At 72.3% G+C, this 50,183-nt stretch carries 48 protein-coding genes, 1 pseudogene and 1 riboswitch (1 of these 50 only partly in view); of the genes and pseudogenes, 14 read left to right on the top strand and 35 right to left on the bottom strand.

Going from position 1 to position 50,183, the window contains the following annotated elements:
* Window positions 1-381: 381 nt before the first annotated feature.
* The 9 genes from QP089_RS06290 to QP089_RS06250 all read right to left on the bottom strand — a co-directional run bounded on the left by QP089_RS06290 (window position 382) and on the right by QP089_RS06250 (window position 8,143).
* Window positions 382-1,143, bottom strand: a complete 762-nt coding sequence (locus QP089_RS06290) for a dienelactone hydrolase family protein (protein ID WP_285910348.1) — start codon at window positions 1,141-1,143, stop codon at window positions 382-384.
* A gap of 77 nt (window positions 1,144-1,220) precedes the next feature.
* Window positions 1,221-1,565, bottom strand: coding sequence for a peptidase inhibitor family I36 protein (locus QP089_RS06285; protein WP_285910347.1), 345 nt, complete (start codon window positions 1,563-1,565; stop codon window positions 1,221-1,223).
* 72 nt (window positions 1,566-1,637) lie between these two features.
* Window positions 1,638-2,813, bottom strand: a complete 1,176-nt coding sequence (locus QP089_RS06280; protein WP_285910346.1) for a low temperature requirement protein A — start codon at window positions 2,811-2,813, stop codon at window positions 1,638-1,640.
* A gap of 35 nt (window positions 2,814-2,848) precedes the next feature.
* Window positions 2,849-3,826, bottom strand: a complete 978-nt coding sequence (locus tag QP089_RS06275; protein WP_446474008.1) for a lysophospholipid acyltransferase family protein — start codon at window positions 3,824-3,826, stop codon at window positions 2,849-2,851.
* Window positions 3,827-3,872: 46 nt separating this feature from the next.
* Window positions 3,873-4,886: an NAD-dependent epimerase/dehydratase family protein gene (locus QP089_RS06270; protein WP_285910345.1), complete on the bottom strand. Its 1,014-nt coding sequence runs from the start codon at window positions 4,884-4,886 to the stop codon at window positions 3,873-3,875.
* Window positions 4,887-4,924: 38 nt separating this feature from the next.
* Window positions 4,925-5,023: a 30S ribosomal protein bS22 gene (locus QP089_RS06265; RefSeq protein ID WP_018654693.1), complete on the bottom strand. Its 99-nt coding sequence runs from the start codon at window positions 5,021-5,023 to the stop codon at window positions 4,925-4,927.
* A 446-nt stretch (window positions 5,024-5,469) separates the two neighbouring features.
* Entirely contained in the window at window positions 5,470-5,673 is a 204-nt protein-coding gene (locus tag QP089_RS06260; protein WP_067466901.1) for a helix-turn-helix domain-containing protein, read from the bottom strand.
* Window positions 5,674-6,012: 339 nt separating this feature from the next.
* Window positions 6,013-6,885, bottom strand: coding sequence for a phosphatase (locus QP089_RS06255; RefSeq protein WP_285910344.1), 873 nt, complete (start codon window positions 6,883-6,885; stop codon window positions 6,013-6,015).
* Window positions 6,886-6,928: 43 nt separating this feature from the next.
* Entirely contained in the window at window positions 6,929-8,143 is a 1,215-nt protein-coding gene (locus QP089_RS06250; RefSeq protein WP_285910343.1) for an acetoin utilization protein AcuC, read from the bottom strand.
* Window positions 8,144-8,286: 143 nt separating this feature from the next.
* On the opposite strand from QP089_RS06250, the gene QP089_RS06245 reads away from it, so the two are divergent.
* Window positions 8,287-9,285 (top strand): alpha/beta hydrolase, encoded by a 999-nt coding sequence (locus QP089_RS06245; protein WP_285910342.1) that lies wholly within the window; start codon window positions 8,287-8,289, stop codon window positions 9,283-9,285.
* A 1-nt stretch (window position 9,286) separates the two neighbouring features.
* Here the strand turns inward: QP089_RS06245 and QP089_RS06240 are convergent, their stop codons facing one another.
* From QP089_RS06240 to QP089_RS06200, 9 genes are all read right to left on the bottom strand, one after another.
* Complete coding sequence (locus QP089_RS06240) at window positions 9,287-9,451, bottom strand: hypothetical protein (protein ID WP_285910341.1); 165 nt, start codon at window positions 9,449-9,451, stop codon at window positions 9,287-9,289.
* 141 nt (window positions 9,452-9,592) lie between these two features.
* Window positions 9,593-10,024: a hypothetical protein gene (locus QP089_RS06235; protein ID WP_285910340.1), complete on the bottom strand. Its 432-nt coding sequence runs from the start codon at window positions 10,022-10,024 to the stop codon at window positions 9,593-9,595.
* Between the two features lie 95 nt (window positions 10,025-10,119).
* Window positions 10,120-10,914 (bottom strand): pyrroline-5-carboxylate reductase, encoded by a 795-nt coding sequence (gene proC / locus QP089_RS06230; RefSeq protein WP_285910339.1) that lies wholly within the window; start codon window positions 10,912-10,914, stop codon window positions 10,120-10,122.
* A gap of 109 nt (window positions 10,915-11,023) precedes the next feature.
* Window positions 11,024-11,944 (bottom strand): proline dehydrogenase family protein, encoded by a 921-nt coding sequence (locus QP089_RS06225; RefSeq protein WP_285910338.1) that lies wholly within the window; start codon window positions 11,942-11,944, stop codon window positions 11,024-11,026.
* A gap of 133 nt (window positions 11,945-12,077) precedes the next feature.
* Complete coding sequence (locus QP089_RS06220; RefSeq protein WP_285910337.1) at window positions 12,078-13,262, bottom strand: LCP family protein; 1,185 nt, start codon at window positions 13,260-13,262, stop codon at window positions 12,078-12,080.
* 201 nt (window positions 13,263-13,463) lie between these two features.
* A complete protein-coding gene (locus QP089_RS06215) occupies window positions 13,464-14,198 on the bottom strand; it encodes an ABC transporter permease (protein WP_285910336.1) in 735 nt (244 codons plus the stop codon).
* Window positions 14,195-14,926, bottom strand: coding sequence for an ABC transporter ATP-binding protein (locus QP089_RS06210; RefSeq protein ID WP_285910335.1), 732 nt, complete (start codon window positions 14,924-14,926; stop codon window positions 14,195-14,197). Before QP089_RS06210 ends, QP089_RS06215 begins: the two co-directional genes overlap by 4 nt.
* Before the next feature lie 67 nt (window positions 14,927-14,993).
* Window positions 14,994-15,593 carry a TetR/AcrR family transcriptional regulator gene (locus QP089_RS06205; RefSeq protein ID WP_285910334.1) on the bottom strand — a complete coding sequence of 200 codons (600 nt, stop codon included), beginning with the start codon at window positions 15,591-15,593 and terminating at the stop codon, window positions 14,994-14,996.
* Window positions 15,590-16,474 (bottom strand): sugar phosphate isomerase/epimerase family protein, encoded by an 885-nt coding sequence (locus QP089_RS06200; protein WP_285910333.1) that lies wholly within the window; start codon window positions 16,472-16,474, stop codon window positions 15,590-15,592. The genes QP089_RS06205 and QP089_RS06200 overlap by 4 nt, the downstream gene beginning before the upstream one ends.
* Before the next feature lie 167 nt (window positions 16,475-16,641).
* Between QP089_RS06200 and QP089_RS06195 the strand changes: the two genes are divergently transcribed.
* The 6 genes from QP089_RS06195 to add all read left to right on the top strand — a co-directional run bounded on the left by QP089_RS06195 (window position 16,642) and on the right by add (window position 23,302).
* Entirely contained in the window at window positions 16,642-17,340 is a 699-nt protein-coding gene (locus QP089_RS06195; protein ID WP_285910332.1) for a class I SAM-dependent methyltransferase, read from the top strand.
* 158 nt (window positions 17,341-17,498) lie between these two features.
* Entirely contained in the window at window positions 17,499-18,617 is a 1,119-nt protein-coding gene (locus tag QP089_RS06190; RefSeq protein WP_285910331.1) for an alpha/beta fold hydrolase, read from the top strand.
* 33 nt (window positions 18,618-18,650) lie between these two features.
* On the top strand, window positions 18,651-20,084 hold the full coding sequence (gene radA / locus QP089_RS06185) for a DNA repair protein RadA (protein WP_285910330.1): 1,434 nt from the start codon (window positions 18,651-18,653) through the stop codon (window positions 20,082-20,084).
* Window positions 20,085-20,197: 113 nt separating this feature from the next.
* Entirely contained in the window at window positions 20,198-21,280 is a 1,083-nt protein-coding gene (disA, locus tag QP089_RS06180) for a DNA integrity scanning diadenylate cyclase DisA (RefSeq protein ID WP_285910329.1), read from the top strand.
* A 33-nt stretch (window positions 21,281-21,313) separates the two neighbouring features.
* On the top strand, window positions 21,314-22,186 hold the full coding sequence (locus tag QP089_RS06175) for an HhH-GPD family protein (RefSeq protein ID WP_285910328.1): 873 nt from the start codon (window positions 21,314-21,316) through the stop codon (window positions 22,184-22,186).
* A gap of 138 nt (window positions 22,187-22,324) precedes the next feature.
* The gene (add, locus tag QP089_RS06170; protein WP_285910327.1) at window positions 22,325-23,302 is read left to right on the top strand and encodes an adenosine deaminase; all 978 of its coding nucleotides are present in this window, start codon (window positions 22,325-22,327) and stop codon (window positions 23,300-23,302) included.
* Between the two features lie 210 nt (window positions 23,303-23,512).
* Here add and QP089_RS06165 read toward each other — a convergent pair whose 3' ends face one another.
* Window positions 23,513-23,965: an Lrp/AsnC family transcriptional regulator gene (locus QP089_RS06165; RefSeq protein ID WP_190859459.1), complete on the bottom strand. Its 453-nt coding sequence runs from the start codon at window positions 23,963-23,965 to the stop codon at window positions 23,513-23,515.
* A gap of 110 nt (window positions 23,966-24,075) precedes the next feature.
* Here QP089_RS06165 and QP089_RS06160 point away from each other — a divergent pair, with 110 nt between their 5' ends.
* Together QP089_RS06160 and QP089_RS06155 are read left to right on the top strand one after the other, a co-directional pair.
* Window positions 24,076-24,699, top strand: a complete 624-nt coding sequence (locus tag QP089_RS06160) for a LysE family translocator (RefSeq protein ID WP_285910326.1) — start codon at window positions 24,076-24,078, stop codon at window positions 24,697-24,699.
* Window positions 24,700-24,750: 51 nt separating this feature from the next.
* A complete protein-coding gene (locus QP089_RS06155; protein WP_285910325.1) occupies window positions 24,751-25,683 on the top strand; it encodes a pyridoxamine 5'-phosphate oxidase family protein in 933 nt (310 codons plus the stop codon).
* Window positions 25,684-25,705: 22 nt separating this feature from the next.
* Here the strand turns inward: QP089_RS06155 and QP089_RS06150 are convergent, their stop codons facing one another.
* From QP089_RS06150 to QP089_RS06120, 7 genes are all read right to left on the bottom strand, one after another.
* On the bottom strand, window positions 25,706-26,362 hold the full coding sequence (locus QP089_RS06150; protein WP_285910324.1) for a hypothetical protein: 657 nt from the start codon (window positions 26,360-26,362) through the stop codon (window positions 25,706-25,708).
* Window positions 26,363-26,543: 181 nt separating this feature from the next.
* Window positions 26,544-26,945, bottom strand: coding sequence for a VOC family protein (locus QP089_RS06145; RefSeq protein WP_285910323.1), 402 nt, complete (start codon window positions 26,943-26,945; stop codon window positions 26,544-26,546).
* A gap of 115 nt (window positions 26,946-27,060) precedes the next feature.
* Window positions 27,061-29,607 (bottom strand): ATP-dependent Clp protease ATP-binding subunit, encoded by a 2,547-nt coding sequence (locus QP089_RS06140; protein ID WP_285910322.1) that lies wholly within the window; start codon window positions 29,605-29,607, stop codon window positions 27,061-27,063.
* A gap of 352 nt (window positions 29,608-29,959) precedes the next feature.
* Window positions 29,960-30,283 (bottom strand): histone-like nucleoid-structuring protein Lsr2, encoded by a 324-nt coding sequence (locus QP089_RS06135; protein ID WP_285910321.1) that lies wholly within the window; start codon window positions 30,281-30,283, stop codon window positions 29,960-29,962.
* Between the two features lie 935 nt (window positions 30,284-31,218).
* Window positions 31,219-31,860 carry an RDD family protein gene (locus QP089_RS06130; RefSeq protein ID WP_285910320.1) on the bottom strand — a complete coding sequence of 214 codons (642 nt, stop codon included), beginning with the start codon at window positions 31,858-31,860 and terminating at the stop codon, window positions 31,219-31,221.
* A gap of 7 nt (window positions 31,861-31,867) precedes the next feature.
* Window positions 31,868-32,689 (bottom strand): RDD family protein, encoded by an 822-nt coding sequence (locus QP089_RS06125; protein WP_285910319.1) that lies wholly within the window; start codon window positions 32,687-32,689, stop codon window positions 31,868-31,870.
* 5 nt (window positions 32,690-32,694) lie between these two features.
* A complete protein-coding gene (locus tag QP089_RS06120; RefSeq protein WP_446474007.1) occupies window positions 32,695-33,225 on the bottom strand; it encodes an amino-acid N-acetyltransferase in 531 nt (176 codons plus the stop codon).
* Between the two features lie 223 nt (window positions 33,226-33,448).
* Window positions 33,449-33,638, top strand: a riboswitch (cyclic di-AMP (ydaO/yuaA leader).
* A 3-nt stretch (window positions 33,639-33,641) separates the two neighbouring features.
* Between QP089_RS06120 and QP089_RS06115 the strand changes: the two genes are divergently transcribed.
* Window positions 33,642-34,619: an NlpC/P60 family protein gene (locus QP089_RS06115; protein ID WP_285910318.1), complete on the top strand. Its 978-nt coding sequence runs from the start codon at window positions 33,642-33,644 to the stop codon at window positions 34,617-34,619.
* 385 nt (window positions 34,620-35,004) lie between these two features.
* Here QP089_RS06115 and QP089_RS06110 read toward each other — a convergent pair whose 3' ends face one another.
* Window positions 35,005-35,301, bottom strand: a complete 297-nt coding sequence (locus QP089_RS06110; protein WP_446474006.1) for a LuxR C-terminal-related transcriptional regulator — start codon at window positions 35,299-35,301, stop codon at window positions 35,005-35,007.
* 412 nt (window positions 35,302-35,713) lie between these two features.
* On the opposite strand from QP089_RS06110, the gene QP089_RS06105 reads away from it, so the two are divergent.
* Both QP089_RS06105 and QP089_RS06100 read left to right on the top strand, forming a co-directional pair.
* Window positions 35,714-36,736 carry a LacI family DNA-binding transcriptional regulator gene (locus QP089_RS06105; RefSeq protein ID WP_285910316.1) on the top strand — a complete coding sequence of 341 codons (1,023 nt, stop codon included), beginning with the start codon at window positions 35,714-35,716 and terminating at the stop codon, window positions 36,734-36,736.
* 47 nt (window positions 36,737-36,783) lie between these two features.
* Window positions 36,784-38,028, top strand: coding sequence for a cytochrome P450 (locus QP089_RS06100; protein ID WP_285910315.1), 1,245 nt, complete (start codon window positions 36,784-36,786; stop codon window positions 38,026-38,028).
* On the opposite strand, the gene lysX is transcribed toward QP089_RS06100, so the two are convergent.
* Together lysX and QP089_RS06090 are read right to left on the bottom strand one after the other, a co-directional pair.
* Window positions 38,015-39,469: a bifunctional lysylphosphatidylglycerol synthetase/lysine--tRNA ligase LysX gene (gene lysX / locus QP089_RS06095; RefSeq protein ID WP_285910365.1), complete on the bottom strand. Its 1,455-nt coding sequence runs from the start codon at window positions 39,467-39,469 to the stop codon at window positions 38,015-38,017. The two genes, QP089_RS06100 and lysX, sit on opposite strands and share 14 nt — an antisense overlap.
* A gap of 32 nt (window positions 39,470-39,501) precedes the next feature.
* Complete coding sequence (locus tag QP089_RS06090; protein WP_285910314.1) at window positions 39,502-40,467, bottom strand: LysR family transcriptional regulator; 966 nt, start codon at window positions 40,465-40,467, stop codon at window positions 39,502-39,504.
* Between the two features lie 142 nt (window positions 40,468-40,609).
* Between QP089_RS06090 and QP089_RS06085 the strand changes: the two genes are divergently transcribed.
* Complete coding sequence (locus QP089_RS06085; protein WP_285910313.1) at window positions 40,610-41,833, top strand: MFS transporter; 1,224 nt, start codon at window positions 40,610-40,612, stop codon at window positions 41,831-41,833.
* On the opposite strand, the gene QP089_RS06080 is transcribed toward QP089_RS06085, so the two are convergent.
* From QP089_RS06080 to QP089_RS06055, 5 genes and pseudogenes are all read right to left on the bottom strand, one after another.
* Window positions 41,808-42,590, bottom strand: coding sequence for a type III pantothenate kinase (locus tag QP089_RS06080; RefSeq protein WP_285910312.1), 783 nt, complete (start codon window positions 42,588-42,590; stop codon window positions 41,808-41,810). The genes QP089_RS06085 and QP089_RS06080 overlap by 26 nt on opposite strands.
* Window positions 42,591-42,604: 14 nt before the next feature.
* Window positions 42,605-45,111 (bottom strand): annotated as a pseudogene (locus QP089_RS06070) (L-aspartate oxidase).
* Window positions 45,112-45,266: 155 nt separating this feature from the next.
* Window positions 45,267-45,683 (bottom strand): aspartate 1-decarboxylase, encoded by a 417-nt coding sequence (gene panD, locus QP089_RS06065; protein ID WP_285910309.1) that lies wholly within the window; start codon window positions 45,681-45,683, stop codon window positions 45,267-45,269.
* Window positions 45,683-46,549 carry a pantoate--beta-alanine ligase gene (panC, locus tag QP089_RS06060; RefSeq protein ID WP_285910308.1) on the bottom strand — a complete coding sequence of 289 codons (867 nt, stop codon included), beginning with the start codon at window positions 46,547-46,549 and terminating at the stop codon, window positions 45,683-45,685. Before panC ends, panD begins: the two co-directional genes overlap by 1 nt.
* A 100-nt stretch (window positions 46,550-46,649) precedes the next feature.
* Entirely contained in the window at window positions 46,650-47,606 is a 957-nt protein-coding gene (locus QP089_RS06055) for a Rossmann-like and DUF2520 domain-containing protein (protein WP_285910307.1), read from the bottom strand.
* A gap of 316 nt (window positions 47,607-47,922) precedes the next feature.
* On the opposite strand from QP089_RS06055, the gene QP089_RS06050 reads away from it, so the two are divergent.
* The gene (locus QP089_RS06050) at window positions 47,923-48,189 is read left to right on the top strand and encodes a hypothetical protein (RefSeq protein ID WP_285910306.1); all 267 of its coding nucleotides are present in this window, start codon (window positions 47,923-47,925) and stop codon (window positions 48,187-48,189) included.
* Between the two features lie 221 nt (window positions 48,190-48,410).
* Here the strand turns inward: QP089_RS06050 and QP089_RS06045 are convergent, their stop codons facing one another.
* Window positions 48,411-50,183: the 3' portion of an ABC transporter permease gene (locus QP089_RS06045; protein ID WP_285910305.1), read on the bottom strand. The gene runs 759 nt beyond the window's last position; the window shows 1,773 of its 2,532 coding nt (coding positions 760-2,532); the start codon falls outside the window, past its right edge — the gene reads right to left on this strand; its stop codon occupies window positions 48,411-48,413.

The raw sequence follows: 50,183 nt of genomic DNA, 5'->3' as shown, positions 1-50,183 counted from the left end.
GCTACCGGCGCCTGACCATCCGCTACGAACGCCACGGCCACCTGTTCAACGCCTTCCTCGTCCTGGCCGCCGCCATCACCTGCTACAAGAAGCTCGCCAAACAGCCCACATGAGACACGCTCTTAGACAGACCGGGTGTCTGTCACAAATGCGACCGCCCCTGCCTCGATCGCGCCGCCACCAGAGTCCGGCAACCCCAAGCCACCGCGACCACAGGGCAACACCGTCTGCCGCTACCCACACCCAGCTCACGCCCGGCGAGCGTCCATAAAGCACGCCTCACTCACCGGCCACAGCCCCACAGCCCCCAACTGCCTACCGCCAACCGCTCAAGCCGCAACGGCACACGACCCCGGCAGGCCCGCCACAGCCACCCCACGGCTACTGCGTGAGTTCCGTTCTGAAGAGGTCTTGGACGCGGGTCCAGGAGTCGTCGGCGGCGGTCTTGTCGTAAGGGGCGCGGCCGGGGAAGAAGAAGGCGTGCTGGGCGCCCGGGTAGACGATCTCCTCGTGGCGGGCGCCGGACGCGTCGAGGGCCGCGCTGATCTGGGCTCGCTGGTCGGCGTCGATGACGTGGTCGAGTTCGGCGAAGAACATCAGCGTCCGGACGTCGCGGGCGGCGATGGCGGGGGCGTCGTCCAGCAGCGGGGTCGGGCGGCTCAGGGCGGTGCCGGCGACGGGGAGCCAGCCGGGGTAGTAGATCGCGGCGGCGGCGAGGTCGAGGCGGGTCGCGGCGAAGAAGGCGATGTGGCCGCCGAGGCTGAAGCCGAGCACGCCGGTCTTGTCGGTGGCGTTCGCGTGGTCGCGGGCGTGGGCGGCGCAGGCGCGCAGGTCGGCTTCGACGTCGTCGCGGGTGAGGCGGCCGAGGAGCTCGAAGGCGCGGGTGCGGTTGGCGTCGCTCTCGGCGAAGCCGGACGCGGTCTCGGGGCCGGAGCGGTGGTAGAGGTTGGGCGCGACGGCGACGTAGCCGAGTTCGGCGACCTGCCGGGTGATGTCGCGGACCTGGTCGGTCAGCCCCCAGAGTTCCGCGCAGACGAGGACCAGCGGGTGGGCGCCGTCCGCCGGGCGGGCCAGGAAGGCGTTCATCGGCGCCGCGCGCCCGACGTCGATCCGTACCTCGTCCGCGGTGATCTCGGTTGCCATGGGAGTCCCCGTCGTCAGGTCGCGCGCCTGCGGCGCGAACCCGATGATCGTACTCGGCGGCGCGGCCGCGCCGATCCCTACAGGTACGCGCGCATGGGGGCGGAGAAGGCCTTGGACGAGTGGGCGGGCAGGAGCGCGACTCTGCTGCTGCCCGAGCATGCGGGGGCGTCGTAGAGGCTGAGGAAGTACGGGGTGTTGTTGACGCCCGACCGGACGGCCTGGGGCAGGGACGTGCACTGCGACGGGAGCCGGTCGAAGCGGAGGACGGTGACGCCGCCGGTGTAGTCGGGGTTCTCGTAGAGGCACGCCGCGTCCTGCGGGCATGGGGCCGGGTCGTCGTCGGCGGCGGCGTGTGCCGCGGGTGCGACGGATCCCGCCGCGATCGTGAGCATGGTCGCCGCGAGCCGGAATCGACGGAGCATGGTGGTCCCCCTGGTGGCCGGTGCCTCTCGCTTCAAGATCATAGCCGTCCGTGATCACAGGATCGCTGAACGTCAGGCCGCGGTGGAGTTCCGGGTCTGGCGGGCGAGGATGGCGGCGATGAGCAGCACCAGCACGACGGCGATCGCGGTGAGGGAGGCGGCGACGCCGATGGTGGACGCGCCGAGCACGGTGAGCAGGACGAGCACGGCCGCGACGGCGATGAAGCGGAGCGGGACGGTGACGATTCCGAGCGGTGCGTGCAGGGCCCACAGCATGGCCAGCGCGACCGCGACGGGCACCGCCGTGGCGGCGACCACGGTCGTCGCGTCCGCCTCGATGCCGTGCTCGCCCTCGCCTGCGGACGCGACGGCGACCTCGAGGCCGGCGCCGAGCGCGGCGAGGGCCGCGAACATCACGTAGTGGCCGTGGCCCCAGACGAACGAGCGGTCGCGGCGGTCGGCGAGGCCCTCGCCGGGCTCTTCGGAGAAGTAGATCCACCAGATCGTGAACAGGATCGCCAGCCCCGCGAGCGCGATGACGACGAGGTCGGCGCTGAGGCCGTGCGCGACGGCGCCCTGGACGGCGTTCGTCGCGGCGAGGACGCTCTCGCCCAGCAGGATGATCGTGAACAGCCCGTACCGTTCGGCGATGTGGTGCGGGTGCCAGGTCGTCATCCGGGGGCGTTCGGCGACCAGCGGGACCGACAGGTCCGCCAGGGCGCAGACGACGAACGTCCAGGCCGGGCCGTCGCCGGGCAGGGCGAGCCGGGACACCCAGAGCACCTGGACGAGCGAGACGCCGACCGCGTAGCGGGTGGCCGTGGCGCGTCCCTCCGGGTGGGCGACCGCGGCGCGCGTCCACAGGCTCACCAGGCCGACGCGCATGACGAGGTAGCCGATGGTGACGGTGGTGAAGTCGCCGTCGAACGCCGACGGGACGCCCGCGGCGAGCACGAGCACGCCGGCCATCTGCACGAACGTCATGACGCGGTACGGGACGTCGTCGGTGTCGTAGGCGGAGGCGAACCAGGTGAAGTTCATCCACGCCCACCAGATGGCGAAGAAGACCGCGAGGAACGCGCCGGCCGCGCCGGCGGTGTGCGCCTCCTCCGTCGCGTGGGCGAGCCGTCCGGCGGCCTGCGACACCGCGGCGACGAAGGTCAGGTCGAACAGCAGCTCCAGCGGGCTGGAGGCGCGGTGGGGTTCGGCCAGGTCACGGGCGACCATCCGGGTGCGCAGCGATGGCATGCGATCACTCTAGGGGCGCGCCCCGGCGCCGTCCGTCACAGGAAGGCGGGTCCCCGGCGCAGCAGCGTGTCGTACAGCATCTGCTGGACGTTCTCGCGCACGTGGTCGGTGATGTTGAAGACGGTCATCGGGTCGTCGGCGTCCTCGGCGGCGTACTCCTCCAGCGTCATCGGCTCGCCGAACTGGATCATCCACTTGGACGGCAGCGGGATGAGCCCGGCGGGGCCGAGCAGCGGGAACGTCGGGGTGACCGGGAAGTAGGGCAGGCCGAGCAGCCGGGCCAGCGGCCGCAGGTCGGCGATCTTGGGGTAGATCTCCTCGGCGCCGACGATGGCGGCCGGGACGATCGGGACGCCGGCGCGCAGCGCGGTGCCGACGAAGCCGCCGCGGCCGAAGCGCTGCAGCTTGTAGCGGTCGGCGAACGGCTTGCCGACGCCCTTGAACCCCTCGGGGAACACCCCGACCAGCTCGCCCTTGCCGAGCAGCCGGGCGGCGTCGGCCTGGCAGGCCAGGGTGTGGCCGGCCTTGCGGGCCAGGTGCGCGAGGACGGGCACCTGGTAGACCAGGTCGGCGCCGAGGAGGCGGACCTGGCGGCGGGCGTGGTCGTGCAGCGCGACCGACAGCATCAGCGCGTCGAGCGGGAGCGTGCCGGAGTGGTTGGCGACGATCAGCGCGCCGCCCTCCGCCGGGACGTTCTCCAGGCCCGCGAGCTCGACCCGGAACCAGCGCTCGTAGAGGGCGCGGGCCGCGGGCAGCAGCACGCTCTCGTTGAAGTCGGGGTCGTACCCGAACTCGTCGACCTCGTACTCGCCGGCGATGCGGCGGCGCAGGAAGGCCAGCCCGGACGCGATGCCCCGTTCGAGCGGCCCGGGAGCCGCGGCGGAGCCCGCACCGGGGCCCGCGCCGGAGTCGGCGACGCCGATGTCGCCCGCCTCGTCGCCGCCGTCCTGGCGGGCCGAGGCGAGCGGGATGACCTGCGCGCCCCCGTCGTCCTCGTGGCGGGCGTGCATCATCCTGCCTCCTTTCCACCGTGCGGCCGGGGGCCGCGCCGGCGTCGTGTCAGCCGCGCAGCAGCGAGGCCAGCCGGGCGGCCGGCCCGTGGCGTCCGAGGCCCCGGGTGGCGGCGAAGTCGGCGAACGCCGCCTCCGACCCGTACTTCGGACGCCACGCCAGCTCGTCCTCCAGGGCCGTCGTGTCGATGACCCGGCCGTAGGTGAGCCAGCGCAGCAGTTCGGGCGAGAACCCCGACATGCCCGCGAACCGCCGTCCCATGTCGCCCATCAGCGAGATGGACGGAGCCGGGACGGGCACGTACGGGCGGCCCGCGCGGCGCAGCGCCTGCGACAGCAGCAGCACGCCGTCGCCGGCCACGTTGTAGCAGCCGGGATGGTCCTCGACGGTCATCCGCCGCAGCACCTCGACGCCGTCGTCCTCGTGCACGAACTGCAGCCGCGGATCGAAGCCCAGCACCGTCGGGACGACGGGCATGCGCAGGTAGCGCGTCAGCGGCGAGTCGACGCCGGGCCCGAGGAAGTTCGCGAACCGCAGCACCGACACCGTCAGGTCGGAGCGGCGCCGCGTCAGCCCGCGGACGTACCCCTCGACCTCGACGGCGTCCTTGGCGTACCCGGACGTCGGCGCCTCGACGGGCTCGTCCCGCTCGGTGAACACGGCCGGGTCCATCGGCGAGGAGCCGTAGACCGCGGCCGAGGACCGCACGACGAGCTTGCGCGCGTCGGGCGAGCGCTGGCACGCGCCGAGCAGCTGCATCGTCCCGATGACGTTCAGCTCTTTCACCTTCGCCCGCGGCACCGACGCCGAGGTGACCAGGTTGAGGTGCACCACGGTGTCGACCCGCGCGGAGGAGATGATCTTGGCGATGCCGGGCGTGCGGATGTCGACCCGCACGAACTCGGTCCGGCCGAGCGGCATCGTGGGCGGAACCGTGTCCACCCCGATGACCCGCTCGATGCCCGGGTCGGCCTGCAGGGCGTGCGCGACCCGCGCCCCGAGGAACCGGGAGACGCCCGTGACGAGGACGACACGGGCAGCGGCGACGGGCTTGGCAGGCACTGTGCGCCCCACCCCTTACGGCTGAGCGACCGGCGTGCTCACTTCTTGTTGCGGCGCTGGATGCGCGTCTTCTTCAGCAGCTTGCGGTGCTTCTTCTTGGCCATCCGCTTGCGGCGCTTCTTGATGACAGAGCCCACGAGACCTCGCTCGGCGTAATCGGGTGTTGTGCAGGAGACGAACGTGCCGCAGGCGAGCATGACTCGAAACGCGCGCACGGTCCGCTGCCCAAGGGTACCGCTGCGCAGGTGGAGATCTCGCCGCGGCATGGCGCGCGGAGTCCGGCACCGCGCCGCGCGCCCTGGTCACGGCGCGCCGCGTGATGCCGGGCACTGTGCCGCGCGGGGCGGACGGCGGGGTGGCACCCGCCCGTCCCGCGGTGTCCGGACCGGCTCCGGACCGGGGGTGGCGCGGGGCATCGGGAATGCCCCGGCCGCCCGGTCGCCGGCTGCGGCGGCCTGCCGGCCACCGGCCGGTCCTCGTCCTGTTTCCCCAGCTCCGGAACGGTCCTCACGGCCCGTCCCGGCGCCCCCTGCACTGCCGGGTGGCAGGTTCGGCGGGTGCCGGCGGCCCCCGCACGCACCCGTTATCCGGCTTCGATGTACGCGTCGCGCAGGTAGTCGTGAACGGCCTGTTCGGGGACCCGGAACGAGCGGCCCACCCGGATGGCGGGAAGCTCGCCCGAGTGGACGAGGCGGTAGACGGTCATCTTGGACACCCGCATCACCGAGGCCACTTCGGCCACGGTCAGGAACCTGACCTCGCTGAGAGGTCGCTCGCCTGAGCTCATCGGACGCCCTCTTCCACACGTGCCGCGCACCGGCCCTTCGGGTGACTTTGATCACGCACGTGTACTTCCTCCAGCGTAAATCGCGTATCGGCAGTCGCAAGAGGGGAGTTCCGCACATTTCCGTATCCGCCCCCGGCCGGCCGGCCGCCGGGCCGCTGCCGCACGGAGCGCGAAGCCGGCGGCACGGCCCGTCGCGGCCGAGCGGATGTCAATCGAAAACAGCCGATGACCTGCGACTCAGAGGTTCGCGGCAGGGCCGCGCAAGCCCACGAACACCGTTACGGCAGCCGTGTCCCACCCGGCGGCGGGCCCGGCGGCCGCCCCGGAAGGTAAGCAAGGTCAATCCCCGGAGTACAGGCCCGCCCGGGCGAGGAGGTAGGCCGTCAAGGGGGCGTAATGGTGCGGCGATACGCCGTCGTCCAGCGGGACGACCACGTCGACCTTGCCTTCGGCGGCGCCGGCGAACAGCGCCGGGTCGTTGCAGTCGGCGAATCCGACGGTGTCGATGCCGGCCTGCCCGGCCGCGCCCGCCCAGCCGTGGTCCGCGATGGCCAGATCCGGCCAAGCCTCCGGATCGCCGCCCGTGCTCCCGCCGGTACCACCGGACGCGGCGCCGGTCCCGGCGGCGAGCTCGCGGAGCATCGCCTCCATCGGGTGCGGGTCGTGCGTGTGGTGCGTGCGGAAGTCCTCGCCCTCCAGCATCGCCACGCCCGGCTCGGCGTAGACGATCCGGCGCAGGTCCGAGCCGCCGTAGTCGACGTCGATCTCGTACGTCCAGCCCGCGGCCGGGGTCAGGATCCGGCACCCGGCGCCCTCCAGCGCCCGCGCGACGGCCTGGTACACCGGGGTCAGCGTGGCCGGGTGCCCGGTCGCGACCACCACGTTCTCCCTGCGGCGCGCCGCGAGGCCGATGCGGTCGCCCATCGCCTCCAGCGCGTCGATGGTGATCTCGGGGTCGATGGTGTCGTCGCCGTACACGTGCCCCGGGTCCGGGTTCACGCCGCAGCGCTCGACCATCATCTCCAGCACCGAGCGCTCCGTCCACGACGGCTTGAGCTCCAGCCCGAACTGGTAGTACGGGTTGCCGGCCGCCATCCGCCGGTAGTGCAGCAGGTTGTTCTGCCGCGGCGTCGCCACGTCGCCCGCGATCATCGTGCGGACCAGGTGCGCGCGCAGCTCCTCGCGCGTGGGGGGCTTGCCGGTCTCCGCCATCACTCGCCCGCCGCCGCTCGCCGGACCGCCGCCCGTCCGGCCATCACTCGTCCGTCATCGGGTCGAGGCCGTGTTCGGGGAAGACCTCCCGCCGGGTCGCCAGGATCGCCTGGTCGACCGGGCTCGCCGGGTCGTAGCCGTTCCCCCACCGGTGCACCTCCACGACGTCCGTCCCGTCCGTCATCCGGAGCGGGGCGATCTCCTCGGTCCGTTGCCGGACGAACTCGCGCCAGTCCCGCGGCGTCTCGGTGCTCGGCGGGATCGGGTCGCCGGACGCCTCCGCCAGCAGGTGCGTCCAGGCGCGCGGGACGACCTGGACCAGCTCGTAGCCGCCGCCACCGGTCAGCACCCAGCGGCCGCCGGCCGTCTCGTGCGCGAGCCGGTGCAGCGCCGCGTAGGCGGTCCGCTGCCCGTCGACGGTGAGGATCAGGTGCGCCAGGGGGTCGAGCGCGTGGCCGTCGGCGCCCTGCTGGGTGACGAGCACCTGCGGGCGGAACCGGCGCAGCAGTTGCGGGACGATCGCGTCGAACGCGCGCAGCCAGGCCGCGTCGTTCGTGCCCGGCGGCAGCGCGACGTTGACCGCCGTGCCGTCGGCGCCGGTCTCGGTCGGCAGGCCGGTGCCGGGGAACAGCGTGCGCGGCGACTCGTGCAGGCTGATGGTCAGGACGCGCGGGTCGTCGTAGAAGGCGGCCTGGACGCCGTCGCCGTGGTGCACGTCGATGTCGACATAGGCGACGCGCTCGGCGCCGTTCTGCAGCAGCCACGCGATCGCGATGGCCGGGTCGTTGTAGACGCAGAAGCCGCTCGCGGCGCCGCTCAGCGCGTGGTGCAGGCCGCCGGAGATGTTCGCGGCGTGCTCGGCGCGGCCCGTCCAGACCGCCTCCGCCGCCGCGACCGAGGCGCCGGCGACCAGCGCGGACGCCTCGTGCATGCCGAGGAAGACCGGGTTGTCGTCGGTGCCGAGGCCGTACCGGGGCTCGGGCAGGCCGGTCGCGCCCGCGTGCTTGACGGCCGCGATGTAGGCCTCCTCGTGCACCAGCCGCAGGAGCTTGTCGCCGGCCGGCTCGAACCGCGAGACCCGCACGCCGGAGCGGTCCAGGACGCCGAGGTCGCGCGCCAGCGCCATCGTCAGCTCGACGCGGACCGGGTTCATGGGGTGACCGGGCCCGAAGTCGTAGGAGACGAGCCGGTCGTCCCAGAAGACCTCCAGCCCGCAGCCGCCGGAGGAGGGCGGCGGGGACGGCGGCGCGACGCTCATGACCTCACGGTATCGCGGCGGGCCGGTGGCCAGGATCACAGACCCCGCCACACACGGCATACGTCGCAACAGAACAGTGATGTTGATTACACAACATAAAGGGGAATGTATATAACACAACGGAAACAGCGAGTGAGGTGCCGATGGACCAGAGCGTCCGCAGCCGCGCGATCTCCGGCGCGCTCCGCCTGGGCGTGCACCCCTTCATGCACCGCGTCCCCGGCCATGCTGGCAGCATCCGTACCGCCCGCTCCGCCGTGGACGCCGCGGCGCTGCTGATGCGGACCGGCTCCCGGGTCCGGATCGTCCCGCTGCACGATCCGCGGATCGAGAGCGGCGGCGGGCATCCGGTCAAGGGCGAGTGGGTCGTCCCCCGCGACGCCGGCGCGCCGCCCGGCGAGGTCGCGCCACCCGGCGCGATCCTCTACCTGCACGGCGGCGGTTACGTCGTCTGCTCGCCCCGCACCCATCGCCCCATCACGTCCCGGCTGGCCCTGGACACCGGGCTGCCGGTGCTGGTCCCCCGCTACCGGCTCGCGCCCGAGCACCCGTTCCCCGCCGCGCTCGACGACGCCGTCGCCGCCTACCGCTGGCTGCTCGACCGGGGCGTGCCCGCGTCCGGCATCGTCGTGGCGGGCGACTCGGCGGGCGGGCACCTGGCCGCCACGCTGGCGGGCGAGATCTGCCGGACGGGGCTGCCGTCCCCGGCCGGGATCGTCCTGTTCTCCCCGTGGGTCGACCTGACCTGCGAGCTGTCCACCCGTGCGCAGCGCCGCGCTCGCGACCCGTACATCAGCGCCTACGCGGCGCAGCGGGTCGCCCGCCTCGTAGTGGGGCCGGCCGGATTCGACGACCCGCGGCTGGCCCTGCTCACCTGCGCGTGGACCGATACACCGCCGGTGCTGATCCAGGTCGGCGGCGCCGAGGTGCTGCGCGACGAGGCGCGGGCGCTCGCGGACGCGCTGACCGCCGCGGGCGCCGACTGCGAGCTCCAGGTCTGGAAGGGGCAGATGCACGTCTTCCAGATGCTGAACCGGGTGCTGCCGGAGGCCGCCGCGGCCATGCGGGACGCCGCGCGCTTCGTCCGGTCCGTCACGACGCCGGCGCTCGGGGCGTCCGAGAAGCCGGAGGTGGCGGCGTAGGTCAGCGGTCGTCGCGCTTGGCGGGCGGGCGCCGGTGGGCGGCCAGCAGCGCCGCCGCGTGGTCGGCCATGAAGCGGGGCACCCGCAGCCTGGTCAGGACCCGGTGCAGCGGCGTCCGCTCCACCGGGACCGCCGCGTCCGCGGCCCGCCGCCTCCGGTCGTCCATTCCGCGCCTCCCCCGAAGATTCCAAGATCAACAGGGATGGTAGCCGCGGAACTGATCGTTTCCCCCGAAAACCAAGATCATTAGCCACGCTAGGGAATTCGCCGGTCACCCCGCGTGCGCCGATCCCGGGCCGCGCTCCGGTCAGAAGAGGTGGGCGTGCTCGCGCTCGTACTCCGCCTCGCCGCGGCGCCCGCGCCGGACGGTGAGGAAGCCGATCGCCGCCGCCACCGTCGCCACGCCCTCGCCGACCAGGCTGATCGTCTTCTCGGTGTACCAGACGGGCTCGTGCATGTTCGGCAGCGGACCGAGCGCGCCCACGTCGACGTAGTAGTAGAGCAGCAGCGCGCCGACCGCGCTCCCGGCCACCAGGAACGCCAGCGCGTACGACCAGCGGGCCGCGTAGGTGAGGACGATCACCGCCACCACGGCGGCGACCCCGGCCTGGATGCGGAAGAGCAGGTCGCCGTGGACGGAACCGCCCTCCACGAACGCCATCTGGGGAGCGAACCTCCAGTGCACGACGGCGTCCGCGGCGAGTCCCGCGGCGACCAGCAGTCGGAGTATGAGTCCCATACTCCCTTACACGTCCCCGCACCCCTGCCCGGATCAACCGGATCATTCGGAATTGAACTTTTTTGCCGGGAGGGGGTCGGAGGGAGGGAGGCGGCTCAGCCGCCGGCGAGTTCGCGGCCCCGGTTGCGGGCCGCCTCGATCGCCTCCAGGACCGCCGCGCGGACGCCGTGCCGCTCCAGCTCCCGGATCGCGGAGATCGTCGTCCCGCCCGGCGACGTGACGGCCTCGCGCAGCAGTACCGGGTGCTCGCCGGAGTCGCGCAGCATGACCGCGGCGCCGACGGCGGACTGGATCACCATCTCCAGCGCGGCGGCGCGCGGCATGCCGAGCAGGATCCCGGCGTCCACCATCGCCTCGACGAGGTAGTAGAAGTAGGCGGGCCCGCTGCCCGACAGCGCCGTGGCGCCGTCCTGCAGCGACTCGGGGATGCGCAGCACCTTGCCGACCGGCGACAGCAGCTCCTCGGCGAGCCTCAGGTGCTCCTCGCCCGCGTGCGACCCCGCCGAGATCACGCTCATCGCCTCGTCCACGTGGACGGGCGTGTTCGACATGACCCGGACCACCGGGATCCCGGCGGGCAGCCGCTCCTCGATGAAGGCCGTCGGGATGCCCGCCGCCATCGAGATGACCAGCCGGTCGCCGCCGACATGCGGGCAGATCTCGCCAAGCAGCGCGTCCATGTCCTGCGGCTTCACCGCCAGGACCAGGGTCCCGGCCTTGGCGGCGGCGTCGGCGTTGGACACCGTCTCGATGCCGTAGCGCTCGCGCAGCAGCGCCGCGCGCTCCTCGCGGCGCGCGGTCGCCACCAGCTCGGACGGGCGGCGGCCGGCCCGGAGCACCCCGGACAGCAGCGCCTCGCCCATCTTCCCGGCACCCAGAATCGCGATCATCGGCATACCTTGACGTGGGGATCCAGTGACCGCACCACCCTATCGGCGCGGCCCTGACGCGGCGCGGGCCCCGGGTCCGGACACCGGTCGGACGCCGGTCGGACGCCGTTCAGGCGCGGCCGACGAGGGAGCGCGCGAACAGCCGGAGGTTGGCCGGCTTCTCGGCGAGCCGCCGCATGAAGTACTCGTACCACTCCTGGCCGTAGGCGACGTACACGCGGACCTGCGCGCCCTTCCCGGCCAGGCGGCGCTGCTCCTGCGCGCGGATGCCGTAGAGCATCTGGTACTCGAAGGTGTCGGCGTCACGCTCGTTCAGCACGGCCAGCGCGCCGCCGATGTCGATGAGGCGCGGGTCGTGCGTGGCGAGCATCGGGTAGCCCTTGCCCGCCATCAGGACCTTCATACAGCGCACGTACGACTTGTCGATCTCTTCCTTGTCGGTGAAGGCCACCGCTTCGGGCGCGGCATAGGCGCCCTTGCACAGCCGTACGCGAGAACCCTCGTACGCCAGCTCGGCGCAATGCTCCTCCGCGCGCCGCAGGTACGCCTGGATGACGGCGCCCACGTCGGGGAAGTCGCGGCGCAGTTCGTGGAGGATCCGCAGCGTCGCGTCGACCGAGGTGTGCTCTTCCATGTCGAGCGTGACCGTCGTACTGGCGGAGCGGGCCGCGCCGCAGATGCGGCGCGCGTTCTCCAAGGCGAGGTCCTCGCTGAGGGTCAGTCCGATCGCCGACGGCTTCACCGACACCTCGGCGCGCGTGCCGAGGCCCGCCGTCCCGAGCCGTTCGAGCAGCCCCACGTAGTGGTCGGCGTTCGCCTCGGCCCGGTCACCGTCCTCGGTGCCCTCGCCGAGGACGTCCAGCGTGACGAGCAGCCCCTCGGCGGTCAGCTCCTCGGTGACGCGCGCCGCGTCCTCGATCGTCTCCCCCGCGACGAAGCGGCGGACGACGTCGCCGGTGAACGGCGCGGTCTGCACGATCCGGCGCGCGCCGTTACTACGCGACGCGAACAGCAACGCCTGACGAAGCACTGGTGGCAACCCCTTGTCCGGCGGGACGGCCCGCCCCTTCAACAGCCGCCGTCCCTACCGTCCAGGTTATGCCCGGACCGGCGCCGCGATCACGGCGCCCGCCACGACGCCCGCCACGACGCCCGCCACGACGTCACGACACCGTGCCGAGCCCGTGGCCGCCGCCGTACTTCTGCACGTACTCGGGCATCCCGGCCGTCTTCACCGCGTTGAACAGGGCCTTGGCCCTGGTCGGGTCGAGGAACACGACGCTCTGCTTGTTGCGCATCCCCGTCCCCTTGTAGGGGGCCGTAAGGAACGTCACGTCGCCGACGCGCAGGTGCCGCAGGCTCAGCGCCAGCGAGCGGAGGTCGCCCGCCGACTCGCTGGAGTCGACGCTGATCGACTTGGTGAACGCCGACATGAACCGGTCGAGCTTGAGCGGGTTGCTGAGCGTGCCGCCGTCCGCGGCCTGCTTGGCGAGCGCGCCGAGGAACGCCTGCTGCCGCTTGATCCGGTCGAAGTCGCCGTTCGGCAGGTTGTAGCGCTGCCGGACGAACAGCAGCGCCTCCTCGCCGTTGAGCTTCTGGCTGCCGGCGGTCCACTGCTTCTTGCGGGCCGGGTCGTACACGCTCTGCTTGATGGTGACGGTGACGCCGCCGAGCGCGTCCGTCATCGACTTGAACCCCTCGAAGTCGATCGCGCCGTAGTGGTCGATCCGGACCCCGGTGAGCTGCTCCAGCGTCTCGATCAGCAGCTTCGGGCCGCCGAAGGAGAACGCCGCGTTGACCTTCTGCCTGCCGTACCCGGGGATGTCGACGTAGGAGTCCCGCGGGATGGAGATGATGTAGGCCTTCTTCCGGTCCGCCGGAAGGTGCAGCAGCATGATCGTGTCGGTGCGCTGCTGGCCGGGCTTCCAGAGCTTGCCGCTGCCCTCGCCGGTGGTGCCGATGTCGGCGCGCGAGTCCGAGCCGACCAGCAGCCAGTTCTCGGTGCCGGCGACGTTCGGGCCGGGCCGCTTGCCGCCGTCCGGCATGACGCCCTGGATCCGGTGGATGTTGCCGTTGTAGGACGCCTGGCGCTGCCAGATCAGCCCGCCGATGCCCGCCACGACCAGCACGAAGAACACGCCGATCGCGATGAGGACCCGGGGCCAGCGCTTCTTGCGCCCGCGCGCGGTGTCGTCACCGTCGCCGCCCGAAGAGCCGTCGCCCCAGAACGCCGCGCTCTCGGAGCCCTCGTCGCCGGCGCCGCCGCCTCCGGGGCCGCCTGGACCACCCGGACCGTTCGGGCCGCCGGTCGCGCGCGGGCCGGGCGGCATGCCGGGACCCGCCGGCATGCCCGGAGCTTGCGGGGCACCGGACGCGTGGCGTCCCACGTGCGGCGGGGGCGCCCCGTCGGGCCGCTGCGGCGCCGAGGGGCCGGGGAGGTCTCGGGGGGTCATGGACGCAGAAGCTACCAGCCCGGTCAGTGCGGTTAAGGCGCGTTTCAGCCGTCCGCCCGGTCGAGTCCTGTCCCGGCCCCGGGGTGAACCTTCCCGCTACGCCGTTCGTCTCCGCAGGGTGGCGGCGCCGAGCAGGAGCGCCACGAGGGTGAAGGCGGCGATGACGGCGACGTCGGTCGCGAGCGTGCCGGTGAAGCCGGAATGCGCGCTGATCTCCTGCATCCCCTGCACCGCGTAGGTCAGCGGCAGCATCCGCGAGACCGCCTCCAGCCAGCCCGCCATCTCCTCGCGCGGGACGATCAGCCCGCACAGCAGCGCCTGCGGCAGGACGAGCGCGGGCATGAACTGGACGGCCTGGAACTCGGTCCGGGCGAACGCGCTGGCGAACAGGCCGAGCGCCATGCCGAGCAGCGCGTCCAGCACCGCGACGAGCACCAGGGAGCCGAGCGAGCCGGTCAGGTCCAGCCCGAGCCAGGTCAGCGAGATCAGCAGGACGACCCCGACCTGCACCAGCGCGGCCAGCCCGAACGCCAGCGCGTAGCCGAGCAGCAGGTCGAGCTTGCCGAGCGGCATGCTCATCAGCCGTTCGAGGGTGCCGCCGGTGCGCTCGCGCAGCGTGGCGACGCTGGTCACCACGAACATGACGACGAACGGGAACAGGCCGAGCAGCATCGGGCCGAGCCGGTCGAACTCCTGCGGGGCCTGGAACACGTACCGCAGCAGGACCATCAGCAGGCTCGGCACGGCGACCAGCAGCGCGACGGTGCGGGGGTCGTGCCTGAGCTGGGCGAGGATGCGCCGGGTGGTGGCGAGGGTGATCGCGGGGTTCACGCGGGGCTCCCGGCCTTCTGGTCGATCAGGTGGAGGAACGCCTCTTCGAGGTCGGCGGCGCCGGTGCGCTCGCGCAGCTCGTCGGGGGCGCCGTCGGCGAGGATCGCGCCCTCGCGCATCAGCAGCAGCCGGTCGGTGCGGCCCGCCTCGTCCATGACGTGGCTGGACACGACCAGGGTGACGCCCCGGCCGGCGAGCGTCCGGAACAGCGTCCACAGCTCCTGGCGCAGCACCGGGTCGAGGCCGACGGTCGGCTCGTCCAGGACGAGCAGTTCGGGCGAGCCGAGCAGGGCGACGGCGAGGTTGGCGCGGCTGTGCTGCCCGCCGGACAGCGTCCCCACCGGCTGGTGGCGGGCGCCGGTGAGGCCGACCTCCTCGATGACGCGGTCGACGTCGCCGCGCGGCGCGCGCAGGACGGACGCGAAGTAGCGCAGGTTCTCGGCGACGGTCAGGTCCGCGTAGACGGCCGGGGTCTGCGTCGCGTAGCCGACGCGGTCGCGCAGGCCGGCGGACCCGGCGTCCTGGCCGAGCACGGTGACCCGGCCGCTGCGCACGATCTGGACGCCGACGAGCGCCCGCATCACGGTGGTCTTGCCGCACCCGCTCGGGCCGAGCAGCCCGACGATGCGGCCGCGCGGGACGTCGAAGCTCAGCCCGTGCAGGACCTCGCGTCCGCCGCGCACCACCCGCAGGTCCCGCACGCTGACGGCGGGACTGGAACTCATCATGTGATGAATTTAAGTCCGCGCAAGGGCCGGGTCAAGGGGTGCCGGGTCGCCGGAAGCCGGGGACGGCTCAGCTCAGGTAGCGCTGGAGGGTCGGGGCGACCAGCTCGACCAGCTCGTCCTCGCTCGCCGACGCCATCGGCTCGACCCGCAGCACGTACCGCAGGATCATCACGCCGATCATCTGCCCGACGGCCGCCTGGATGTTCAGGGGCGGCAAGCCGGTCGCCGCGCCGGCCCGTCCGAGCAGCGCGGACGCCACGAACTCGCGCATCATCGCCGCCGCCCGCTCGTTGGTCATCGCCGAGCGCAGCATCGCCAGCAGCGGCGCGCGGCGGTCGGCGTCCCCCCAGATCCGCAGGAACGTCCGGACGATCGTCTCGCCGACCCGCTCGCGGGGCAGCGCCAGCAGCTGCGGCAGCAGCACCGACGGGTCCACCGGGAACCGCATGGCCTCGACGAACACGCCCTCCTTCGTGCCGAAGAAGTGGTGGACGAGCGCCGGATCGACGCCCGCGGCGCGGGCGATCGCGCGCAGCGACGTCCCGTCGTAGCCCTTGTCGGCGAACATCTCGCGGGCCTCGGCGAGGATCGCCTCCCGCGTCTCGGTCGGCCCGGGGCGGCGCCCCCGCGCGGCCGCGGTCCGGCCGGAGCGCGCCGCGTCCGTCACCGGACTCCCCGGCGGGTGACCTCCCCGCCCGAGGTGACCTGCCAGGTGTGGTCGGCCGCGGCCAGGTGCAGCCGGGCGAACGCCAGCGCCTCGGCCAGGTCCTCCATGCGCTCGGCGCGGCTGGCCGCGCGGCGCGTGTTGACCTCCAGGACGACGTGCCCGCGGAACCCGGACTCGGCGAGGGTCTCCAGCATCGGCCCGCACGGCTGGTTGCCCCGGCCGGGGACGAGGTGCTCGTCCTTGTTGGTGATGCCGACGCCGTCGGCGAGGTGGACGTGGCGGAGCCGGTCGCCCAGGCTCGCGGCCATGCCGAGGGCGTCCGAGCCCGAGACGGCGGTGTGCGACAGGTCCAGCGTCACGTGCGGGTAGTCCTGGTCGACGGGGTTCCAGTCGGGCAGGTACATGCCCGCCTCCGCGCCGCGCGCCTTGAGCGGGAACATGTTCTCGACCGCGAACAGCACGTCGGTCTCGTCCTGCATGCGGGCCAGGCCCTCGACGAACTCCTTGGCGTAGTCGCGCTGCCAGCGGAAGGGCGGGTGGACGACCACGACGTCGGCGCCGAGCTCCTCGGCGACCTCCTTGGAGCGGACCAGCTTGCCCCACGGCTCGCGCCCCCAGACCCGCTGGGTGAGCAGCAGGCAGGGCGCGTGGATCGACTTGATCGGGACCTGGTGGTAGTCCGACAGCCGGCGCAGCACGTTCAGGTCCTGCGAGGAGGCGTCGGTGGACACCATGACCTCGATGCCGTCGTAGCCGAGCAGGGCGGCGATCTCGAAGGCGCTCGGCACCTTCTCGGGATAGACCGACGCGGTGGACAGCGTGATCGGTGCGTCCGGCACGCGCAGGGCCGGTGAGTAGGAGCCGTTGTGCTGCGGGGTCAAGGCTTCCTCGCCAGGAATGATCGCTCGGCTGGGTCCATGAGAGCAGTGTTCGTAAAGGAAAGCCTATGCGCCTGCGCCGGTGATGAAACCCTCGCCCCGAGTGATCCGCGCTGCTTTGCGCGGCCGCGCGGCGGGCCGCCGGGCGGGCGCGGCTACGCTCTGTCCCCGTGGCCGAGATCGCGCCGGGCGCCGTGCCGAGCCCGAACATCTGGAACTCCCCGCAGGTCTACGAGCTGGAGAACCGCGCGGTCGACCCGGACGGCGTGCTGGACGCGGCGATGCGCGCGATCCGGCCGTGGACGGGCGCGACCGTGCTGGACCTCGGCTGCGGCACCGGCTTCCACCTGCCGCATTTCGCCGCCGAGGCCGACCGGGTGATCGGGATCGAGCCGCACGCGGGGCTCGCCGGGACGGCGGCGCGCCGCGTCCGCGATCTCCCGAACGTCACCGTGCGTGTCGGCGCGGCGCAGGCGCTGCCGCTGCCGGACGCGTCGGTGGACGTGGTGCACGTTCGGTGGGCGTACTTCTTCGGACCGGGCTGCGAGCCGGGCCTCGCGGAACTGGACCGGGTCGTCCGGCGCGGCGGCGCGGTCTTCGTCATCGACAACGACGCGACGCGCTCCACGTTCGGCCGCTGGTTCCGGCGCGGCCTGCCGGCGTACGACCCGGAGGCGGTCGAGCGGTTCTGGACGCGGCGCGGCTTCACCCGCGAGCCGCTGACGATCAGGTGGGCGTTCGAGAACCGGGACGACCTGGCCGCGGTGCTGCGGATCGAGTTCCCCGCCGACCTGGCGGCGGAGTTCCTGCGCGAGCGCCCCGGCCTCGAAGTGGACTACGCGGTCAATCTGTGGTGGCGTTGCGTCTGAGGTTACTGACGAGTCCGTCACAGTCGGCGTCCCGCTGTGGCCACTCTTGGATCCCGCGTACAACAATGGGCGCCGGACCACCACCGGCGCCGCAGGCGCCCGCGACGCCGCCCCGCCCCCGGCACGGCGTCCGCCCCGAAGGAACGGAGGAACCGGCCATGGGCCGTGCCGCCAGGACGAGCAGTGCCGCGCCCGGGGGAACGCTCCCCCAGGCCACCCGCGCCCCCCGCGCGAAGGCCGTGGGCGGCGCGCTCGCCGCCGCCGCGCTCGCCGGAGCCGGCGCCGGCGCCGGGCTGGCCCTGCAGCGCCGCGCCGTCCGCCGCCTCCAGCTGCGCCCCGACCCCTACGCCGGCGAGCCGTTCGGCTCGCTGCGCGGCCGCCCCGTCCCCGTCCGCGCCGACGACGGCACCCGGCTGTACGCCGAGATCGACGGCGAGGACCGCACCGACCTCGCCGTCGTGTTCTCCCACGGCTGGACCCTCACCCAGGACTCCTGGCACTTCCAGCGCAAGGCGCTGCGCGGCCTCGGCCGGCTCGTCTTCTGGGACCAGCGCGGCCACGGCCGCTCCGACGGCGGCGCCCGCGACGGCTACAGCCTCGACCGCCTCGCGGGCGACCTCGCCGCCGTCATCGAGGCCACCGTCCCCGCCGACACCCCCGTCGTCCTGGTCGGCCACTCCATGGGCGGCATGACCACGATGCGCTACGCCGACGCCAACGCCGACCTGGTCGGCAACAAGATCGCAGCGACCGGGCTGCTGTGCACCTCGTCGGGCGGGCTCGGCCAGGTCACCCTCGGCATGCCCGCCCTCGTCGCGCGCGCCACCCAGCGCGTCCTGCCCCGGGCCCTGCGCGCCCTCGGCGCCGGCTCGGCCGGCATCGAGAAGGTCCGCCACCTCGGCCGGGACGGCTCCACGCTGATCCTCGACCTGATCGCCTACGGCCCCGACGCCAGCCCCGCCGCCGTCGCGTTCGCCGAGCAGATGATGGCCGAGACCCGGATGGACGCGCTCATCGACTTCTTCCACTCGATGGTCACCACCGAGGTGATCAGCGACTGCGCGTCCCTCGGCGCCGCCGACACCCTGGTCATCGGCGCCGAGAACGACATGCTCACCCCGGTCGAGCACAGCCTCAAGATCGCCGGCTGCGTCCCGTCGGCCCGCCTCGAGGTCGTCCCCACCGCCGGCCACATGGCCATGCTGGAACGCCCCAGCGTCGTCTCCGACCACCTCGGCGACCTCATCGAACGCGCGAGAAAGGCCACGAGCGCCTAGTTCTGTCACCGCCGGGCCCTAAAGTCTCGGGGCATGGCGAAGGCGAAGACGGCCAAGGCTGCCTACCGCTGCTCCGAATGCGGCTGGCAGACCTCGAAATGGGTGGGGCGCTGCGGCGAGTGCCAGACGTGGGGCACGGTCGCCGAGGCGGCCTCGGCGACCCCCGCGCGGGTCGTGACCGCCGGGCCCGTCAGCACGCCGGCCAGGCCGATCGGGCAGGTCGACGTCCAGAACGCCCAGACCAGGCCCACCGGGCTCGACGAGCTGGACCGCGTCCTCGGCGGCGGCATCGTGCCCGGCGCCGTGGTGCTGCTGGCCGGCGAGCCCGGCATCGGCAAGTCGACGCTGCTGCTGGAGGTCGCGGCGCTGGCGTCCACCCCGCCCGAGGTGCCGCGGCAGGCGGCCGCCAGGCGCGTCCTGTACGTCACCGGCGAGGAGTCGGCCGAGCAGGTCCGGCTGCGGGCCGACCGCGTCGGCGCGATCACCGACGACCTGTACCTGGCCGCCGAGACGGAGCTGTCCGCCGTCCTCGGCCACATCGACACCGTCGAGCCGGCCCTCGTCGTCGTCGACTCCATCCAGACCATCGGGACGTCCGAGGTCGACGGCGCGCCCGGCGGCGTCACCCAGATCCGCGAGGTCGCCGCCAACCTGATCAGGGTCGCCAAGGAGCGCGGCGTCACCGTCGTGCTGGTCGGCCACGTCACCAAGGAGGGCGCGATCGCCGGGCCGCGGCTGCTGGAGCACCTCGTCGACGTCGTCCTCTACTTCGAGGGCGACCGGCACTCCCGGCTCCGGATGATCCGCGCCGTGAAGAACCGCTACGGCCCGACCGACGAGCTCGGCTGCTTCGACCTGTCGGAGGTCGGGATCGTCGGGCTGCCCGACCCGAGCGGGCTGTTCCTCACCCGCCGCGACGAGCCCGTGCCCGGCACCTGCGTCACCGTCACCTTGGAGGGCCGCCGGCCGCTGGTCGCCGAGGTGCAGGCCCTGGTCGCCAAGTCGCACCTGCCCGCGCCGCGGCGCGCCACGTCCGGCCTCGACACCTCCCGCGTCGCGATGGTGCTGGCCGTGCTCGCCCAGCGCTGCAAGATCTCCATGCACGAGCAGGACGTGTACGTCTCCACCGTCGGCGGCGTCCGGCTCGCCGAGACCTCCGTCGACCTCGCGCTCGGCCTCGCCGTCGCCGGGTCCACCGTCGAGCAGGCGCTGTCGGGCAGCCTCATCGCGCTCGGCGAGGTCGGCCTGGCCGGGGAGGTCCGCGTCGTGCCCGGCGTGCAGCGGCGGCTGGCCGAGGCGGCGCGGCTCGGCTTCAAGCACGCCGTCGTCCCGCGCGGCTCCCTCGAACTCGCCGACGGGTCGCCGCTCAAGCGCGCCGACCCGCAGCTCAGCAGCTACGAGGGCATGAAGGTGATGGAGGTCGACAGCCTGCAGCAGGCCCTCCAGGTCGCCTTTACCGCGCCCTGACGCGGGTAACGCCAGAGTATTACGGCACGCGTCAGGTGTTTGCGACCAGGGGAGGAACCGGGCCGCCGTCCTCCTCGGTAAACTGACGCCGTCCAGCGACCTCCGGGGGCCAGGTGCCAGAACACGACAAGGCTCATGACGAACGACGCCGCGCCACGCTCGCCGCGGTGGCCCCGGGCACGCAGATACGCGACGGCCTGGAGCGCATCCTGCGGGGGCACACCGGCGGGCTGATCGTGCTCGGCTACGACCAGGCCGTCGAGGACCTGTGCTCGGGCGGCTTCGAACTCGACGTCGAGTTCTCCGCCACGCGGCTGCGCGAGCTGGCCAAGATGGACGGCGCGATCGTGCTGGACAACGACCACTCCCACATCGTGCGGGCCGCCGTCCACCTCGTGCCGGACTCCACCATCCCCACCGAGGAGTCGGGCACCCGGCACCGCACCGCCGAGCGCGTCGCCCGCCAGACGCCGCACCCGGTCATCTCGGTGAGCCAGTCGATGCGGATCATCGCGCTCTACCTCGACGGCATCCGCTACGTCCTGGAGGACTCCGCGGCGATCCTGTCCAAGGCCAACCAGGCCCTCGCGACGCTCGAGCGCTATAAGCTGCGGCTGGACGAGGTGTCCGGCACGCTGTCCGCGCTGGAGATCGAGGACCTCGTCACCGTCCGCGACGTCAGCGCCGTCGTCCAGCGGCTGGAGATGGTGCGCCGCATCGCCGACGAGATCGAGGGCTACGTCGTCGAGCTCGGCACCGACGGCCGGCTGCTGTCCCTGCAGCTGGACGAGCTGGTCTCCGGCGTCGACGTCGACCGGGAGCTGATCGTCCGCGACTACCCGTCCGACGACACGCGCGCCCGCGGCGTCAACGCGATCCTGTCCGCGCTCGACACGCTGTCGGCCAACGAGCTGCTCGACCTGTCCACGGTCGCCGAGGTGATGGGCTTCGCCGGGCCCGACGCCCTCGACCTGCCGGTCAGCCCGAAGGGGTTCCGGCTGCTGGCGAAGGTGCCGCGGCTGCCGAGCATGGTCGTCGAACGGCTCGTCGAGCACTTCGGCGGCCTGCAGAAGCTCCTCGCCGCCAGCATCGACGACCTCCAGGCCGTCGGCGGCGTGGGCGAGTCGCGGGCCCGCAGCGTCCGCGAGGGTCTGTCCCGCCTCGCCGAGTCGTCGATCCTCGAACGCTACGTCTGACCGCCGCGCCGCGTGCCACAATGGCGATCCGCCATGAACTCCACCTATACCGACCCGATTCTCGACTGGTACGACGGCAACGCCCGGGACCTCCCGTGGCGCGCCCCCGACGCCACCCCCTGGGGCGTCCTGGTCAGCGAGATCATGCTCCAGCAGACGCCCGTCTCCCGCGTCCTGCCGGTCTGGCAGGCCTGGATGGACCGCTGGCCCACGCCCGCGGCGCTCGCCGCCGAACCGTCCGGTGAGGCCGTCCGCGCCTGGGGCCGGCTCGGCTACCCGCGCCGCGCGCTGCGGCTGCACGAGAGCGCCCGCGCGATCACCGACCGGCACGGCGGCGAGGTCCCCTCGTCCCACGCGGACCTGCTGGCCCTGCCCGGCATCGGCGCCTACACCGCCGCCGCCGTCGCCAGCTTCGCCTTCAAGCAGCGCCACGCCGTGCTCGACACCAACGTCCGGCGCGTCCTGGCCCGCCTCGTCTCCGGCGAGGAGTACCCGCCGAAGACGCAGACCAGGGCCGAGGTGAAGCTCGCCGAGGACCTGCTGCCCCTCGACCCGCCGACCGCCGCCCGCTGGGCCGTCGCCGTCATGGAGCTCGGCGCCCTGGTGTGCACCGCCCGCACGCCCCGCTGCGTCGACTGCCCCGTCCTGTCCCAGTGCACCTGGCACCTGAACGGCCGTCCCGCCTACGACGGCCCGCCCCGCAAGGGCCAGACCTACGCGGGCACCGACCGCCAGTGCCGCGGCCGCCTCCTCGCCGTCCTCCGCGACGCCTCCGGCCCGGTCGAGAAGCCCGCCCTCGACGTCGTCTGGTCCGATCCTCTCCAACGCGAACGCGCCCTCGACGCCCTCATAGCCGACGGCCTCGTAGACCCCCTAGAAGACGGCCGCTACACCCTCCCCACCTAACCTCCCGCCGACAGACGGGCCAGGAGGGCGGCATGACCGCCGAACAGACCCCCGATTGGCTCCGTCTGCCGGTCGGGGCACGTGGGCGGCGCGATAATGGTTGGTCAAGGGCCTCGGTAGGCCCGTACGGTACGGCGGGTGCGTGATCTGCTGACCCTCCCCAAGGCCCACTTGCACGTTCATCTGGAGAGCACCGTGCGGTGGGCGACGCTGCGGGAGATCGGCACGGCCAACGGCGTACAGGTCCCCGAGGACGGCGGCACGTTCGGCGGGTTCGCCGCCTTCTTCGCCCAGAACGAACTCGTGCGCTCATGCCTGCGGCGGCCTGCCGATTTCCGGCGGATCGCCTACGAGTTCTGCGAGGACGAGGCGGCACAGGGCACCCGCTACGCCGAGGTCTCGTTCACCGCCGCCGCCCACGGCGAGAGGCTCGGCGACCTCGACATGCCGCTGACGGCCGTCCGCGAGGGCCTGGCCGCGGGAGGCGAGGCGTTCGGCATCGAGGTCGGCCTGCTCCTCGACCATTCCCGCCGCCGCTCCGTCGACCGGGCCTGGCGCACGCTGGACCTCGCCCGCCGCCACGACTGCGTCGTCGCCGTCGGCCTCGCCGGTGACGAGTCCCACCCGGGCGACCCGTTCACCGAGGTCTTCGCGGCGGCCCGCGACGCCGGGCTCCACGTCGTCCACCACGCCGGTGAGGGCGAGGGCCCGGCCAGCATCCGGCAGGCGCTCGGAGCGGGCCGCACCGAGCGCCTCGGCCACGGCATCCGCGTCCTGGACGACCCGGACCTCGTCGCCGAGGTGCGCGAACGGAGGATCCCGCTCGAGGTCTGCCCGTCGTCCAACGTCGCGCTGGGCTTCGCGCCGTCCCTAGCCGATCACCCCCTTCCGCGGCTCCGCGACGCGGGCCTGATCGTCACCGTCAACACCGACATCCCCGCCCTGATCGGCACGCCGCTCGCCGCCGAGTACGCCCGCGTCCGCGACGCGTTCGGCTACGACGACGCCACCCTCGCCGCCCTGGCCCGCGCCGGCGTCGACGCGTCCTTCGCCCCCTCCACCACCAAGACCCGCCTCAACCAGGAGATCGACACCTGGCTCGCCACACCCCCGTGACCAAGGCGACCAATCCCACCCTCCTCAGCCCGACCCCACCACGCCTGACCGCCAAGCCACTCCGAACAACGCAGCCGACCGAACGCGCGCTCTCAGCCGCCAACCCGCCGGCCTCGCACCGCGACGGCGTCAGGTAGGGCCGACCGGATGGGGGCTGGCAGCCTCCAACCCGCTGGCCCGGCGCCGCGCTGTCTTGCGGGCGGCGCGGTGTCAGGTGGGGAGGGGGCGGTCGTTGACGATGTGCTTCATCACGAGGGTGGAGTTCAGCCGCTGGACGCCGGGCAGCGCGGAGAGCACGTCGTCCTCCAGCTCCTGGTAGGCGGTCAGGTCTGCGGTGACGATGCGCAGCAGGTAGTCGGGGTCGCCGAACAGCCGCTGCGCCTGCACGACCTCCGGGACCCGTTCGACCGCCGCCTCGAAGCCGAGCAGGGTCTCCCGGTCCTCCTGGCGCATGGTGACGAACACCAGCGCCTGGAAGGTGAGCCCCAGGGCGGCGGCGTCCACGACCGCGCGGTATCCGCGGATGGTGCCGTTGCGCTCCAGCTCGCGCAGCCGCCGGTGGCAGGGCGAGACGCTCAGCCCGACCCGCGCCGCAACCTCGGTGATCGTCGCCCGGCCGTCCTCCTGGAGCACCGCAATGATCTTCCGGTCGATGGCGTCCACGAAGAAGATTCTTCCACGAATGCGGCGTGTTGCGGTGGAACTTGGCAACACATTCCGGCACTTCGCACATATTCTCCCCTCATCTGCCGCCATCCGAGGGGATTCCCGCCATGGACACCGGCTCCGTCCTCGCCTTCTGGTCGGTCGCGTTCCTGCTCATCGCCGTCCCCGGAGCGGACTGGGCCTTCACGATCAGCGCCGGGCTGCGGGGGCGCTCCGTCCTCCCCGCGGTGAGCGGGCTGGTCACCGGGTACGCCGCCGTGACGGTCGTCGTCGCGGCCGGGGTCGGGGCGCTGGTCGCCGGCTCCCCGGATATCCTCACCGGCCTCACGCTCGTCGGCGGGGCCTACCTCGTGTGGCACGGCGCCACGACCCTCATGCACCCGTCCGCGCCCGACCCGGAGCACGCCCGGCCCGCGGGCACCGAATGGCGGGTCTTCCTGCGCGGAATCGGCGTCAGCGGCCTCAACCCCAAGGGCCTGCTGATCTTCGTCGCGCTGCTGCCCCAGTTCACCGACCCGGACGACCGCTGGCCGATCGCCGGTCAGATCGGCGTCCTCGGCACGACCTACATGGCGACCTGCGCGCTGTTCTACCTCACCCTCGGCACCCTCGCCCGCGGCGCGCTGCAGGGACGTCCCGCCGCCGCCCGCTCGATCAGCCGGCTGTCCGGCGTCGCCATGGCGGGCATCGGCACCTGGCTGCTCATCGACCGCCTTCTGGCCCTCCTCTAACGAACAAGTGCGTCTGTTAGAGTGGCGGTCGCCGAGCCGAGGAGGCGACCGATGAGCTCCGCACACTGGCCCGACGGCGTCGACGAGATCATCGGCGGCGACCAGGCCGTCATGCTCGCCACGGTCACACCGGCCCGCGGCGTGGTCCTCACCCCGGTGACGAACTTCGGGGCGCGGGACCGCGACGCCGGCACCGTCACCGTGAACAGCTCGGTCGGGGGCTGGAAGAAGCTGGAGCGCATCAGGCGCGATCCCCGTGTCGCCCTCGCCTTCCATACCCGGCTGCACGGCTACAGCGACCGTCCCGAGTACGTGCTGGTGCAGGGCACCGCGTCGCTCTCGGCCCCGCGCGACGACTATCCCGCGTCCCTGGGCGCGGACTGGGAGCGTTTCGACGGACCGCGCGCCACCGGCCCCTTCTGGAGCCCCTGGCTGCGCCCGTACTACACCCGCGTGGTCATCGACATCGCGGTCGAGCGGCTGGTCGTGTGGCCGGACCTCTCCTGCAAGGGGAGACCGGAGGTTTTCGGCCCCCGGCTGCCGGACCCGCCGCCACCGCACAAGGCGCCCGGCCTTGGCACCGGTCCGCGCATCGACCACGTCAAGGCGGCGGACCGGCTCGAGGGCCTACCCGACGCCCTGCTCGGGTGGACCGGTACCGACGGCTTCCCCATGGTGATTCCCGTCGGCTTCAGCGGTCATGACGCCGACGGGATACTGCTCCACGTCCCGCTCGGGGTCCTTCCCGACGGCGGGCGCCGTGCCGGCCTGACCGCCCACTCCTTCAGCAAGTACGTGCAGGGGCAGCAGCAGCGCGTCCACACGGGCTGGTTGGAGAGCGGCCCGCAGGTCCGCTACGCCCCGCACACCGAACTCGCCTACCGGACGCCGCCGTCCAAGCTCCTCTACCGGCTCGGGATAGGGGTGGCCATGCGCGTCGCCCTGCGCCGCGCCCGCCGCGCGGGCCACGACATCGCGCAGTGACCCGGCGGCCCCGAGCGGCGGTTCAACGGACGACGGTGTGCACGTGGCCGGCGCGGATCTCGCGGAGGAACGGATCGGCGTCGTCGGCCCACTGGGCGCGGGTGCGGACGACCGGGTGGACGGGAAGGCCGAGCCGGGCGGCGGCCTCCTGGGCGGCGTCGAACGCCGCGTCGCGGCCGATCTCGCCGATCACCAGTACCTCGACATCGCGCGGCGGGTCGCCCGGCACGCCGGCATAGCGGGACGCCCAGGGGCCGAACAGGTGCGCCTCGCGGACGAGCGGGAGCCGCCCGAACTCCTCGGCGACCACGGCCGCGGGGCCGAACGTCAGCATGACCAGACGGGCCAGCGGCTCGTACAGCGGGCTCGCCTCGTCGCGGGAGACCAGGCGGCCGGCGAGCGTGCGGCGCAGCGCGAGGACGCCCGCCCGCGACAGCCGCTCCACCTCGCGCATCACCGAGCCGAGGTCGGTGCGGAGCATCACCGCGAGGTCGAGCATCGACGCCTCGCGCCGGGGCCCGAGCAGCAGCCGGGCGAGCAGTTCGCCCTGCAGCCGGGATCTGAAGATCGGCAGTTGCGGTGGGGCGGGGATGCGCACGTCGCGCTGGAATGCCGCGGCCGGCGGGCGGCCGCGCGGCCGCCCGTACTCCGCCGCCGAACCCACTGCATTCGATCGCATGTTCGAATACTAGAAGCCGCCTCCGACATCCCCGGGCGCCGAGAAGCGCCGCGAGAAGGCCGAAGGCGCACCGAAGGACGGCTCCCATGCGAGCCCCTTTCGCCGATGGTCGCGATGCACTCCATCGTCGAGGGGCGTCTCCGCAGCCGGAAGTGGAACGGCGTTCTGTGGATAACCCGGCTCAGAGTTCGGTCGGGGCCTCGGGCTCACGGATGAACAGGCAGAACGGGTGGCCGATCGGGTCGAGGAAGACGCGCACGTCGTCGGCCGGCTGGACGGCGGCGAGGACGGCGCCGCAGTCCTCGGCATGACGCGACGCCTCCTCCAGGTCGTCCACCTCGAGGTCCAGATGGGCCTGGATCTGCTGCGCGCCCTCCGCTGCGGGCCATGTGGGCGCGACGTGCAGCGGCTCCGCCTGGAAGGAGAGCCCCGTCCCGCCGCCGGGCGGACGCAGTTTCACCCAGCCGGGCACGTTCTGCACCACCGTCCAGCCCAGGAGGCGCTGGTAGAAGGCGGCCAGCTCCTGCGGGTCCGGGGCGTCCAGGACGGGTGCGGACAGGGCCATGCGCGGCGGACGGGTCACAACTGCTCCAGCCGGTAGGGGGCACGTCGGCGACATGATCCCCACGCAGCCCCCGGACATGCGGAAGGGCCCGCACCGAACGGGTCGGTGCGGGCCCTGCCGAGGGCTGAGGTGATCAGTCCTTGTTGAAGTTGACCGCGCCCTCGATGGGCGGGGCGTCGGGAACCGTGGCGGACGGCTTCGGCACGCCCCGGAAGGTGAACTTGGCGTCCAGGACCTCGTCGGCGTCCCGCGTGCCGCCCTCGGGATCGAAGTTCTCGGTGCCCACGATGACGATCTGGCCGGGCTTCAGCTCGTTGTAGAGGATCTTCTCGGAGAGCTGGTCCTCGATCTCGCGCTGGATCGTGCGGCGCAGCGGCCGGGCCCCGAGCACCGGGTCGTAACCCCGGATCGCCAGCAGGTCCTTGGCCTCCTGGCGCAGCTCCAGGCCCATGTCGCGGTCCTTCAGCCGCTCGTCCACCCGGGCGATCATCAGGTCGACGATCTGGATGATCTCCTTCGGGGTGAGCTGGTGGAAGACCACCGTGTCGTCGACGCGGTTGAGGAACTCGGGGCGGAAGTGCTGCTTGAGCTCCTCCGACACCTTGGCCTTCATCCGGTCGTAGGACCCCTGCTCGTCGTTCTGCCGGGCGAAGCCCATCGAGACGCCCTTGGAGATGTCCTTGGACCCCAGGTTCGTCGTCATGATGATGACGGTGTTCTTGAAGTCCACGACGCGGCCCTGCGCGTCGGTGAGGCGCCCGTCCTCCAGGATCTGCAGCAGCGAGTTGAAGATGTCCTGGTGGGCCTTCTCGATCTCGTCGAACAGCACGACCGAGAACGGCTTGCGGCGCACCTTCTCCGTCAGCTGGCCGCCCTCTTCGTACCCGACGTAGCCGGGCGGGGAGCCGAACAGCCGCGAGACGGTGTGCTTCTCCATGAACTCGGACATGTCGAGCTGGATCAGCGCGTCCTCGTCGCCGAACAGGAACTCCGCAAGGGTCTTGGACAGCTCGGTCTTACCGACGCCGGACGGGCCGGCGAAGATGAACGAGCCGCCGGGACGCTTCGGGTCCTTCAGGCCGGCGCGGGTACGGCGGATCGACTGCGAGAGCGCCTTGATGGCGTCCTCCTGGCCGATGACGCGCTTGTGGAGCTCGTCCTCCATGCGCAGCAGCCGGGTGGACTCCTCCTCGGTCAGCTTGAAGACCGGGATGCCGGTGGCGGTGGCGAGGACCTCGGCGATCAGCTCGTCGGTGACCTCGGCCACGACGTCCATGTCGCCGGCCTTCCACTCCTTCTCCCGCTGCGCCTTCTGGCCGAGAAGCTGCTTCTCGGAGTCGCGCAGCGCGGCGGCCTTCTCGAAGTCCTGCGCGTCGATCGCGGACTCCTTCTCGCGCCGCACGTCGGCGATCTTCTCGTCGTACTCGCGCAGGTCCGGCGGAGCGGTCATCCGGCGGATGCGCATCCGGGAGCCGGCCTCGTCGATGAGGTCGATCGCCTTGTCGGGCAGGAACCGGTCGCTGATGTAGCGGTCGGCGAGCTGCGCGGCGGCGACCAGCGCGCTGTCGGTGATCGACACGCGGTGGTGCGCCTCGTAGCGGTCGCGCAGGCCCTTGAGGATCTCGATGGTGTGGCTGAGCGACGGCTCGGCCACCTGGATCGGCTGGAAGCGGCGCTCCAGCGCGGCGTCCTTCTCCAGGTGCTTGCGGTACTCGTCCAGCGTGGTGGCGCCGATCGTCTGCAGCTCGCCGCGGGCCAGCATCGGCTTGAGGATGCTGGCGGCGTCGATCGCGCCCTCGGCGGCGCCCGCGCCGACGAGCGTGTGCAGCTCGTCGATGAACAGGATGATGTCGCCGCGGGTGCGGATCTCCTTGAGCACCTTCTTCAGGCGCTCCTCGAAGTCGCCGCGGTACCGGGAGCCGGCGACCAGCGCGCCCAGGTCGAGGGTGTAGAGCTGCTTGTCCTTCAGCGTCTCCGGGACCTCGCCCTTGACGATCTTCTGCGCGAGGCCCTCGACGACGGCCGTTTTACCGACGCCGGGCTCGCCCACGAGGACGGGGTTGTTCTTGGTGCGGCGGGACAGCACCTGCATGACCCGCTCGATCTCCTTGTCCCGGCCGATGACCGGGTCCAGCTTGCCCTCCCGCGCGGCCTGCGTCAGGTTGCGGCCGAACTGGTCGAGCACGAGGGAGGTGGACGGCGCGGACTCCGAGGGGCCGCCGGAGGCGGCCGGCTCCTTGCCCTGGTAGCCGTGCAGCAACTGGATCACCTGCTGGCGGACCCGGTTGAGGTCGGCGCCGAGCTTGACCAGCACCTGGGCGGCCACGCCCTCGCCCTCGCGGATCAGCCCGAGCAGGATGTGCTCGGTGCCGATGTAGTTGTGGCCGAGCTGCAGCGCCTCGCGCAGTGACAGCTCGAGGACCTTCTTGGCACGCGGAGTGAACGGGATGTGGCCCGACGGCGCCTGCTGGCCCTGGCCGATGATCTCCTCGACCTGCTGGCGAACCGCCTCGAGGCTGATCCCCAGGCTCTCCAGGGCCTTGGCAGCGACGCCCTCACCCTCGTGGATCAGACCCAGGAGGATGTGCTCGGTGCCGATGTAGTTGTGGTTGAGCATCCTGGCCTCTTCCTGAGCCAGGACGACAACCCGCCGCGCGCGGTCGGTGAACCTCTCGAACATCTCGTCGCTCCTCACAGAGCGGTTGGGCAGAGTCCGGAACGTCCGGAACTGTCCTTCCGCATGCTAGCCCGCCCCGAGGAGGCCGCCCGGTGCACTCCCACCAGAAGACGTTCCCCAGCTAAGCGCTGTTCAGTCTCATCCAACTACCGCATCGGTGCGTCATGTTCCCGCTACGCCCCAAGCGAACGGGGGCTTTCCGCAGGTCGTCCAGGGTCGCGTCCGAGGATCGTCGAACGGGGGCGATGTCCCGGTCTACCGCGCGGGGGCACGGGCCAAACCACCCGAACGCTACGCCACAAGCGAACGGCCCGTCTCATGGAGGGAGACGGGCCGCCGGAGCGGGGTGGGGCGGTCAGTTCGCCGCCTCGTACTGCTCGATCACGGTCGCCGGGATCCGGCCGCGCTCATTGACCTTGATGCCATTGTTCTTGGCCCAGGCACGGATCTCGGCGCTGCGCTCGCGGCTGGACGCTCCGCGCTGGCGGCGCCGCTTGTTGACCGTGCCCGCCTTGCGCGACTTCTCCACGAACGGCAGCAGAGAATCCCGCAGCTTCTTAGCGTTGGCGCCACTCAGGTCGATCTCGTAGGAGGCGCCGTCGATCGAGAACGCTACGGTCTCGTCCGCCTCGCCACCGTCGAGGTCGTCGACGAGAAGCACCTGAACCTTCTGTGCCATGGGGACAGACCTTTCGGCTGGAGCAAACTGCATTCGGTTGACAAAGATATACCGGGAAGTCTGCCGATGACAATTCAAGTCCGGGGTGAACATCCGTTGGCGGCGGCTATCGACGTCCCGTCCGGTGCGCACCGGGCACCGGCGGCCCTCGTCCGGATGAGGCGGCGTTCAATTCCGGCGGAGGCCCGGCCTGTGGATTTCGGCGTGACCGGGGTCACGGTGCACCGCCCTGACCTGGGCCGCCGAACGCGCATTGGACCAGGTATGGGGGCGGTCGGGCTTTCCGGCCGGAGGACCTTGGCGGGAAAAGTGTCCACCCGGACCATAACAGGGCCGGCACACCGGCACCCCTTGCCGACGTTTAACCCTGCCGTAACGGCACTAACCGGGGCAGGGCCCGGAATGCGCGGCGGACCGGCGCAGGGCCCGCTACCGGGCACGCAGCGCCGCCACCGGCGGATGTGGACGGATTACCAACCGCGGAGTCATGGCGAAATCTGTTGCCGCCCGGCGCACCGGAACTGGCGGCGGGACGCCGGAGCGTAACGCCGCCGGTACCTGCCGATCCCGAAATCTGTGGATAAGCGGTACAAAGCGGCCGCCCGCCCCAGTCCGGCGCGAGACGGCGTCCCATCCGGACTAACTGGACCGCCCAATGAAGGCCGAGTCCCCGCCGCAGCGGAAGCAGATCCAAACCGGAGGCGCCTTCCGGGACGAGACACATCGTCCGCGAATCCGGGCCCGTAACCTGAACGTGTCCGGAACGAGCTGGCATTGGCCCCCGCAAGTCCGGTGTCCGAAACGACACGGGATCCCCGCCAAAGCCCGACGGCCCCGGCGCACAAGCGGACGAGCCCGGGCGGGCAGCGGCCGTCACCGAGAGCGTCCGGAGCACCGCGCCGGTATGGCGGAGAGAGACGCGGAACGCCGGTGAATCAAGGCGTGCGGCGTTTTACGACCACGGTGCCGGCGAGCCGGTCATGGAGGGCCTGGCGGCGCGTCCCCTCGTATATGAACCCGGCGTTCGCCACCCAGAACAGGCCCGCCAGAAGACCGACAATGTGAACGGGCCGGAGCGCGATCGGCACCGCGTACACCGCGGCCCTCAGAACCGCCCGCGGGACGTTCGGACGGCCATAAGAGGCGTGCGGAAGGCCCGAAGCGGACGACGCGGTCTCGGTCTCCTCAGCGCCTGTGGCGGCGTCCTCAAGGCTGGAAGGGTCGGGGACGACCTGGATCCCCGCGAAGCGCTTGCCGAGGGTCCGTCCCCACAGGGCGAGCTGGACGGCCTCGTACAGCAGCATGCAGCCCGCCACGACGGGTGGCGCGACGATGTCGAGCTCGTGGCCGGAGACGAACTCCTTCACCACGATGATGATGGGCAGGCCGACGATCAGGGTGTCGACGATGCGCGCCAGGAGGCGCTGCCCGGGCTCGGCGAGCGCCGGGCCTTCGCCGTCCTCTGCTTGCGCGTCCTGGGCCGGATCGTCCTGCGCCATGGGCTCGTCGTCCGGGAGGCCGTTCTCCGTCCCGGACGGCTCGTCCGACCCCTGCGCGGGCGTTCGCGATGTCGCCATCGCGGTCCTACTCCGTGTACTCGGTGTACTCGTCGTATCCGACGCGCTCGTCAATGACGAGGGTGTCGGCGAAGCGGTCGTGCAGCGCCTGGTGCAGCGGCTGGTCCCAGATCGCCCAGAGATAGGCCATCAGGGCGCCCGCCCACACCAGCACCATCCCGTAAGCGAAGTACTGCCACACCATCACGGCCAGCACGAGGAAGAAGAAGACGCCGATCTGGTAGACGACGTGGGTGATGGCGGCGCGCCACACGGCCTGTGTCGTCGTCAGCTGGTTCCCGGCGGGACGGGCCTGGACGACGCCGATGCCCATGAAGCGCTTGCCGAACGTCCGGCCCCACATGGACAGCTGTACGGCCTCGTAAATGAACGGCAGCACCGACAGGACCGCGAACAGCGTGAAGATGATGGGCCAGTTCCAGATGCCGCCCTCGTCCTCGGTCTTGCTGCCGGGCTTGCCCAACCCGAACGCGCCGATCGTGATGGGAAGGACGAGCGCGAACCCGAAGACCGCCACGAGCGCGTTGTCGATGAGCCGGGCGCCCGCACGCCGCACAATCGGCGCCAGCGGCATGTCCCCGCCGGCGGAGCCGCCGTACTGGTCGTAGGCCGGCTCATAGGAGTCGTACGACGGCTGCTGCGGGTTCTGCCACTGCTGCTCATAGGACGGAGGCTGCTGCTGTTGCTGCCACTGCTGCGCGGGCGGTTGCCCATGCCGCTCGGGCTGCTGCCATTGCGGGGGACTCTGGTACTGGGGCGGCGGTCCGTACGAACCCTGCCCCTGCGGCGGCTGGTAGGGCGGCCGCCCGCGGTTGCGGGAATCACTCATCTGGGTCAGTCCTCCAGGCGAAGCAACATCCGGGTGTTGCCCAACGTATTGGGCTTGACCCTGTCGAGGTCCAGGAACTCCGCAACGCCTTCGTCGTAGGAGCGGAGGAGCTCCTCGTACACCTCTGGCGCCACCGGAGTACCGAGAATCTGCTGGAAGCCATGGCGCGCGAAGAACTCCACTTCGAAGGTAAGACAGAAAACCCGCCGAACGCCTAGTTCCCGTGCGGTTTCCAGGAGCCGCGCGACGATGCGGTGCCCGATTCCGCGTCCGCCGTACCCCTTGTCCACGGCGACCGAGCGGACCTCCGCCAGGTCCTCCCACATCACGTGGAGCGCCCCGCAGGCCACCACGGGACCGCCCTCGCCCGGGCCGACGCCCTCGATGTCCTCGGCGACCCAGTACTCCTGGACGTCCTCGTACAGCTTCACCGTCGACTTCTTGAGCAGGCGTCGCCCCGACCCGGCGTACAGATCGACCAGCCTGCGGATCCCCTGAACGTCGGCGGTACGAGCACGCCTGATGACGACTTCCACAAACAGGCGAGGTTACCGAACCCCGGCCCGTTCCCGGCCACCGGCGCCGCACCACCGGGCCGCGCGCATCCCGGCGGCCCCGCAAGCACCGCCAAAACCGGCGCTTCCCCCGCGCATCGTCCGCCACGACCTGCGAATTCGCATGTTCTGGTTGGCATCCAATGGCGGTTCCGTTAGTGTCCCGCTCTGACGTCGGCCTTCCGCGAAGCGGAGGCCGGACCGCCGAGTCCACGGGCCGCAGCCGGCGCCCCGAGGAGCCGGGGACCCACTTTCGGAGCGTTCGGGGGACCACCCCGAGCCGATGCCGTCTGGGGTGAATCCGCTACCGCGTGGACCGATCCGCGCGCGCAGCGGACGGGCTGCTCCGGCCCGAACCCGTCAGCTAACTCGGTAGGCGGACAAGGAGAGGAGATTTGGTGCGGACGGCTCGTTTCCGCGTCCGGGCGCTCACGGTCGCCGGCGCGCTCACCGCCCTTTCCATCGCGCCGCACGTGGTGGCGCCGCATTCGCTTCCGGCGGCGCACGCCGATCCCGACCCGTCGGCCAAGGAACTGAAGGACCAGGCGTTCAAGCTCTCGGACCAGCTGGAGAAGCTCACCGAGCAGTACAACGGCCTGAAGGTGAAGCTGCAGCAGTCGCAGCGGGCGGCGAAGGTCGCCGCCTCCAACGCCACGCGCCAGCAGAAGTCGCTGGAGGGCCTGCGCGAGAAGGTCGGCGCGCTGGCCGCCACCAGCTACATGCAGGGCGGCACCGACCCCACGGTCTCGTTCATCTCCGCCCAGGACCCGCAGGCCGTCCTCGACCAGGCCGCGACGCTCAACTACTTCGCCACCCAGGACAGCACGCAGGTGCTCGGCCTCATGCAGGCGATGCAGTCGGCCCAGCGCGCGCGCAAGTCCGCCGAGGAGCGCGCCCAGCAGGTCGAGCAGCTGAGGGCGCAGCTCACCGATCAGAAGAAGAAGGTCACTTCCGCCTACGAGAAGGTCCGCGGCAAGGCCGTCAAGAAGGACCCGACCCTGCTGGCGAAGCTGCCGGTCGTCGGCGACGGCAAGGCCGCGGAGGCGCTGCGGTACGCGATGAGCAAGCTCGGCAGACCGTACGTGTGGGGCGCGGCCGGTCCGACCACGTTCGACTGCTCCGGCCTGACGATGTGGGCCTACAAGCAGGTCGGCATCAATCTGCCGCACTACACCGGCAGCCAGTGGAACGCCGGCACGCACGTCCCGGAGAGCCAGATGCAGCCGGGCGACCTGATCTTCTTCTACTCCGACCTGCACCACATGGGCATGTACGTCGGCGGCGGCAAGATGATCCACGCCCCCCACACCGGCGACGTGGTCCGCATAGCGTCCCTGGAAGGCCGCCCCATAGCCGGCGTAGTCCGAGTCGCATAACCGCGCCGGACGAAGAGTTCCGCACCACGCAGGGCCCGCAACGGACAAGAGCTCTAACCTAAGCCGGAACGGACCGCAACGTTGCGATCGCGTGCGAAGCCAAGTTCGAGCGAAGCGAGAACTTGATCGCGCAGCGAGGCCCCCAGGGCCGAGCCGGAGCGATGCTGCGATCGCACTTTGCCCGCCGAAGGAAGGCGCCCCAGCGCCTGACGCCAAGGGCAAAGCAATGAATCCGTCCGCGGCGGCGCTTCTGCAGGGACCTACCTGTCAGGGGTTCGGCGCCGCCGCTGCGGGGTCGGACGAGTTCGCGTCGCTGGACTTGCTTCCGGTCGGGCTGGTTTCCGGGTGACGCCCGCCGTCCCCTGACGGGCGTCGTCGGGTCGCGCTAGATGAGCTGCCTTCGGGCCGCCCACACCACGGCCTCGATAGGGGTGTTGACCTCCAGGCGGTCGCAGATGTTGCGCAACCGCCGGCGCAAGGTGCGTGCGCTCAGTTCCAGCTTGCGTGCCGCCACATCAGCGGTGACACCGCTGGCGATCTGGGCGAGCAACCTGATCTCGTCGTCGCTCAGCCCGAAATCGAGTGTGGCTGTTTCCACTCCGTCCTCCCTCGTCCGTGGTTTTGATGACCGCGGGGATGCAGCCTTCCGCTGCACAGGCACGGGTTGGGCCTCGAACTGCATGCGTTGGGTTGCCGGGTCCGGAGCCTTCCGGACTTAGATCATCGGTTCGGTTCCTTTGCTGTCTGACGAAGCTTGGCCGGAGGTGGCCGAAAGGCCGATTGCGGGGTCGTGCGGGGGAACTCCGGGTGACGATTCAGTCGTTGGCCCCGTTGGCAGGGTCGGGTCTCGATCGCCGTCAAGGAACCCGTCCCCCTCCTCGTTGGACTCACCTGATCTCGCCGCGGACGAAGATCGTGAATCGTTTCAAGCTACGCTTCGGCTCGGAACGCTAGGCGGCCGGATCCGGCCCGTCAAGCGCTGGTTAAGTGCTATCTGTGCCCGGATGGTCGCATTGCGTGACCGGGTTTTCGGGGATTGACACAGGAAAGCCCAACTACCTGGGAAAACACAACCGGGGCGGACGAGGAGCGACTTGCCACAGACCAGTATCCGCGAGGTCGCGAGGCGTGCCGGGGTCTCAGTTGGGACCGTTTCGAATGTCCTAAACCGGCCAGATCTCGTGGCCGAAGCTACCCGTGACCGCGTCCGCGCGGCGATCGAGGAGCTCGGTTTCGTCCGGAACGAGTCGGCGCGCCGGCTCCGGACGGGTCCCGCCCGCACCGCGGGCGAGTTCGGCGACGAGCCGCGCCGCGCGTTCGGCGTCGTCGTCGAGGATCTCACCAATCCGTACGCGGCGGACGTGGTGCGCGGCGCGGAGGAGGCGCTGAACGCGGCGGGCCACGACGCGCTCTGGCTGTCCAGCGACCATTCCGCCGCCAAGGAGGCCCGCTCGCTGGAACTGCTCGAGGACCAGCACGCCGCGGGCGCGCTGATCGTTCCGGTCGGTTTGGGTCCGTCCGGAATCCGGCGGCTGCGCGCCGCCGGGCTGAGCGTCGTGCTGATCGACCGGGACGTCTCCGACGCGTGCGCGGTGCATGTCGACCATGTCGCGGGCGGGGAGCTGGCCGCGGCGCACCTGCTCGGGATCGGCCGCGAGCGGATCGCGTTCGTCAGCGGCGCGCCGGAGCCGCAGCCCTGCGTCGAGCGCCGCGACGGCGCGGCCCGCACGATCGTGGAGGCCGGTCTGGGCAAGCCGCCCGTGCTCGTCCAGGACGCGTTGAGCCCGACCGAGGGGCGGCGGGCGGCGCGGCGGCTGCTGGAGATGTCGCCGCGGCCGGACGGGGTGTTCTGCGCGAACGACCTGCTGGCCATCGGGTTGATCAACGAGCTGACCCGGCTCGGCGCGCGCGTCCCGGCCGACATCGCGGTGGTCGGCTACGACGACATCGAGCTGGCGGCCAGCGCCGCTGTGCCGCTGACGACGGTCAAGCAGCCGCGCCGGGCGCTCGGCTGGGAGGCGGCGGAGCTGGCGATGGCCGAGACCCGGGAGGGCAAGGCGCACCAGCACCGCCAGGTGGTCCTGGCTCCGGAACTGGTCGTCCGCGAATCGGCCTGACTTCTGGCACTATTGACATCGCGTCTTAATTTCGGGTGACTTGCCCTATGACGGACACGCGGGAACAGGTGGCGCGGGCCTCGCGGCAGGACGCGGACGCGGCGGCGATCCTCGGATTCGACCCGTCCGATACCGCCTTCCATGCCGATCCCTACGCGCACTACCGGGAGCTCGCGGCGGGCGGCAGGCTGCGGCGAACGACCGTGGGGCTGTGGGTCAGCACGTCCTATGAACTCTGCGAGCAGGTGCTGCGGGACCCGCGGTTCGGGCACCGGCCCGAGGGCGGCGGCCTGTGGCGCGAGGCGCCGCAACGGAACCGCTCGTTCCTGACGATGGACCCGCCCGACCACACCAGGCTGCGCCGGCTCGTCAGCAAGGCGTTCACACCGCGGCTGGTCGAGCGGCTGCGGTCGCGGGTCGAGGCGCTGGTGGACGAGCTGCTGGACGGCGCGTCCGGCGACGTCGACCTGATCGCGGCGCTGGCGTACCCGCTGCCCGTCATCGTGATCAGCGAGATGCTGGGCGTCCCGCCGCGCGACCGGGACCTCTTCAAGGGCTGGTCGGACGCCCTGGCCCGCGGCCTGGACCCCGACTTCCTGCTGCCCGAGGCGGAGATCGCGCTGCGGGACGAGGCGCGCTCGGAGTTCGCCGCCTACTTCCGCGAGCTGGCCGCCGAGCGCCGCGCGGACCCGCGCGACGACCTGCTGAGCGCGCTGGTGGGCGTCTCCGACGGCGGCGACGTCCTGTCGGAGGAGGAACTCCTCGCGACGTGCGTGCTGCTGCTCGTCGCGGGCCACGAGACGACCGTCAACCTGATCGGGAACGGCGCGCTGGCGCTGCTGCGGCATCCGGAGCAGCTCGCCGCGTTCCGGGAGCATCCGGGCAACGTCGCTGCGGCCGTGGAGGAGCTGCTGCGCTACGACCCGCCCGTCCAGCTGACGCTGCGGGCCGCGCTGGAGGACGTCGAACTCGGCGGCTCCCTGATCGAGCGGGGACGGCTCGTCCTGCTGCTGACCGGCGCCGCCAACCGGGACCCGTCGGTGTTCGCCGACCCGGACCGTCTCGACCTCGGGCGATACGCGGAGGGGCGGGACGCGCCGCGCCACCTGGCGTTCGGGCACGGCGTCCACTTCTGCCTCGGCGCGCCGCTCGCCCGGCTGGAGGGCCAGATCGCGCTGAAGAAGCTGTTCGAGCGCGACGTGGCCCTCGCGGCCGGCGACGGCGACCTGGTGTACCGCGACAACCTGGTGTTGCGCGGGCTGCGCGACCTGCCGGTGACTATTCGGGCTTGACCAGCGGGAACAGGATCGTGTCGCGGATGCCCTTGCCGGTGAACGCCATGATCATCCGGTCGATGCCGGCGCCCATCCCGCCGGTCGGCGGCATCGCGTACTCCAGCGCGCGCAGGAAGTCCTCGTCCAGCTGCATGGCCTCGGGGTCGCCGCCCGCCGCCAGCAGCGACTGCTCGGTCAGCCGGCGGCGCTGCTCGACCGGGTCGACCAGCTCGGAGTAGGCGGTGCCGAGCTCGGTGCCGAACCCGATCAGGTCCCACTTCTCGGTGAGCAGCGGCTCGGCGCGGTGCTGGCGGGTCAGCGGCGAGGTCTCCAGCGGGTAGTCCATGACGAACGTCGGCTGGACCAGGGTGTGCTCGATCAGCTCCTCGAAGATCTCCTGGACGAGCTTGCCCTGCCCCCACTTGGGGTCCCAGGTGATGCCGCGGGCGTCGGCGAGCTTGCGGACGGTCTCGATCGGCGTGTGCGGGGTGATCTCCTCGCCCAGCGCCTCCGACACCGACCCGTACAGCGTGATCCGCGGCCACTCGGGCAGGCCGAGGTCGATCTCGACGCCGTCGTGCACGACCACGGACGTGCCGAGGGCGGCGACGACCGCCTTCTGGTACATCCGCTGGGTCAGGTCGGCCATGTCGTTGTAGTCGAGGTACGTCCCGTACGCCTCGAGCATGGTGAACTCGGGGTTGTGGGTGGAGTCGGCGCCCTCGTTGCGGAAGTTGCGGTTGATCTCGAAGACCTTCTCGATGCCGCCGACGACGAGCCGCTTGAGGTACAGCTCGATCGCGATCCGCAGGTACAGCTCCATGTCGTAGGCGTTGATGTGCGTCCTGAACGGACGCGCCGCCGCCCCGCCGTGGATCGGCTGCAGCATCGGGGTCTCGACCTCGAGGTACCCCTCCTCGTGCCAGAAGTCGCGGACGGCGCGCACGGTGGCGCTGCGGATCCGCGCCATCTTCCGGGCCTCGTCGTTGACGATCAGGTCGACGTAGCGCTGCCGCACCCGGGCCTCGGGGTCGGTGAGGCCGGCGTGCTTCTCCGGCAGCGGCCGCAGGCACTTGGAGGTGATCGCGAACCCGTCCGCCATGATCGACAGCTCGCCGCGCCTGGAGGTGATCACCTCGCCCTCGACGCCGACGTGGTCGCCGAGGTCGACCTCGCGCTTCCAGAAGTCGAGCCGCTCCTGCCCGACCTTCGCCAGCGACAGCATGATCTGGATGTCGCCCGAGCCGTCCCGGATCGTGGCGAAGCACAGCTTGCCGGTGTTGCGGACCAGCATGACGCGGCCGGTGACGCCGACCTTCTCCCCCGTCTCGGTGCCCGGCTCCAGGTCCGGGTGTTTCTCCCGGATCTCGGCGATCGTCGCCGTGCGCGGGAAGGTCACCGGGTAGGGGTCGACGCCGGCCTCGCGCAGGCGGTCGAGCTTCTCCCGGCGGACGCGCATCTGCTCCGGAAGGTCATCGAGGGTCTCGTCACTCACGGCTCAAGGCTATCCAGCCCGCCGCACGCCCCGCGAACGAGTTCGGGGTGATCGGCGGGGCCGGCCGCGACGAGCGGGCCGAGGTCGCGGGCCAGGGCGGCGGCGACCGTCCGGAACGCGCGGACGCGCGGGTCGGCGTCGCCGCGGCGGGTCGCCAGGACGCTGCTGTCCCACGGCGCGTCCAGGATCGGGAGGTACCGGACGCCCGGCCACGGATAGAACCGGGCGAACGACCGCAGCCCCGTCCCGACGCCGCGTCCGGCGGCGATGCTGAGCAGCACGTCCTGCGGGGTGCGCGCCACGTCCGGGCCGCGCCGCCCGCGCTCGCCGTTCACCGCCGGGGTGAAGTAGAGGTAGTCGGTGAACACGCTCGGCGTGGTCTCGGGCACGGCGACGATGGGCAGGTCGAGGACGTCGGCGAGGTGCAGCGCACCGGCCTGCGCGAACGGGCCGTCCGCCGGGACGCCGACGATCCGCGGCTCGGTGGTCAGCACGTCGGCCTCGACCCGGTCGTCGTCGGGCGCCGGGCGCACGAACGCGACGTCCACCTTCCGCTCGACCAGCGCGGACACGTGCTCGGTGAAGTCCAGCGGCACGATCGTCAGCCGCGCCGCGGGCCGGGACCGCCGGTACGCGCGCACGATGGCCGGGGTGAGTTCCGCCGACCCGTGCCCCATCACGCCGACGCGGAACACCGCGTCGTCCTCGCCGCGCAGGTCGGCGACCGCGCCGGCGGCGGCGTCGACGGCCGCGAGGGCGGCGCGGGCGTGCGGGACGAACCGCTCCCCCGCCTCGGTCAGCCGCAGCGGGGACCGCTCCAGCAGCCGGACGCCGAGTTTCCGTTCGAGCCGCTGGACGTGCGCGGTGACCGCGGGCGGCGACAAGAACAGCCGTGCCGCGGCCCGCGAGAACTGGCCTTCCTCGACGACCGCGAGGAAGGAGGCCAGCTCACGCAGTTCCATGTTCGTCACGGTAACCCGCGATGCGGCCCTATACCTCCGGTGGCGCCCGACTATGGCCCGTTACCGACGTCACATCGCCGGGCCGTTCACGATTCGCGAAGCGTCGGGGACCACCGGGACGGAGCCTTCTAGACAGGGGGTCATGGCTACCACCTCGTCCACCTCATCCCCCTCGTCCGGTGGCGCCCGCTGGCTCCCGATCGCCTCGATCATGTTCGGGGTCGGCTGGGGCGCCAACCAGTTCGCCTCGCTGCTCGGGCTCTACACCGACCGGCTGCACCTCGGCGACGGCGGTGCGCAGGCCATGTTCGGCGTGTACGCGCTGGGGCTGGTGCCCGGGCTCGTCCTCGGCGGGCCGGCGTCCGACCGGTACGGGCGGCGCCGGATCGCGCTGCCGTTCGCGTGCATGTCCGCGCTGGTCACGTTGGTGCTGATGGCGGGCGTCGCGGCCCCGTGGCTGCTGTACGCGGGCCGGCTGCTGGCCGGCGTCGTGACCGGGGCCGTCCTCGCCGCGGGCACCGCGTGGGTGAAGGAGCTCATGCCGGTGTCGGGGACGCGGATGACCGCGCTCGCCGTCTCGGCGGGCTTCGGCGCGGGGCCGCTGGTGTCGGCGCTCGTCGCGCAGTGGGCGCCGCACCCGCTGGTCACCGCGTACCTGCCGCACCTGCTGATCATGCTGCTGACCGTCCCGCCGGCGTTCCGCGTCCCGGAGACCCGCGTCCCGCGCCCCCCGGAGGGCGCCGGGCGGCGGCTCGGGCTGTCCGGAGTGCGCAACCCCGCGTTCCGGCGGACGATCGCACCGGTCGCCGTCTGGACGTTCGCCGCGCCCGTCAGCGCGTTCGCGCTGCTGCCGGTGGTCGTCCCGGTCCACCACCTGCCGATCGCCTACGCGGGCGCGATCACCGGGCTCACCCTCGCGGCCGGCATGGCGGCACAGCCCCTCGCGCGGCGGCTGGAGGCGCGGCATCCGCGGCTCGTCGCCGCCGCCGGGCTCGGCGCGATCACCTGCGGGCTGCTGCTCGCCGCGCTGACCATCACCGCCGGGCTGCCCGTCCTCAACGCGGTGACGGCGGTCGTGCTCGGCGCCGGGTACGGGTTCGTGCTGACCTACGGGCTCGGCGAGGTCGCGCGGATCGCCGCACCGGGCGAGCTGGCGGGCCTCACCGCCGTCGCCTATGCCCTGGTCTATGTCGGGATGTTCGCGCCGCTGGTGCTGACCGTCCTGGCGAAGGCGGTCCCGCTCGGCGCAGTCCTCACCGTCATGGCGGCTTTGGCGGGCGCGTGCCTGGTGTACGTCTCCCGCCAGACGCGCGTCCCGCTCCGGACGGCGCGTCCGGACGTCAGGGAGTGTTCCGCTGGTAGATGAGCCGGAGCCCGATCAGGGTGAGCCACGGCTCGAACACGTCGATGCTGCGGGACTCCTCCAGCACCAGCGGCGCGAGGCCGCCGGTCGCGATGACGGTCACCTCGTCGGGGTCGTCGACCAGTTCCTCCGTCATCCGCTCGACGATGCCGTCCACCTGCCCGGCGAAGCCGAAGATGATGCCGGACTGCAGCGCCTCCACCGTGTTCTTGGCGATCACGCTGCGCGGCCGGACCAGCTCGATCTTGTGCAGCTGGGCGCCGCGCGACGACAGCGCGTCGATCGAGATCTCGATGCCGGGCGCGATGGCGCCGCCCACGTACTCGCCCTTGGCGGAGACGGCGTCGAACGTCGTCGCGGTGCCGAAGTCGACCACGATCGCCGGGCCGCCGTGGGTGTGCACGGCGGCCAGCGCGTTCACGATGCGGTCGGCCCCGACCTCCTTGGGGTTGTCCATCCGGATGGGCACCCCGGTCTTGACGCCGGGCTCCACGATCACCGCCTGCACGTCGCCGTAGTAGCGGCGGCACATCTCCCGCATCTCGTGCAGGACGGACGGGACCGTGGAGCACAGCGCGATGCCGCTGATGTCGGTCTCGGCCAGCAGCGGGCTCTGCTGGACCAATCCCTGCAGGACCACCGCGATCTCGTCGGCGGTCCGCCGCGGATCGGTGTTGATCCTCCAGTGCTCGATCACCTCTTCGCCCTCGAAAAGGCCGAGGACGGTATGGGTGTTACCGACGTCGATGGTGAGCAGCATCCGGTCCCCGCTGGTCAGGAGAAGTCAAGGCCGATGTCGAACACGCGCGCCGAGTGCGTCAGCGCACCGACGGCAAGGTAGTCCACCCCGGTCACGGCGACGTCTCGGGCCCGCTCCAGGGTAAGCCCACCGCTGGCCTCCAGCTCCGCCCGGCCCGCGACGAGCCGCACCGCCTCGGCCATCTCGGCGTCGGTCATGTTGTCCAGCAGGATGCTCTTCGCGCCCACCGCGAGCGCCTCTTCCACCTGGTCAAGGGTGTCGCACTCGACCTGGACGTGCAGCGACGGGTACACCGCCCGGATCGCCTCGTAGGCCTTGGTGACGCTTCCGGCCGCCGCGACGTGGTTGTCCTTGATGAGCGCGGAGTCGTGCAGGCCCATGCGGTGGTTGACGCCGCCGCCGCAGTGCACGGCGTACTTCTGCAGCGCGCGCAGGCCCGGCAGCGTCTTGCGGGTGTCGCGGACCTTCGCCTTGGTGCCCTCCATCGCGTCCGTCCAGCGGCGGGCGGCGGTCGCGATTCCGGACAGGTGGGTGAGCAGGTTCAGTGCCGTCCGTTCGGCGCGGAGCACGGCCCTGGTCGGCCCCTCGACCGAGATCAGGACCTGGCCGGGGACGACCCGGTCGCCGTCGGCGGCCTTCGCCTCGTAATCCACGTCCAGCAGCTCGAACACGACCGCGGCCACCGGGATACCGGCGACGACGCCCGCTTCGCGGGCCCGGAAGTCCCCGGTCGACGACGCCTCCGGTGCGAAGATCGGCTCGCTGGTCACATCGACCGGGCCGTCCTCGTCCAGCGCCGTGCGGACGAGGTTTTCCACAGCCTGTGGATCGAGCCCCGCGTCCTTGAGCTTCTGCGAGAGTTCGGGTGTCACTCGTCGTTCCCTTCGAGAGGTTCGTATGCCGTCGTCAGGACGTTCCCCGCCAGCCGCGTGACCAGATGGCCGCGCCAGCGCCCGTCGGACCGTTCCGGGAAGTCCTGCCGCCAGTGGCTGCCGCGCGTCTCCTCGCGCAGCCGCGCGGCGGCGACGATCGCCGACGCGACGGTGTGCAGGTTCGTGGCCTCCCACGCCTCCACCCCGGGCCCGGTGCCGCCGCGTGGAAGGGCGGCCAGCTCCCGCGCCGCCGCGTCGAGCCCCTCGGCGCTGCGCAGGACGCCCGCGAACGACGTCATGATCCGCTGGATCTCCCCCCGCGCCCCCGGATCGACCAACCCGCCGACCCCAGTCGCCACCGCATCCGCGACGAGCGTGTCCGCGGGACCGGCGGAGTCCGCGGCGGCCAGGTCGTCGGTGAGGGCGGTGGCGATGCGGGCGGCGAAGACCAGGCCCTCCAGCAGGGAGTTGGACGCCAGCCGGTTCGCGCCGTGCACGCCGGTGCAGGCGACCTCGCCGCAGGCGTACAGGCCGGGGACGGTCGTGCGCCCGTAGAGGTCGGTGCGGACGCCGCCGCTGGAGTAGTGCGCGGCGGGCACGACCGGGATCGGCTCGGTCACCGGGTCGATGCCGTGGTGCCGGCAGGCGGCCAGGATGGTCGGGAACCGCCGCTCCCACATCGCCGCGCCGAAGTGCCGGCCGTCCAGCAGCATGCAGGGCTCGCCGGTCTCCCGCATCCGGTTCATGATCCCCTTGGCGACGACGTCGCGCGGGGCGAGCTCGGCCAGCTCGTGGCGGCCGACCATGAACCGCTCGCCGGAGTGGTCGACGAGGTGGGCGCCCTCCCCGCGGACGGCCTCGGAGATCAGCGGCTGCTGGCCCCGCGCGTCCGCGCCGAGCCACAGCGGGGTCGGGTGGAACTGGACGAACTCCAGGTCGGTGACGGCGGCGCCGGCGCGCAGTGCGAGCGCGACGCCGTCGCCGGTCGACACCTCGGGGTTGGTCGTGGCGGAGAACACCTGGCCGAGGCCGCCGGTGGCCAGCACCACGGCGCGGGCGCGGACGGCGCCGACGCCGTGCGGCTGGCCCTCGCCCATCACGTGCAGGGTCACGCCGGCGGCGCGTCCGGCGGCGTCCTTCAGCAGGTCGAGGACCAGCGCGTGCTCGATGACCTCGACGCCGGAGTCCTTCAGCTCGGCGAGCAGGGCGCGGCTGATCTCGGCGCCGGTCGCGTCGCCGCCCGCGTGGGCGATGCGGCGGCGGTGGTGGCCGCCCTCGCGGGTCAGCGCGATCTCGCCGTCTCCGGCGCGGTCGAAGGCGGCGCCGAGCTCGATCAGCCCGAGGACGGCGTCCGGGCCCTCGGTGACGAGCACGCGGACGGCGGCCTCGTCGCAGAGGCCGACCCCGGCGGTGAGGGTGTCGGCGAGGTGGTCGTCGGGGGTGTCGTCGGGGGCGAGGGCGGAGGCGATGCCGCCCTGCGCCCAGCGGGTGGAGCCGGCGTCGAGCAGGGCCTTGGTGACGAGCAGGACGCGCCCGTGCGGGCGGCAGCGCAGCGCCGCGACCAGGCCGGCGATGCCGGAGCCGATGACGACCACGTCGGCGTCGGCGGTCCAGCCGGGGGCGGGGGCGTCGAGAACGGAAGGGATCATGAGCCCTCCTCGGGGATCGGTTCTCGTCATTGTGACATTATCCCTGGGAACTCCGAACGCTCGACCCCCGATTTCGGGGTAAAACCCCAGATAGCAGGACGACCGCGCACCCCGCCCGGGGGATGCGCGGCCGCCCTGCCCGCGGGCCGAGGCCGTCAGCGATGCACGAGGTCGCCCCGGACGTCGTCGCCGCCCGGAACCGGCTCGGCCGGGTCGGAGCCCAGCGAGATGATCCGGTTGGAGCGGTCGACGTGCACCACGCGCGGCTCGAACTCGCGCGCCTCGGCGTCGGTCATCTGCGCGTACGCGATGATGATCACCAGGTCGCCGGGCTGCACCAGCCGCGCCGCCGCCCCGTTGATGCCGATCACGCCGGAGCCGCGCTCGCCCGCGATCAGGTAGGTCTCCAGGCGGGCGCCGTTGTCGATGTCGACGATGTGCACCTGCTCGCCGGGCAGCAGGTCCGCGGCGTCCATCAGGTCCTGGTCCAGGGTGAGCGAGCCCACGTAGTGCAGGTCCGCCTGGGTGACGGTGGCGCGGTGGATCTTCGACTTGAACATCGTCCGGAACATCAGCGCTCCTTCGGGGTGACGAGCTGGAGGGGCAGGTTGTCGATCAGATGGGTGGCGCCGACGCGGCCGGCGGCGGCGAGCACGGCCGGACCGGTGTAGCCGGTCGTGACCTGGAGGAACGTGGACGGGTCGACGAGCACCAGGTAGTCGAGCTCGAGCGGCGGCTCGGCGCCGGCGGCCTTGTCCAGCACGGCCGCCGCCGCGCCGACCACCGCCTCCGGCCCCTCGTCCACCGCGTCGGCGCCCGCGTACAGCGCCCGCGACAGCGCGAGGGCCGTGCGCCGCTCGTCCGGCGACAGGTACCGGTTGCGGCTCGACAGCGCCAGCCCGTCCCGCTCGCGGACGGTCGGCGCGCCGACGATCTCGACCGGCACGTTGAGGTCGGCGACCATCCGGCGGATCATCGCCAGCTGCTGGGCGTCCTTCTGCCCGAAGACCGCCACGTCCGGACGCACCAGGTTCAACAACTTCAGCACGACCGTGAGCATTCCGTCGAAGTGGCCGGGCCGCGCGGCGCCCTCCACCCGCTCGCCCATCGGCCCCGACCGGACCGTGACCTCGGGCTCGCCCGGGTACATGACCTCGCGGGACGGCGCGAACACGATGTCGACGCCCTCCGCCGCGCAGGCCTCGAGGTCGGCCTCGAACGTGCGGGGGTAGCGGTCGAAGTCCTCGTTCGGCCCGAACTGCAGCGGGTTGACGAAGATGCTCACCGCGACCGCGTCCGCGCGCCGCCGCGCCTCGCGGATCAGGGACCGGTGCCCCTCGTGCAGCGCGCCCATGGTCGGGACGAGCGCCAGAGCGCCCGCCACCCCGCCGCGGGCGGCGTCCAGTTCCTCGCGGGTGGCGGCGATGACGGGCGTCACGACGCGCCCTCCGGCTCGCTCACTGATCCTCCCTGGTCGGTCGTCCGGCGGTCGCCGGCGCTGGTGAGTCGGGTGTTCGGCATGCGATGGCGGGCGGCCGTCAGTCGGCCAGCGCTTCGAGGAGCCGCTCGGCGTCCTCGGGTTTGAGCAGCCCGGCGCCGAGCGCGCGGTCGGCGGTGAGGCGGGCCAGCGCGATGTAGGCGCGGCGGCTCTCCGCCGAGACCCTGCCGAGCTCGGCGACGTGGTCGGCGACCGTGCCGGCGTCGCCGCGGGCGACCGGCCCGGTCAGCCCGTCGAGGCCGAGCCGCAGCGCGTTGTCGAGGGCGGCGCCGAGCAGCGGGCCGAGCATCCGGCCGGGCTCGCCGACGCCCGCGGCGCGCAGCAGGTCCATCGCCTCGACGACCAGCGTGACCAGGTGGTTCGCACCGCCGGCGAGGGCTGCGTGGTACAGCGGGCGGCGGTCCTCGGCGATCCACACCGGTTCGCCGCCCATCTCCACGGCGAGCGCCTCGGCGACCGGGCGCAGCGGCTCGGGCGCGGTGACGCCGAAGGAGATGCCGGTGAGCCGGTTCACGTCGTCGGGGCGGCCGGTGAACGTCATCACCGGGTGCAGCGCCAGCGGCAGCGCCCCGGCGCGGGTCAGCGGGTCGAGGACGGCGTACCCGTACCGCCCGCTGGTGTGCATGACGAGCTTGCCGGTGACGGGGACGCCGGCGGACACCAGGCCCGCCGCCAGCTCGGGCAGCGCGTCGTCGGGGACGGTCAGCAGCACCAGGTCGGCGGCCGCCACGACCTCCTGCGGGGTGGCGACGTCCGCGCCGGGCAGCCGTTCCGCCACCCGCTCGCGCGAGCGGTCGGAAACCGCGGCGGCGGCGACCACGCGGTGGCCCGCGCGGGCGAGGGCCGCGCCGAGCGCGGTGCCGACGCGGCCGGCGCCGACGACGCCGACCGACAGCCGGGCGGGCCGGTCCTCGGGCCGCGGCTCCCCGGCCCCCTGCGTCTCCCCGGCCCCCGGCCCGTCTCCGGGCGCGGCGGGGTCGGCCGTGAATGGGTCCATCTGTTCGTTCCAGTCCTCAAGGTGGGTACCGGACGTGCGCGCCCCAGCGTACCCGCGGGTCACGGGCGCGTCCTCCGGCGGGTCGCGGGCGCCCGGAACGGCACGGGCTCCGCGAACACCATCACACATCGGTGACGGTGGGGCTACCTGTCGTAACGTCCGTGTCGGCCGAGCGGTCACAGTTCGCAGGTGACGGACGGTGAAGCCTTGCGGGGACGCGGAAGCGGGGCGTAACCATGATGGTGACGACGTCGTCACGCAAGGTGAATGGCAGCAATGACCAGGGCGCTCCGCCCCCGACGAGATGGAGCAGACTTTGATCAGGACAGCCCTCAAGACCGGTGCGGTCGTCGCGACCCTCGCGGGGACGGCCTTCGCCGCCACTCCGGCCAACGCCGACACCTACAACCACAACACCGCCGTCGGGAACAGCACCAACGTGATGATCGTCGGCGGCTATGGCGTGACCTGCGGTTCCGTCTCCGTCGGCAGCCAGTCCGGCACGGGCTGCAACGGCAACCACGTGTACAACGGGCACAACCACAGCGGTACCGGCGGCTGGGTCGGGCACCGGCGCTGGTGACCGCGTGACGCCGCCGCGGGCCCGCCCGGCGGCCCGGGGCCGGGCCCTGCCCGGCCGTCCCCAGGGCGCTCCCGCGGCGCCCCGCCGCACCGCGACGCCGTCCTCACGGTGAGGCGAGGCACCTGTCCTGCCGACGACGCGCCCGGATTCGGTGACTCTCCGAATCCGGGCGCTCGTCACATTCCGTGCACAACACCGTCGGCCGTGGACGAGGCGGCCGGTCAGTCGTGCGCGAGCGACTCCACGATGGACGCCCGCGCCGCCCTGCGCGCCGGCAGCACCGCGGCCAGCGTGCCCGCCGCACCCGCCAGCAGCACGAACCCGGTCACCTGGAGATAGGGCAGCGAGAAGATCGCGCCGTCCTCCATCGCGTTGGTCGCCGCCCAGCCGAACACCACCCCGAGCACGACCCCGGTGAACGCGCCGATCACGGCCATGACCAGCGCCTCCACCGACAGCATGCGGCGCAGCTGCCGCCGGGTGAGGCCGAGGGCGCGCAGCAGCGCCGACTCGCGGGTCCGCTCCACCACCGACAGCGTGAGGGTGTTGGCGATGCCGAACAGCGCGATGACGATCGCCAGCCCGAGCAGCCCGCCGAAGATCATCAGCATCATGTCGATGGCGTCGCTCACGCTCTTCTCGAACTCGGCGGACGAGTACACCTTCGCGGCCGGGTAGGGCCGCGCGGCCGCCTCGACGGCCCGGCGCGCGGTCTCGGCCGGCACCCCGTCCCGGTCCTTGATGTAGATCGCCGAGTCGTCCGGGGAGCCGAAGTAGCGGGCGAAGTCCGCCTCCGGCACCAGCAGGGCGCCGAGCGTCGTCGCCGACGTGCTGTACACCGCGGTGATCTTCACCGGGACGGTGCCGTGCGCGGTCCGCACCCGAACGGTCCGCCCGGCGGACAGGCCGTGGGCCTCGGCGATGCGCTTCTCCACGATCGCGGTCCCCGGCTTCAGCCCGGCCGCCGTCAGCGCGGAGGCGGACCCGTCGACGAGCCTCGGCTTGAGGACGGTCCCGAGCGCGGTCCCGGTGAGGCTCGCGACGTTGGTCGTCTTGCCGTCGACCTTGCCGTCCTCGGCCAGCACCTCGAACACGTTGGAGAACTCCGGCCGCCTCTTCAGCGCCTCGGTGAGCCCGTCCGGGGCCCGGCCGCCGCCGTCGCCGGTCCGCGCCTGCACCTGGAACTCGGCCGGGTACTGCTCCGCCAGCTTCTGCGCCGACGTCGCCTTGCCGCTGGCCGCGACCACCGCGAACAGGCTCATCAGCCCGATGCCGACGGTCAGCGCGATCGTCGTGGTGGCGGTGCGGCGCGGGGACCGGCGCGCGTTCTCCACGGCGAGCCGTCCCGGCACCCCGCCGAGCCGCGCCGGGACGAACCCGGCGACGCGTCCGAGCGGGCGCACCAGCACCGGCATCGCCGTCACCACCGCGAGGAAGAACACGGCGCCCGCGAGCGCGACCGTGTACATCGCGGCCTGCCCCTTCGCCATGTTCACCGAGCCCAGCACGCCGAGCGCGAGCCCGGCCGCGCCGAGCAGGACGGCCAGCACCGTCCGGACCGGGCCGAGCCGGAACCGCCCGCCGCCCGGCTCCAGCTCCGCGCGCAGCGCCGCGACCGGCGCGACCCGCGTCGCCGCCCGCGCCGGCAGCAGCGCGGACACGACCGTCACCGCCACGCCGACCGCGAGACCGATCGCGATCGTCCGCGCGGACAGCGCCAGCCCGTCCATCCGCACCTTGTCGGTCAGCCGGGTCATCACCGCGACCGCGCCGGCGCCGAGCCCCGCCCCGGCGAGGATGCCGAGCGCCGACCCCACCAGCCCGACTGCGAACGCCTCGGTGACCACCCCGCCGAACACCTGCCGGCGGGTGGCGCCGACGCAGCGCAGCAGCGCCATCTCCCGCATCCGCTGCGCGATCAGGATCGAGAACGTGTTGTAGATGACCAGCGCCGAGACCAGCATCGCGACCAGGCCGAAGATCAGCAGGCCGGC

Source organism: Actinomadura opuntiae (genome assembly GCF_030283205.1).
Taxonomy (GTDB): Bacteria; Actinomycetota; Actinomycetes; order Streptosporangiales; family Streptosporangiaceae; genus Spirillospora.
Note: the sequence above shows the minus strand (reverse complement) of the source record. Positions and strands in the feature narration are given on the sequence as shown.

Bases quoted from the DNA above. Each gene is read 5' to 3' on its own strand.
- QP089_RS06160 (WP_285910326.1), top strand. From the start codon at position 24,076: ATGGACACCGGCTCCGTCCTCGCCTTCTGGTCGGTCGCGTTCCTGCTC.
- QP089_RS06235 (WP_285910340.1), bottom strand. From the start codon at position 10,024: ATGGGACTCATACTCCGACTGCTGGTCGCCGCGGGACTCGCCGCGGAC.
- QP089_RS06125 (WP_285910319.1), bottom strand. From the start codon at position 32,689: ATGAGTGATTCCCGCAACCGCGGGCGGCCGCCCTACCAGCCGCCGCAG.
- panD (WP_285910309.1), bottom strand. From the start codon at position 45,683: ATGTTCCGGACGATGTTCAAGTCGAAGATCCACCGCGCCACCGTCACC.
- QP089_RS06220 (WP_285910337.1), bottom strand. From the start codon at position 13,262: ATGCCGGCGGGTCCCGGCATGCCGCCCGGCCCGCGCGCGACCGGCGGC.
- QP089_RS06080 (WP_285910312.1), bottom strand. From the start codon at position 42,590: ATGCTGCTCACCATCGACGTCGGTAACACCCATACCGTCCTCGGCCTT.
- QP089_RS06090 (WP_285910314.1), bottom strand. From the start codon at position 40,467: ATGGAACTGCGTGAGCTGGCCTCCTTCCTCGCGGTCGTCGAGGAAGGC.
- QP089_RS06055 (WP_285910307.1), bottom strand. From the start codon at position 47,606: ATGGACCCATTCACGGCCGACCCCGCCGCGCCCGGAGACGGGCCGGGG.
- QP089_RS06290 (WP_285910348.1), bottom strand. From the start codon at position 1,143: ATGGCAACCGAGATCACCGCGGACGAGGTACGGATCGACGTCGGGCGC.
- radA (WP_285910330.1), top strand. From the start codon at position 18,651: ATGGCGAAGGCGAAGACGGCCAAGGCTGCCTACCGCTGCTCCGAATGC.
- QP089_RS06110 (WP_446474006.1), bottom strand. From the start codon at position 35,301: ATGCAGTTCGAGGCCCAACCCGTGCCTGTGCAGCGGAAGGCTGCATCC.
- proC (WP_285910339.1), bottom strand. From the start codon at position 10,914: ATGATCGCGATTCTGGGTGCCGGGAAGATGGGCGAGGCGCTGCTGTCC.
- QP089_RS06140 (WP_285910322.1), bottom strand. From the start codon at position 29,607: ATGTTCGAGAGGTTCACCGACCGCGCGCGGCGGGTTGTCGTCCTGGCT.
- QP089_RS06275 (WP_446474008.1), bottom strand. From the start codon at position 3,826: ATGATGCACGCCCGCCACGAGGACGACGGGGGCGCGCAGGTCATCCCG.
- QP089_RS06285 (WP_285910347.1), bottom strand. From the start codon at position 1,565: ATGCTCCGTCGATTCCGGCTCGCGGCGACCATGCTCACGATCGCGGCG.
- QP089_RS06130 (WP_285910320.1), bottom strand. From the start codon at position 31,860: ATGGCGACATCGCGAACGCCCGCGCAGGGGTCGGACGAGCCGTCCGGG.
- QP089_RS06260 (WP_067466901.1), bottom strand. From the start codon at position 5,673: ATGAGCTCAGGCGAGCGACCTCTCAGCGAGGTCAGGTTCCTGACCGTG.
- lysX (WP_285910365.1), bottom strand. From the start codon at position 39,469: ATGCGCGTCCGCCGGGAGAAGCTCGACCGCCTGCGCGAGGCCGGCGTC.
- QP089_RS06280 (WP_285910346.1), bottom strand. From the start codon at position 2,813: ATGCCATCGCTGCGCACCCGGATGGTCGCCCGTGACCTGGCCGAACCC.
- QP089_RS06100 (WP_285910315.1), top strand. From the start codon at position 36,784: ATGACGGACACGCGGGAACAGGTGGCGCGGGCCTCGCGGCAGGACGCG.
- QP089_RS06245 (WP_285910342.1), top strand. From the start codon at position 8,287: ATGGACCAGAGCGTCCGCAGCCGCGCGATCTCCGGCGCGCTCCGCCTG.
- QP089_RS06150 (WP_285910324.1), bottom strand. From the start codon at position 26,362: ATGCGATCGAATGCAGTGGGTTCGGCGGCGGAGTACGGGCGGCCGCGC.
- QP089_RS06155 (WP_285910325.1), top strand. From the start codon at position 24,751: ATGAGCTCCGCACACTGGCCCGACGGCGTCGACGAGATCATCGGCGGC.
- QP089_RS06190 (WP_285910331.1), top strand. From the start codon at position 17,499: ATGGGCCGTGCCGCCAGGACGAGCAGTGCCGCGCCCGGGGGAACGCTC.
- QP089_RS06210 (WP_285910335.1), bottom strand. From the start codon at position 14,926: ATGATGAGTTCCAGTCCCGCCGTCAGCGTGCGGGACCTGCGGGTGGTG.
- QP089_RS06255 (WP_285910344.1), bottom strand. From the start codon at position 6,885: ATGGCGGAGACCGGCAAGCCCCCCACGCGCGAGGAGCTGCGCGCGCAC.
- QP089_RS06135 (WP_285910321.1), bottom strand. From the start codon at position 30,283: ATGGCACAGAAGGTTCAGGTGCTTCTCGTCGACGACCTCGACGGTGGC.
- QP089_RS06240 (WP_285910341.1), bottom strand. From the start codon at position 9,451: ATGGACGACCGGAGGCGGCGGGCCGCGGACGCGGCGGTCCCGGTGGAG.
- QP089_RS06250 (WP_285910343.1), bottom strand. From the start codon at position 8,143: ATGAGCGTCGCGCCGCCGTCCCCGCCGCCCTCCTCCGGCGGCTGCGGG.
- QP089_RS06175 (WP_285910328.1), top strand. From the start codon at position 21,314: ATGAACTCCACCTATACCGACCCGATTCTCGACTGGTACGACGGCAAC.
- QP089_RS06085 (WP_285910313.1), top strand. From the start codon at position 40,610: ATGGCTACCACCTCGTCCACCTCATCCCCCTCGTCCGGTGGCGCCCGC.